The sequence below is a fragment of the Chryseobacterium sp. Marseille-Q8038 genome, from assembly GCF_965111995.1.
Genome location: NZ_CBCOPN010000002.1, coordinates 1,208,367 through 1,266,037 on the forward strand (window position 1 = coordinate 1,208,367; position 57,671 = coordinate 1,266,037).

Annotated in this window: 43 protein-coding genes, 2 tRNA genes and 3 rRNA genes (2 of these 48 cut by a window edge); 22 read left to right on the forward strand and 26 right to left on the reverse strand. The window is 37.3% G+C overall.

Annotated features, from left to right (window positions below):
* Positions 1-900: the 3' portion of a serine hydrolase domain-containing protein gene (locus tag ACWPWS_RS19490; protein WP_454047621.1), read on the forward strand. 213 nt of this gene lie to the left of the window's left edge; only the last 900 of its 1,113 coding nucleotides appear in the window; its start codon lies off the left edge, out of view; it ends in the stop codon at positions 898-900.
* A 6-nt stretch (positions 901-906) separates the two neighbouring features.
* Here the strand turns inward: ACWPWS_RS19490 and ACWPWS_RS19495 are convergent, their stop codons facing one another.
* Positions 907-1,626, reverse strand: a complete 720-nt coding sequence (locus ACWPWS_RS19495) for a hypothetical protein (RefSeq protein WP_454047622.1) — start codon at positions 1,624-1,626, stop codon at positions 907-909.
* Positions 1,623-1,946, reverse strand: coding sequence for a PadR family transcriptional regulator (locus ACWPWS_RS19500; protein WP_454047623.1), 324 nt, complete (start codon positions 1,944-1,946; stop codon positions 1,623-1,625). Before ACWPWS_RS19500 ends, ACWPWS_RS19495 begins: the two co-directional genes overlap by 4 nt.
* 82 nt (positions 1,947-2,028) lie before the next feature.
* Between ACWPWS_RS19500 and ACWPWS_RS19505 the strand changes: the two genes are divergently transcribed.
* Positions 2,029-2,553 (forward strand): 2'-5' RNA ligase family protein, encoded by a 525-nt coding sequence (locus ACWPWS_RS19505; RefSeq protein ID WP_454047624.1) that lies wholly within the window; start codon positions 2,029-2,031, stop codon positions 2,551-2,553.
* Positions 2,554-2,584: 31 nt separating this feature from the next.
* Here ACWPWS_RS19505 and ACWPWS_RS19510 read toward each other — a convergent pair whose 3' ends face one another.
* Together ACWPWS_RS19510 and ACWPWS_RS19515 are read right to left on the reverse strand one after the other, a co-directional pair.
* On the reverse strand, positions 2,585-3,943 hold the full coding sequence (locus ACWPWS_RS19510) for a M64 family metallopeptidase (RefSeq protein ID WP_454047625.1): 1,359 nt from the start codon (positions 3,941-3,943) through the stop codon (positions 2,585-2,587).
* 2 nt (positions 3,944-3,945) lie between these two features.
* Entirely contained in the window at positions 3,946-4,431 is a 486-nt protein-coding gene (locus tag ACWPWS_RS19515) for a hypothetical protein (RefSeq protein WP_454047626.1), read from the reverse strand.
* A gap of 100 nt (positions 4,432-4,531) precedes the next feature.
* Between ACWPWS_RS19515 and ruvC the strand changes: the two genes are divergently transcribed.
* The 5 genes from ruvC to ACWPWS_RS19540 all read left to right on the forward strand — a co-directional run bounded on the left by ruvC (position 4,532) and on the right by ACWPWS_RS19540 (position 8,070).
* Complete coding sequence (ruvC, locus tag ACWPWS_RS19520) at positions 4,532-5,086, forward strand: crossover junction endodeoxyribonuclease RuvC (protein ID WP_454047627.1); 555 nt, start codon at positions 4,532-4,534, stop codon at positions 5,084-5,086.
* Positions 5,087-5,237: 151 nt separating this feature from the next.
* The gene (locus tag ACWPWS_RS19525) at positions 5,238-6,308 is read left to right on the forward strand and encodes a DUF4407 domain-containing protein (RefSeq protein ID WP_209786831.1); all 1,071 of its coding nucleotides are present in this window, start codon (positions 5,238-5,240) and stop codon (positions 6,306-6,308) included.
* Positions 6,309-6,481: 173 nt separating this feature from the next.
* Complete coding sequence (locus ACWPWS_RS19530; RefSeq protein WP_209786830.1) at positions 6,482-7,075, forward strand: phage tail protein; 594 nt, start codon at positions 6,482-6,484, stop codon at positions 7,073-7,075.
* A 5-nt stretch (positions 7,076-7,080) separates the two neighbouring features.
* Positions 7,081-7,773 (forward strand): T9SS type A sorting domain-containing protein, encoded by a 693-nt coding sequence (locus tag ACWPWS_RS19535; protein WP_454047628.1) that lies wholly within the window; start codon positions 7,081-7,083, stop codon positions 7,771-7,773.
* A gap of 99 nt (positions 7,774-7,872) precedes the next feature.
* The gene (locus ACWPWS_RS19540) at positions 7,873-8,070 is read left to right on the forward strand and encodes a KTSC domain-containing protein (RefSeq protein WP_209786828.1); all 198 of its coding nucleotides are present in this window, start codon (positions 7,873-7,875) and stop codon (positions 8,068-8,070) included.
* A 52-nt stretch (positions 8,071-8,122) separates the two neighbouring features.
* Here ACWPWS_RS19540 and ACWPWS_RS19545 read toward each other — a convergent pair whose 3' ends face one another.
* The 9 genes from ACWPWS_RS19545 to ACWPWS_RS19585 all read right to left on the reverse strand — a co-directional run bounded on the left by ACWPWS_RS19545 (position 8,123) and on the right by ACWPWS_RS19585 (position 16,771).
* On the reverse strand, positions 8,123-9,988 hold the full coding sequence (locus ACWPWS_RS19545; RefSeq protein ID WP_454047629.1) for a GEVED domain-containing protein: 1,866 nt from the start codon (positions 9,986-9,988) through the stop codon (positions 8,123-8,125).
* 331 nt (positions 9,989-10,319) lie between these two features.
* On the reverse strand, positions 10,320-11,780 hold the full coding sequence (gene guaB / locus ACWPWS_RS19550) for an IMP dehydrogenase (RefSeq protein ID WP_454047630.1): 1,461 nt from the start codon (positions 11,778-11,780) through the stop codon (positions 10,320-10,322).
* A gap of 188 nt (positions 11,781-11,968) precedes the next feature.
* The gene (locus ACWPWS_RS19555; protein ID WP_454047631.1) at positions 11,969-12,142 is read right to left on the reverse strand and encodes a hypothetical protein; all 174 of its coding nucleotides are present in this window, start codon (positions 12,140-12,142) and stop codon (positions 11,969-11,971) included.
* A 25-nt stretch (positions 12,143-12,167) separates the two neighbouring features.
* Positions 12,168-12,671 carry a DUF4252 domain-containing protein gene (locus ACWPWS_RS19560; protein ID WP_454047632.1) on the reverse strand — a complete coding sequence of 168 codons (504 nt, stop codon included), beginning with the start codon at positions 12,669-12,671 and terminating at the stop codon, positions 12,168-12,170.
* A 12-nt stretch (positions 12,672-12,683) separates the two neighbouring features.
* The gene (locus ACWPWS_RS19565; protein WP_454047633.1) at positions 12,684-13,970 is read right to left on the reverse strand and encodes a DUF4252 domain-containing protein; all 1,287 of its coding nucleotides are present in this window, start codon (positions 13,968-13,970) and stop codon (positions 12,684-12,686) included.
* Between the two features lie 16 nt (positions 13,971-13,986).
* A complete protein-coding gene (locus ACWPWS_RS19570; protein ID WP_454047634.1) occupies positions 13,987-14,670 on the reverse strand; it encodes a hypothetical protein in 684 nt (227 codons plus the stop codon).
* Positions 14,645-15,154, reverse strand: coding sequence for an RNA polymerase sigma factor (locus ACWPWS_RS19575; RefSeq protein WP_209786823.1), 510 nt, complete (start codon positions 15,152-15,154; stop codon positions 14,645-14,647). Before ACWPWS_RS19575 ends, ACWPWS_RS19570 begins: the two co-directional genes overlap by 26 nt.
* 100 nt (positions 15,155-15,254) lie before the next feature.
* Positions 15,255-16,415, reverse strand: coding sequence for a GlmU family protein (locus ACWPWS_RS19580; protein WP_454048204.1), 1,161 nt, complete (start codon positions 16,413-16,415; stop codon positions 15,255-15,257).
* A gap of 104 nt (positions 16,416-16,519) precedes the next feature.
* Positions 16,520-16,771, reverse strand: coding sequence for a type B 50S ribosomal protein L31 (locus tag ACWPWS_RS19585; RefSeq protein WP_002976190.1), 252 nt, complete (start codon positions 16,769-16,771; stop codon positions 16,520-16,522).
* 184 nt (positions 16,772-16,955) lie between these two features.
* On the opposite strand from ACWPWS_RS19585, the gene ACWPWS_RS19590 reads away from it, so the two are divergent.
* The 5 genes from ACWPWS_RS19590 (at position 16,956) to ACWPWS_RS19610 (ending at position 22,155) form a co-directional block, all read left to right on the forward strand.
* Positions 16,956-18,365 (forward strand): hypothetical protein, encoded by a 1,410-nt coding sequence (locus ACWPWS_RS19590; protein WP_209786822.1) that lies wholly within the window; start codon positions 16,956-16,958, stop codon positions 18,363-18,365.
* On the forward strand, positions 18,365-18,691 hold the full coding sequence (locus tag ACWPWS_RS19595) for a nucleotide pyrophosphohydrolase (protein WP_034692883.1): 327 nt from the start codon (positions 18,365-18,367) through the stop codon (positions 18,689-18,691). The genes ACWPWS_RS19590 and ACWPWS_RS19595 overlap by 1 nt, the downstream gene beginning before the upstream one ends.
* Positions 18,692-18,762: 71 nt before the next feature.
* Positions 18,763-19,986 (forward strand): 3-phosphoshikimate 1-carboxyvinyltransferase, encoded by a 1,224-nt coding sequence (locus ACWPWS_RS19600; RefSeq protein ID WP_454047635.1) that lies wholly within the window; start codon positions 18,763-18,765, stop codon positions 19,984-19,986.
* A 243-nt stretch (positions 19,987-20,229) separates the two neighbouring features.
* Positions 20,230-20,913 carry a hypothetical protein gene (locus tag ACWPWS_RS19605; RefSeq protein ID WP_454047636.1) on the forward strand — a complete coding sequence of 228 codons (684 nt, stop codon included), beginning with the start codon at positions 20,230-20,232 and terminating at the stop codon, positions 20,911-20,913.
* Positions 20,914-21,174: 261 nt separating this feature from the next.
* Positions 21,175-22,155, forward strand: a complete 981-nt coding sequence (locus ACWPWS_RS19610) for a phosphatidylinositol-specific phospholipase C (RefSeq protein ID WP_454047637.1) — start codon at positions 21,175-21,177, stop codon at positions 22,153-22,155.
* A gap of 228 nt (positions 22,156-22,383) precedes the next feature.
* Here ACWPWS_RS19610 and ACWPWS_RS19615 read toward each other — a convergent pair whose 3' ends face one another.
* From ACWPWS_RS19615 to ACWPWS_RS19630, 4 genes are all read right to left on the reverse strand, one after another.
* A complete protein-coding gene (locus tag ACWPWS_RS19615; protein WP_454047638.1) occupies positions 22,384-24,210 on the reverse strand; it encodes an alkaline phosphatase in 1,827 nt (608 codons plus the stop codon).
* Between the two features lie 123 nt (positions 24,211-24,333).
* Positions 24,334-25,842 carry a RagB/SusD family nutrient uptake outer membrane protein gene (locus tag ACWPWS_RS19620; RefSeq protein WP_454047639.1) on the reverse strand — a complete coding sequence of 503 codons (1,509 nt, stop codon included), beginning with the start codon at positions 25,840-25,842 and terminating at the stop codon, positions 24,334-24,336.
* 25 nt (positions 25,843-25,867) lie between these two features.
* Positions 25,868-28,756, reverse strand: coding sequence for a SusC/RagA family TonB-linked outer membrane protein (locus ACWPWS_RS19625; protein WP_105681762.1), 2,889 nt, complete (start codon positions 28,754-28,756; stop codon positions 25,868-25,870).
* 293 nt (positions 28,757-29,049) lie between these two features.
* Entirely contained in the window at positions 29,050-29,748 is a 699-nt protein-coding gene (locus tag ACWPWS_RS19630) for a hypothetical protein (RefSeq protein ID WP_454047640.1), read from the reverse strand.
* A gap of 254 nt (positions 29,749-30,002) precedes the next feature.
* Between ACWPWS_RS19630 and ACWPWS_RS19635 the strand changes: the two genes are divergently transcribed.
* From ACWPWS_RS19635 to ACWPWS_RS19680, 10 genes are all read left to right on the forward strand, one after another.
* The gene (locus ACWPWS_RS19635) at positions 30,003-30,791 is read left to right on the forward strand and encodes an SDR family oxidoreductase (protein ID WP_105681763.1); all 789 of its coding nucleotides are present in this window, start codon (positions 30,003-30,005) and stop codon (positions 30,789-30,791) included.
* Between the two features lie 145 nt (positions 30,792-30,936).
* On the forward strand, positions 30,937-32,541 hold the full coding sequence (locus tag ACWPWS_RS19640) for an autotransporter assembly complex protein TamA (protein WP_245169816.1): 1,605 nt from the start codon (positions 30,937-30,939) through the stop codon (positions 32,539-32,541).
* 308 nt (positions 32,542-32,849) lie between these two features.
* Positions 32,850-36,008, forward strand: a complete 3,159-nt coding sequence (locus ACWPWS_RS19645) for a SusC/RagA family TonB-linked outer membrane protein (RefSeq protein WP_309513572.1) — start codon at positions 32,850-32,852, stop codon at positions 36,006-36,008.
* A gap of 20 nt (positions 36,009-36,028) precedes the next feature.
* On the forward strand, positions 36,029-37,549 hold the full coding sequence (locus ACWPWS_RS19650) for a SusD/RagB family nutrient-binding outer membrane lipoprotein (protein WP_454047641.1): 1,521 nt from the start codon (positions 36,029-36,031) through the stop codon (positions 37,547-37,549).
* Between the two features lie 83 nt (positions 37,550-37,632).
* Positions 37,633-39,978 carry a phosphocholine-specific phospholipase C gene (locus ACWPWS_RS19655; RefSeq protein ID WP_454047642.1) on the forward strand — a complete coding sequence of 782 codons (2,346 nt, stop codon included), beginning with the start codon at positions 37,633-37,635 and terminating at the stop codon, positions 39,976-39,978.
* 187 nt (positions 39,979-40,165) lie between these two features.
* Positions 40,166-40,744 carry a hypothetical protein gene (locus ACWPWS_RS19660; RefSeq protein ID WP_309513575.1) on the forward strand — a complete coding sequence of 193 codons (579 nt, stop codon included), beginning with the start codon at positions 40,166-40,168 and terminating at the stop codon, positions 40,742-40,744.
* A 104-nt stretch (positions 40,745-40,848) separates the two neighbouring features.
* Positions 40,849-41,649 carry a WxL protein host-binding domain-containing protein gene (locus tag ACWPWS_RS19665; protein WP_454047643.1) on the forward strand — a complete coding sequence of 267 codons (801 nt, stop codon included), beginning with the start codon at positions 40,849-40,851 and terminating at the stop codon, positions 41,647-41,649.
* Positions 41,642-44,395, forward strand: coding sequence for a COG1470 family protein (locus tag ACWPWS_RS19670; protein WP_454047644.1), 2,754 nt, complete (start codon positions 41,642-41,644; stop codon positions 44,393-44,395). Before ACWPWS_RS19665 ends, ACWPWS_RS19670 begins: the two co-directional genes overlap by 8 nt.
* 35 nt (positions 44,396-44,430) lie before the next feature.
* A complete protein-coding gene (locus tag ACWPWS_RS19675; protein ID WP_454047645.1) occupies positions 44,431-44,928 on the forward strand; it encodes a hypothetical protein in 498 nt (165 codons plus the stop codon).
* A gap of 9 nt (positions 44,929-44,937) precedes the next feature.
* Entirely contained in the window at positions 44,938-45,504 is a 567-nt protein-coding gene (locus tag ACWPWS_RS19680) for a hypothetical protein (RefSeq protein WP_105681771.1), read from the forward strand.
* A gap of 143 nt (positions 45,505-45,647) precedes the next feature.
* Here the strand turns inward: ACWPWS_RS19680 and ACWPWS_RS19685 are convergent, their stop codons facing one another.
* The 9 genes from ACWPWS_RS19685 to rfbD all read right to left on the reverse strand — a co-directional run.
* Positions 45,648-47,543: a SusD/RagB family nutrient-binding outer membrane lipoprotein gene (locus ACWPWS_RS19685; RefSeq protein ID WP_454047646.1), complete on the reverse strand. Its 1,896-nt coding sequence runs from the start codon at positions 47,541-47,543 to the stop codon at positions 45,648-45,650.
* Positions 47,544-47,558: 15 nt separating this feature from the next.
* Positions 47,559-50,456, reverse strand: coding sequence for a SusC/RagA family TonB-linked outer membrane protein (locus tag ACWPWS_RS19690; protein ID WP_454047647.1), 2,898 nt, complete (start codon positions 50,454-50,456; stop codon positions 47,559-47,561).
* Between the two features lie 361 nt (positions 50,457-50,817).
* Positions 50,818-50,925: ribosomal RNA gene (gene rrf / locus ACWPWS_RS19695) — 5S ribosomal RNA — on the reverse strand.
* A 145-nt stretch (positions 50,926-51,070) separates the two neighbouring features.
* Positions 51,071-53,623 (reverse strand): 23S ribosomal RNA (locus tag ACWPWS_RS19700).
* Between the two features lie 204 nt (positions 53,624-53,827).
* A tRNA-Ala gene (locus ACWPWS_RS19705) sits at positions 53,828-53,901 on the reverse strand.
* A 97-nt stretch (positions 53,902-53,998) separates the two neighbouring features.
* Positions 53,999-54,072 (reverse strand) — tRNA-Ile (locus tag ACWPWS_RS19710).
* A 212-nt stretch (positions 54,073-54,284) separates the two neighbouring features.
* A 16S ribosomal RNA gene (locus tag ACWPWS_RS19715) occupies positions 54,285-55,801 on the reverse strand.
* Together the 16S, 23S and 5S rRNA genes with 2 tRNA genes alongside form the textbook arrangement of a ribosomal RNA operon.
* A 584-nt stretch (positions 55,802-56,385) precedes the next feature.
* Entirely contained in the window at positions 56,386-56,997 is a 612-nt protein-coding gene (locus ACWPWS_RS19720; protein ID WP_454047648.1) for a hypothetical protein, read from the reverse strand.
* A 73-nt stretch (positions 56,998-57,070) separates the two neighbouring features.
* Positions 57,071-57,671 carry the 3' portion of a dTDP-4-dehydrorhamnose reductase gene (rfbD, locus tag ACWPWS_RS19725; protein WP_454048205.1) on the reverse strand. Its footprint extends 278 nt past the window's final position, so the window shows 601 of its 879 coding nt (coding positions 279-879); the start codon falls outside the window, past its right edge — the gene reads right to left on this strand; the stop codon is at positions 57,071-57,073.

The window sequence follows — 57,671 nt, forward strand, 5'->3', positions numbered from 1 at the left end:
CTTTACAGAAGAGAAAACGGATATTCAGATTTTAAAAGAAAAACTAAGATTGACAGCAATACCGTTTTTGCAATAGGATCTGTAAGCAAGCAGTTCACCGCTGTTTTAGTCTTACTCCAGATGGAACAGGGAAAGCTTAATGTGACGGATAAAGCATCAAAATACCTGAAAGAATTTCAGATCAGAGAATATGAAAATATTACAATTCACCAGTTGTTAAATCATACTTCAGGACTGAATCTAATGGGTGGGAAGCTGATGTTTAAGAGCGGTTCAGATTTTTTCTACTCTAATGACGGATTCAATACCCTTGGAAAGATTGTAGAAAAAGTTTCCGGAAAATCATATCATGAAAATGTTCAGGAACTCTTTAAAAAAGCAGGAATGAGACATTCATCGACCGGAGATATTTTTAAAGGAACTCATTTTGCCAGCGCTTATCTTGGAACACCTGCTAAGTTCTCAGAGGTTCCCAATATGCCGAAAAGATTAGGCGGACAAGAAATCGGAACACCTGCCGGTGGAATATTATCTACCATTCAGGATCTTCATTCGTGGAATAATGCATTGTATGGTGGAAAAATTTTAAAACCGGAAACCCTGAAACTCTTTATGGCTAAAAGTGCAGAAAGACGTCATGCTATCTTTGGAAAAATGGGTTACGCATACGGAATTATGCTTAATATCGGCCAGCCCAATTCTTATTTCCACAGTGGTTATGTAAAAGGTTCCCCTTCATTAAATATCTATTATCCGGACACCAAAACGTCTGTGATTATTCTGTCTAATATTGCAGACGAAGAAAGAGGAAAAGGAGTGATCTTCAGGCCTCACATTGAAGTAAAAAAGATCACAGATCACCTTGAAAACACGCTTACACAGCTTAGATTAAAACATTAGTTTTCACTATGCCGGCTTCAGGAATTCCTGCATTTTTATTAAATTCTTTTTATGCTCAAGAAAATTGAAGATGGCAAAAGAAAGAGCTACCTGTAATACAAAAGGAAGAATTAGAGTCATCAGAACCCCAACAATATCCGTATAGTTTTGTTGTCTGAAAAACTGATAGACATAATCCCCGCTTTTCAATGCCACTTGCGTCATGGAACTGGCCCCAATAACCATTAATCCCAGATTCTGCTGATACATGGTGTAAAGGCATTTCCCTCTGTATTTAAAATCAGCCTTTATATATTTCCAGATTTTATAATTAAAAATCCATATCAATAGTGTTGTCAATACAAATGATCCATTAAGAAGCCTGAAAAGTATTTTATATACCTCTTGATTTCCTGCCATAAAAATCAGCAATAGATTAACAGCAAAAGCCAGAGTCCCTACCATCAAAGATTTTTTGAAAAGACCACTATATTTCTCCTGGATAATTCTTTTAGCAATGAAAGGAATTTTAGTAGGGTAAAACAGCAGGTAATTAACCATTTTAAATTCTCCGTTCCAGGATGCTTTCACTTTTAGGAAGGCTTCTTCAAAACTGATATTTTCATTGAACTGAATATCTGAAATCTGACTCATCATATGATCTCTGATCTCTACCAAAATATCTAAGGAAAGCTCCTGAGCTACCAGATAATCTGTAATTTTATTTTCCTGTGCTTCGGTGATCATACATTGAATATTGTCTGTAGGTTGAGTAAATAGCTTTTCATCTCAGTTTCCTGTTCTGTCTGTTGTTTTATTCCTTTTTCAGTCAGCAGGTAATATTTCCTATCTCTTCCATTAATCTTCTGAATTTCGGAAGTGATCATTCCATCATTTTCTAATTTGTGCAGCAATGGATAAAGTGCGCCTTCCGTCATTTCAAGTTCACCCTGAGTAAGCTCTTTCGCTCTTTGGGTGATTTGATACCCATACATTTTAACTTCCTTTGAAAGAAGTTTCAAAATAATATTCTGAAGAGTACCTTTATAAAGACTATTCTTTTTCATAGCAGGGCTTATATACATTGCAAACTTATGCATAATTTTCTTATGTATATAAATTTAATATAAAAACTTTTTAAATTGCTATATGAAAAAAATGTACTTCATCGCTGTTTATCCTCCTCAGGAGATTATTGAAGAAATAAAAATCTTTAAAGAGGATATGGCAACCAATTATGCCAACTCCAAAGCTTTGAAAAATGAAGCCCACATTACCCTATTTCCTCCCTTTTCCAGAGAAATTGAAATGGAAGACGATATTCATATTGCTTTTCAGAAGATTAATACAGAAATCACCCCATTTGAAATAGAACTGGATGGCTTTGGAAGTTTTCCTAATCCTAAAAATCCTGTACTCTATATTCAACCTAAAGAAAATACTCATTTAACAGAGCTTTATCATAGGGTAAAGGAATGCTTTAATTTTGTTCAATATTCTTTTCACCCTCATATGACTGTGGGATTCAGAGATCTGACCTGGGAAAATTATCTTAAAGCCTGGGAAAAGTATGAAACAAAGGAATACAGAACTAAATTCTTAGTTGACAAAATACTGCTTCTCCGCCATGATGGGCAATGGGTACCTATAGCAGAGAAAAATCTGGAAAAATAAAACCGGCTGCTGGAGCCGGTTTTTGTTCAATTTATTCTTTAATGATCTTCTGAGAAATAATCAGGTTTTTATTTTCTTTTACATTCAACAGGTAAGTACCTGCCGGATAGTTTTTAATATCAACCTTTATAGCAGAGTCATTCAGTTCAAATCTGGATGGAATAAGTTTTCCGGAAGCATCATACACTTCCACATTTATATTCTTTGAAAACTCCTGTTTCCCTTTAATGAAAAATTCTCCATTTGTCGGATTAGGATAAATACTGAAACGACGCTCTTCAGCTTTTACTTCTGAAAGTTTAAGCGTGGATTTACTCAGAGTCCAGGAAACATTGGTAACATGAAGCGTACTGTGGTTATCCACTTTTAAGAGTGGATTATTATCTACTACTGAAAATGTCAACGTATTATTTCCATTATTGAGTTGTGCCGGAGTAATCGTAACACTATTTCCTGTTTCCCCCAAAGCGGTTCCATTCAGACTCCAGGAATTAACCAGTGTATTGGGAATAGGAAGAATTTCATTGACTGTGAAAGTAACATTTGATGTAGCATCCACTGAAGTATTATTGGCAGGAGTATACGAATCTACTGGAGAAACTAAACTATGAATTCTCTCAATAATTGCCTCCTTACATACAGAACAGAATTGTTGATTAAGATATCTCATCTCACAACTCTGGTGCGGACGAAACCAGGTTGGGCTTTCAGCATGAGCATATACCCCTACTCCATTCAATCCTACCCAGTTTTTCCATTTGATTGTTGCAGGATTGGAATTTTGGGTTTTATTTGGAGATTCAAGTGAACCTGAGAACCAGTATTCATCGGCTAATTTTCCAAAGGAATGGCCTAACTCATGTACTACGATTTCATTGGAAGAACCATTTAATGAAGCAAAAGCATAGGTTCCACCGCAGCCTCCATATTCTGTAGAATTACCCAGTACATAGGTGATATCATAATCAGGAATATTCGCTGCCAGCACCTGTCCTACTTTATTGGTTGTATTACTGTATATACATCTGTGAACTCCTACATCGAAAGTAGAGCCAAGATAATTGTTAGGATTGGTTACAGGGATTACAGGCTCAGTAACATCCGTTGCAGTCCCGGGATGCTTTACTCCCGATTCTGTTGAAATTACTTTTACAGCATAAGCATTAAAGTAATTCTTATATTCTGTATAAGGACTTTTTGTGAAAAGATAATTGATTGTATTCTGGGCTGATGTCGTAAAAGCAGTTTGCTGTGCAGAGGTAAATCCGTCTCCTAAAACGGCTATCACAACTCTCTTACTGTTGTCTCCGTTCTGTAAAAGAGGAACGGTCTCGAATGTCTGTGCAAAACAACTGCTTCCTATTAAAAGGGATAATAAAGTTTTTTTCATAATTATAGTTTTTGTGTTAATAATACTTGCACACCATCATCTGTTGCTTTTTCTATTTTTACTGACTGTACATTTTCAGAATAAGAAAAACGGGTACTGAACTCTGTATTTTGAAGAGCAGCCTGATGTCTGGAAATTCCTTCTTTTTCATACACTTCCAGTTCAGGATTAAAAGGATCTTTCACAAGTTGTTTTCCCACTTCTTTCCCACCAGATCCAGTCAGTGTGATAATAAGATCTCCCTTACGAATGTTATCTCTTTCAAAAGAAGGCATATGTTTCAATCTGCCATCTGCAATTTTAGTACTCTGGAGCGTGATTTTTGCATTTCCTGCCTGATCTTTATCTGCCTTGAAAAACAAATAAATAATCCGGTCACTTTTTTTTGTGACAATCTCCGAATGCTTACTTTGAATTAAACTACTTTCCTTTTGGAAGCTGCATAACAGAAAAGCAGGAACAATAAGTACACTAAATACATTTTTCATAATCATTTTTGTTTAAAGGTACTAAACTTTTAAATAAAAATAAAAATCATTGCCAATACTTTTTTATACTTAAAACTTAGAAAGTCCTATCTTTGGAGCAATGACTTCAGAGAAAATAATTTTAGGAATTGACCCGGGAACAGCAATAATGGGATTTGGTATCATCTCCGTAAAGAAAGGAAAAATGGAGCTGGTTTCTATTCATGAACTGATCTTAAAAAAATATCCCAATCACGAAACTAAGCTTAAATATATTTTTGAAAGAACCCTGTCTCTTATCGACGAATTTCATCCTGATGAGGTGGCTCTTGAGGCTCCTTTCTATGGAAAAAACGTGCAAAGTATGCTGAAGCTTGGGCGAGCTCAGGGAGTTGCAATGGCTGCCAGTCTTTACAGAAACATTCCTATTACTGAATATTCTCCAAAAAAAATCAAGATGGCCATCACCGGAAACGGAAATGCCAGCAAGGAACAGGTAGCAGGTATGCTTCAAAACCTTCTTAAATTAAAAGAATTCCCTACAAAATATTTAGATGCTTCCGATGGTCTTGCCGTTGCAGTATGCCATCATTTTAATTCCGGAACCATCACGGATACCAAATCGTATTCCGGCTGGGAGAGTTTTCTGAAGCAGAATCCGGATAGATTGAAGTAATTTCGATCTTTTCTTTGAAAATTTTCAAAAGAAATTTTAACCTTCTTAAAAACAGCATTTTATACAAATCCACATAGTTACTTGGTAAAACATAATACTATCTTTTACATTGGTATGATTTTTAGTACTACCTTTGTATAAATTTTCAGTTATGAAAACAAACCAACAAACTATAAATCAAGGGACTCATAAAATAAACTGGTTCCAAAAATTTCTGATGGTATGTTCAGGCGGGAACATCCATATTTTAAGAAAGACTCCGAGTGAATGGAATAAATTTTCCGGGATTGGAGGGATTGTACTTTTCACTGCAGTGTTCGCCACTTTGTCTGCAGGCTACGCCATGTATACGGTATTCGACAACATTTGGGCATCAGTAGGATTTGGAATTCTGTGGGGATTGATGATTTTCAATCTTGACCGCTATATTGTTTCTTCCATCAAAAAAACGGGAACATGGTGGAATCAGATTCTGATGGCTATTCCTCGTCTTATCCTTGCTACCTTTCTAGGAATTATTATTTCTAAGCCTTTAGAACTTAAAATTTTTGAGAAGGAAGTCAACAAACAGCTGAATACCATTATCCAAAGGAACAAAAAACAACTCCAGGGAGAAATGAACGGAAGGATTCTTCAGCAGAGCGGACCTTTTGAGACAGAAAAGCAACAGATCTCAGGAAAAATAGCTCAATATCAGAAAGCATATGACTCTGCTTCTGTAGAACTTGAAAAAGAAATTCTGGGAAAACAATCTGGCCTCACCAGTGGAAAAGAGGGGTACGGACCGAATGCGAAACGTAAACAGGAACTAAAAGAGCAGCGTAAACAGGATCTTGAAAACTTCCAAAAGCAGGCTTCTCCAAGACTGGAATATTTAGATAAAGAAATATCCAAGGTATATACCAACCTGGAAACTGAAAGAAAATCTACAGAAACTTTTGAAGATAAGTTCAATGGCTTTGCAGCAAGACTTCAGGCATTGGATGAACTGGGTAAGAATTCTGCAATCATTGGTCTCGCAGCAGCTTTTATCATGGGATTGTTTATCTGTCTTGAGATTTCTCCGGTTCTGGTAAAATTGATCTCCCATATAGGGCCTTATGACTATCTTTTAGAAAAAACAGAAAATGATTTCAGATTGTATTCTAAAGAAAAAATTGAAAAAGGAAATGCTCTGACTGATTTCAGGATCGATGATTTTAAAGATAATTTGAAAAAATAAAATGATGACTCAATATTCTAACCGACCTTAAACATTAGAGAAAAAATCTATAATAATATATTTTTCAATAAATAAAATCTAACCTTTTACATAATTGTGAAAGGTTTTTCTTTTAATAAAGAATTTTATGCGAAATATTTTCTAATTTTATATTACATAAAATCCTTATTATCATGAAAAACTTACTTTTTGCATGTATGCTGCTGATATGCAGTGTATCTGCTCCTGCTCTAAAAGCTCAGGCATCAGAACCATTTTTAGGGCAAATAGCCTTTGTACCGTATAATTTTGCTCCAAAATATTGGGCAGAATGTAATGGGCAGCTCCTGCCTATCGCACAAAACCAAGCACTTTTTTCATTGCTAGGAACCACTTATGGAGGGAATGGAACCACTACATTTGCCTTACCTGATATGAGAGGAAGAGTACTCGTTCATAACGGACAAGCTCCGGGAGGGGCAACGAACTATACTATGGGAGAAACCGGCGGAGCTGAAAGTGTAACATTACTGATAACACAAATGCCAGCCCATAATCACACAATAAATGCAGTAACAGCGGAAGGGAATCAAAACTCACCTACCAACAGCCTTCCGGCGGACACCAAAGTTCTTGACAAAGAGTATTCCGATGCAGCGGCTAATACTACGATGAAAAACACAATGGTAGGAAACACCGGCGGAAATCAACCTCATGAAAACAGACCTCCTTTTATTACCCTGAAATGCATCATTGCCTTAGCAGGAGTCTTTCCATCACAAAACTAATCGTTATGAAAATTCTTTACTTAGTATGTCTTGCTATGGGAAGCTCAGCTTTTACGCAGACAATAACTTTCAGTGGATGTCCAAATCTGTTTGATAGCCCGCCTAATACTTACGTCTTTAACAAAACCGGAGTAGATGCCTTTAGCAAGAACATTTATATGACTACTCCTATTGATGGCGGGCAGGATTGTAGTGGATTAGGTACCTGTGAATTTAAAATTCAATGGAACAACACGCTTACAAGATGGGAATTTCTTGGTGATGAAGGAAACGGAACTTTTACGACTCCTTATCTGATTTATTATAACTCAACAGGCAATAATTCCTTACCGATTCCTCCTGGTAATAGTGTTGGAACCTGGGTTGAAAATACCACAATGACTAACGGCCAATGTGGAGGAAGCCTTACTGCGGTAAATTCTACCATGACGGGTGATGTACAGAACACAACACTAGGAACTTCGGATCTTTCGAAAAATAAAATTCAGATCTTTCCTAATCCAGTGGCTGATTTCATAAGAATTTCCGGTATTGATGACGGGTTATCCATCCAAATTTATAATATTGACGGGCGTCTTGTAAAATCAGAAATGTTTGATTCAAAGATTGATGTATCACAGCTTGTTTCTGGAGGATATATATTAAAAATAACTTCCAGAAATTGTCAGACCCATCAATTTAAAGTCGTGAAAAAATAGAACAGTATTTTATTTTAAGAAATTAATTACTGAAGCTTTCGGAATTTCCGGAAGCTTTACTTTTTCATGGCAAGGAACATTTTTTGTATCCATTAGAATATGCCATCAAGTGTTGTAAATCATTTCATCTATTTTCCGGATACTGAAATATTGAGAATTATATATCAGTCAGGAGCGGTTTATGATTACTTTAAAGTACCTCCTGTTATTATTGAAAAGTTTGGAAAGGCAAAATCCAAGGGACAATTTCTTAACAAAGTGATTAAGCCCAGATTTAAATACAAAAGGATTGAATAAAAAATGTCCCCATTGAAATGGAGACATTTGATTTATTTAAATGATGATCTGTTTATTTAATGATCAGTTTAGAAGACTTGCTGTCTTTTCCATTAGAAACCTGAATCATATAAACTCCTTTTTCCAATTGCTGGTCTACTTTGAAAACACCACTTCCTTCTTCAGTTACAGATGGGCTTGATACCAATCTTCCGGACATATCAGAAATAGATACTTTTAGGTTTTTACCATTTTTAGCTTTAATGAAGATTTTATCTCCGGTAGCTACCGGGTTAGGATAAATAGTTAAATCGCCATTATCAGCTTTCACTTCACTTGTTGCTAAATTGGTAACAAATTTTACCGTATAATCTTCAACCTGTCCGTACTTTAATTGTCCACAAGGAGTCATGTTAGAATTCTCATCATCTACAAGGACTCTCATTCTTAGAGGAGTATTCAATACTACTGAAGCCGGTGCTGTAATGGTAGTACTGTAAGTCCCTACTAAAGTAACAGGATCTGCAATAATATTATCAGCCGAACCTACAAGTTCAGAAGCTTCAAACGTTCCGTTATTATTATAATCAATCCATATTCTTATATCATTATTTGAATCTGATACATTCACTTGAAGATTATGAGTTCCCGTTGCAGAAAGTTCAGTTGATGTTGCTCTTAGGCAGCTTGCTCCTGTATAATCTTCATAGAAATTAGCAGCACTCTGCCAATATCCTGTTGATGCATTATTGATATTTCCCAGTTTCACTAAAGTTGGGCCTACGAAATAATTACTTGGCGTAGTAATACCTGTTGGATTACATGCAGCTGCAATAGGAGTTCCAATAGCTGCTCCTACAGAAGGTGCTGTTGCTCCTAATGAAGTACTTAACCCTCCTTTCATCAAGAAGAAATAAAGAGCTGCTCTATCATGTTGCCCATTAGTAAATTTAAATGCAATTGGATTGGTATAGTTCATCATGTTATACTGTACTCCCTGATAGTTCACCCCTGAACAATAATTCATATCGTTATTGGTAGGTGCCGGATCGTTCAGCAAGCTTCTTGATCTTTCGGTATCACAAACCTGATCATCATCATTCTCACAGTTACCAGTAGTGGGTGGACAGAAAGTAGTAGTTGTATCTCCTTGTGGTGCATCCGGGTTTACATTTCCAAAAGTATGAAGTAATCCCATACTATGTCCAAATTCGTGTGCCAGAGTAATATCATCCGGTAGTGTAACTACAAAAGATTTCATAAAGGATTCATAAGAAGAATCAGGATTTTGAGGTAATCCTGCCCATCCCATGATACCATAAGTACCACCGCCATCTACTTTATTCATAATATAAATATTGAAGTAAGATGCTTCCGGCCAGTGAGGAGCAATTGTTTTTACCTGTGCTGTTGTAACTCCATTAGCTCCGTTACGCTTTACTCCATAAGTATCGTATCCTGCAAGAGTTCCCCCGTTATATCTAACAATACCTGTAGTAGCATTACAACTTGGGTCTCTTTTAGCTAATACCAATTTAATCGGCATTGTAGCCGCATTACCAAAATCTGCAGGAATTCCCTGAGCCCACTGATAAGTCCCCGCATACATTTGATTACAATGATCCAACCACGCCTGAATTTGTGCATCACTTTTATTGTAAGCTGTGCCAATAGCAGCTCCTGTAGGCGCTATTACGTGCACTACTACAGGAATCTCGTAAACTCCATTTACAATTTTGTATGCACTTCCATTTTTAGCAGCCGCATTTTGATTACTGCTAATAATTTTGTTACGGATATTACGAACCATTTCATCAATTTCCGCATTCTGCTTTTGGTGTACTCTCTGTTCATTATCAAAGTCACACCAATCTTTTTTTTGCTGTGCTGATACTGAAAGGGATAGTAGCAATGTCCCACAAAGGATAGTTTTCTTCATTTCAATAATTTAAATAGGTTGTAAATTTTTCAATCTTATGTTTCAATCAGCTAAAACTATAACTGAAAACCCGCACAAAATTTAAAATTTTATTACAGTTAGTAGAAAAAAAACCATTATTGTTACATTTTAAACGAAAATAAAATTAACACCATTACAAACAGAACTTATTTTATTTATATTATCACAAATAAATAACCATAAAAACAAACAATACAATAAAACAAAACACAAGATTATCACTCTATCAATCAAAACATTAAAGCAACATTATAGAATAAAAAAAACCGCACAAATTGTGCGGTTTTTCTATTTTTAATTCCATATCATTCTATAAAGAATAATTTGGAGCTTCTTGTGTGATAATTACATCATGCGGGTGAGATTCTTTCAATCCGCTTCCTGTAATCATTACCAGTTTGGAATCTTTTTGAAGTGTTTCAATATCTTTTGCCCCACAATATCCCATACCAGCTCTCAAACCTCCTGTCAACTGGAAAATAACATCTTCCAGTTTTCCTTTGTGCGGAACTCTTCCTTCAATTCCTTCCGGAACGAATTTCTTAGCTTCACTTTGGAAATATCTCTCTTTACCACCTCTCTTCATTGCAGAAAGGCTTCCCATTCCCTGGTAAGATTTGAATTTTCTTCCCTGGAAGATAATTTCTTCTCCCGGAGCTTCATCTGTACCAGCTAAAAGAGAACCTAACATTACAGCTCCTGCTCCACTAGCTATTGCTTTAACGATATCTCCGGAAAGTTTAATTCCTCCATCACCAATTACGGTTACATTTTGAGATTTTGCATATTCGTACACGTTATAGATAGCAGATAGCTGAGGAACTCCTACTCCGGCAACTACTCTGGTTGTACAGATAGATCCAGGTCCTACACCTACTTTTAATACGTTTGCTCCAGCTGCAATAAGATCTTTAGCAGCATCTGCAGTTACGATATTTCCTCCTACAATATCAAGGTCCGGATATGCTTTTCTGATTTCTGAAATTTTATCTAAAACTCCTCTAGAATGACCGTGTGCTGAATCAATGGCTACGATATCAACTCCTGCCTGTACCAAAGCCTCAATTCTTGTCAATGTATCTTCTCCTACTCCTACTCCTGCTCCAACGATAAGACGACCATTTTCATCTTTATTAGCATTAGGATACTCTAACTGATTGTCGATATCCTTAATGGTAATTAAGCCTACAAGTTTATTATCTTTATCTACGATAGGAAGTTTTTCGACTCTGTTCTTAAGAAGGATTTCTTTTGCCTTTTCAAGGTTGGTATCTTTGTCTGAAGTGATCAGATTATCTTTGGTCATAATCTCCTCTACTTTCATACCAAGATTTTCCTGATATTTTACATCTCTGTTGGTAATAATTCCAATTAGAACATTATTATCATCTACTACCGGAAGACCAGAAATCTTATATCTTGACATAAGATCTTTGGCTTCTCCTAAAGTATGATCTTTAGATAAGGTAACCGGATCAGAGATCATTCCGTTTTCTGAACGCTTTACACGGTTTACCTGAGCAGCCTGCTCAGCGATCGTCATGTTTTTGTGGATAAAGCCCAACCCTCCAACTCTTGCCAAAGCAATTGCCAGATCAGCTTCAGTAACAGTGTCCATCGCAGCGGAAACTATCGGAACATTCAGCGTGATTTTGTCGGTAAGTCTTGATTTTAATGAAACCTGGTTAGGTAAAACTTCTGAATAAGAAGGGACTAGAAGAACGTCATCGAAAGTGATGGCTGTCTCTACAATTTTGTTATGAATAGACATCTTTACTTTCTTTGCAAAATTAGGTTATTTTAGTGAGATATGAAAATCCTTTTTAATAGTTTAAATAAAAATTAATAATCAATAACTTAAATCGAAAAAACCGTTCTTTATCAGAACGGTTACTGTACAAAATAATTGAATAAGTATGAAACTACTTTGGTTATATGTTAAATAGTGAACACAAAGGTCTATTTTAAAGGGTTTCCATTTTCGTCCAGATTCTCAATAGGAGTCTGATTATTTTTATATACGTATAATTTGGAAGACTGGTTTTTAAAGGCATGAAAAAAAAAGCCACACAGTATGGTAAATATAACGGCATAGATTTTAAGGATGCGAACTTCTCTTATTAATTTTTCCATGCTTTGAATGTTTGAGATAGTATGATTATTTATCAGAAACAGAATTAATCATTTTTGAAATATCATTCGCGGTAAAATTTCCTTTCACATCTACAAAGACCATTTCATTCTTACTCGAACCTACCGTGATCAGCATATTTTTGATAGCATCCCCATCTTGTTTTACCCTTATGTTAATATGCTCTCCATCATGTTTTATGGTGGCCCATTCTTCGTAATGATTATCATTCAAAAATCGGGCATAATCGTTTAGCATTTCATTACTTCCGTTAGTTACGGTAAGTACTTTTATTTTAGAAGCCTTCCTTACCAGATCAATGGTCTCTTCACTTTCTCCATCCTCTCTCAAGGCCTTCTTAATATAAGATTTAGCCAGAACCATGGGTACATTGATACTTGCAAACTGAGCTTCCTTGAAATCATATTTTGAATTCTGGAAAAAATCTATATTCGGTTTTTCTGAAACAATGCATGACTGAAGCCATCCTATTGTCAAAACAATGAGAAAAATGTGTTTAAGAGCCTTCATAGTTTAGTTTTTTTATTTGATTTGTCTGAAGCTTCCTCCCGAGATTTTATCTACTTTAGCGTCCACTTCGGGATTTCCTTTTAGTTTTACAGAGGCTCCTGACGAAACACTTACTTTCAGTTTATCAGTAACCAGCAAAGAAAGGCTTGCTCCTGAAGTAGATTCTGCCACCGCAGTTGCAATTTTAAGATCATCAGCCTTACAAGACGCTCCACTGCTTATATCAATTACTGCGGAAACAGCTTCTCCTGATAAGCTCACACTTGCTCCGCTTGAAGTATCCAATGCTAGTTTCTCCGTGTTAAGTTCAACATTCAAAACAGCACCAGAGCTCACTGTAACAGCGGCAGCTTGTTTTACATTGAAAGCTCCTTTAATAATAGAACCAGATTCCGCATCAATCTCCATGCTATTCTCATTAACAGGATTCACAGCTGTGAAAACACTTCCGGATGAAGTTTTTATGCTATGAAGATCAGGAGCAGAGACATTGACATTCAGATTTTTAAATCTCAGGTTTCTTACCCCTTTATTGTCAACATATATTTTCAGCACCCCGCCTTCCACTTTCGTGATCACGTATTGAAGTTTATCTGCATCAGCAATTACTTTTACGCTTCTTGTATTTTCCTGTTTGAAGGTAACGTTTACGCCTACACTGGCATCAATTTTTGAGAACTCTCCTACATTTCTGTTATCTCCATTCAGATAAGAAGATGTATTGTCTGAAGTAAGGCTGTTTCTTACAGAAGTTGTAACGGAAGAAGTTGTTGTCTCACCGGAATTAATGATCTTATTAACATCTGATAGTTTCATTTTTCCGTTAAGAATAAAAATGATATTTTCTTCTTTGGAATCAACATTGAAAACCAGATTTTCCAAATAATTATCTTTTTCTTCTTCAGCAAGGAATTTCATGGAAGTTCCATCACTGCTCATTGACATCAGCTCATTAAAGTTCAAAGATTTCAATGCATTGTTTACTCTTGCCGTTTTATCTTCGTTCATTTTTATATTGGCAAGATTCTCATCTTTTAAACGATCCGGAAAGGTAATTTTAGGGATTATCAAAATTTTAAGCCCGTCTACTTCATTCAATATAGGTTTTATTTTTCCGATATAGGCATCATCAACATCAATGGTATTCAATAGTTTGAACATTGGCTTCTTAATGTTGATTGATGTTACTCTTCCGTTTTTTTCAAAATCCTGAAAAAGCTTGTCCAATTTCTCAGTCTGTGCAGAATAGTTTGCAAAGCTGGTTAGCATAATGGCTATTATAAAAAATATTTTTTTCATGGGATTGATCTGATTTTTAATATTCGCTGTCAAGATTTTCATTTTTTTGAGAAGACGCTACTGTTTTTTTAAACTCACTTCCTAATTTCATAAAGGAGTATTTGGCAACATCTATGGCTTCTTTTTCACTGGTGATTCTTTTTCCGTTCACAATGACATAGGAGTCATTATAGGTTGCAGCAGAATCATTTATATTTCTGTTGTTCTGGTAGGAAGAGTTGTCTACATATTTAGGTCTTCTTTCTTTTTTAAGTCGTCCTCTTTTTGGCAGAATCTCATCCAGTACATCTTTTTCTGCTACCTGATTATCCTGAAAAACAGAATCTTTTTTCACACCGGAAATAGAGTCGGTATGATTAACGGCTACCTGTTCCTGATGATCACTGTTTTCTTCAATAAAGCCGGACTTTTGCTTTAAGATTTCATCTTTTACCAGTTTTTCTCTGTCCTGAACATCGGTATTATACTGATTCAGGAAAAATCCAGCCCCGAAAATCAGCATTACACTGGCGGCCATCCAGAACCATTTAGGAAAGGAGGGCTTTTTCTTTTCTTCCAACGGAATAACAGGCGCAGTATTCTGTTCAGGTTCCGCACCTTCTGCAGTCTGAAGAAAGTCTTCAAAACTCCAGTCCATTTTTTCTTCCTTAATATCCCGGAAGACTTCGTTGTATTTATCTTGTAATTGATCTTTGTTCATAGCTCATCAGTTGTGAGATTTGTTCTTTTACTTTTTGTCTCGCACGCATCAGGTTTACCCTTACTGCATTTTCCTCCATTTCCAGCATTTCAGAAATTTCGGAAACATCATATTCTTCTACATCTTTCAAGTGGATGACCAACTTTTGTTTTTCGGGGAGCTGATTGATAAATCCTACAATATGTTCCTTAAGGTTATCAACTTCCATACTGTAGAGCTCCGATCGATGAAGCTGCATATCCGCAAAACCGATCTTTACATCATGATGCTTCAGGCGGTTCAGGCATTCATTACGGACAGATTTCAGCGCATAGGATTTAAAATTCCCGAATTGCTCAAGCTCATCCCTCTTCTGCCAAAACTTCATCATGAGATCCTGCACTACATCTTCTGCTTCATCACTGCTCATGACAAACCGCTTCGCAAAACGATACATCTCGTCTTTGAGAATAAACACCGTATTCTTGAAAGTTTCTTGGGTCATGAGTTTTGTTTCTTATAGGTAAGACAATTGCCGTTACAGATCTATTACATCAAAAATAAAAAAACTTCAAAAAAGATTGAAGTTTTTTATTATTATCGAATTAATACGTATCAAAAATATGTTTCAGAATCGCTTTATCCTCCTCTGTTAAAGGAACTTTTCTCCTTGCCATGGCTCTCTCTGCCACTTCATATACTTTATCCAGCCTGAATCTTTCATCATCTTTCAATCCGCCCCATGAAAAATTTTCCACAAGGTTGGGTGGAAAACCAGGTTTGAAAATATTGGAAGCCACTCCAATCACAGTTCCGGTATTCAACTGAGTGTTGATTGCTGTTTTGGAATGATCTCCCATAATCAGCCCTGCAAACTGCAAACCTGTATCTTCAAATGCTTTTGTTCGGTAGTTCCATAGCTTTACGTGGCTGTAGTTATTTTTAAGATTGGAAGAATTGGTATCAGCACCAAAATTACACCACTCTCCTATGACGGAATTTCCGATGAAACCTTCATGTCCTTTACTCGTATATCCAAAGATGATAATGTTGTTCACTTCTCCTCCTACTTTACAGTGAGGACCGATAGTGGTAGCACCATAAATTTTAGCTCCCAGATTGAACTTAGAATCTTCTCCAAGCGTGATAGGCCCGCGCAGGTGGCAGCCTTCCATTACTTCTGCATTTTTCCCGATATAAATTTTTCCGGTTTTTGTATTCAGGGTTGAGAATTCTATTTCCGCACCTTCTTCAATAAACAGATCTTTTTTATCACCCAGGAAACCATTGGTTGAAGACAATTCCTGTGAAGTTCTTCCTTTAGTAAGCAGATCAAAATCAAAATCAATCGCCTGATGATTATAGGTAAATAAATCTTTTGGTCTTTTAAAGAAAATAAGATCTTCCTTAATATCCGTCATTTTTTCAATCTGATTCAGGGAAAAACCTTTCATATTGATTTTTGCGGCGATTAATTCGTCCTCATACACTAAAGCTTCCCCTAGCTTAAGATCCTTTATCTGTTGAATTACAGTTTCTGTTGGAAGGAAATTCGGAACCAAAAAGAGACTTTCTTTTTCCTCAGGACTTTTAAATTTATCCTGAAGATACATTTCTGTGAAGTAGCTTACTTCAGCGTTTTCGAGGATTTTCTGCCATCTTTCAGAAAATGTAAGGATTCCGCATCGCATTGTTGCAACCGGGCGTGTAAAAGTAAGCGGAAGAAAGTCTTCCCAATATTGCGCGTCTGAAAATACTAATTGCATCATTCAGTTTTAAGTTTAAGGTTTAAAATTCAAGGTTAACAAATTTACAATAAAAAAAGTCTCCCAAAAATTGGAAGACTTTAATATTTTAATTGTACAAAAAATTACTTAGCGAATTTTTTGTATTTGTTCATGAACTTATCAACTCTACCTGCAGTGTCAACTAGTTTTACTTTACCAGTGTAGAAAGGGTGAGAAGTTGAAGAGATTTCCATTTTGATTAATGGGTATTCTTGTCCTTCGTACTCGATAGTGTCTTTTGTTTCTGCAGTAGACTTGCAAAGAAACACCTCGTCGTTACTCATATCTTTGAAAACAACAAGTCTATAATTTTCTGGGTGGATTCCGTTTTTCATAATACTATTTTTAAAAAAATTAAGTTTGCTTTCGAAATAGTAATGGATATTTCTCTGCTAAATTTTAGGTTGCAAAAATACAACATTTTTTCTAAATTCCAAATACTGAATTCAATATTTTTTTATTGATAAGAAATTCAAAGTATTTTCGTTAAATTTGGAACTTACTTAAACTTTAATTTCAATGAAATTCAAATTATTACTGGCTTTTTCCTTCTGGATGTTACTTGTAGCTGTATCATGTAATAAGGATGACATTACGTTTGACAGTCCTACACAGGAACTTCGTTTTTCAAGAGACACGGTATTCTGTGACACAGTATATCATCAGGTACGTTCAGAAACCTATGTTGTAAAAGTATATAATAATGAAGATAAAGATATCCTGATCCCAAGAGTAAATCTTGAAAAAGGAGCTGCATCATTATATAGAATCAATGTGGATGGAAAACCGGGATATGATTTTAAAAATGTGCCTTTGAGAAAAAAGGACAGTCTTTACATTTTTGTTGAAATTGCCCCTGAAGCTACCGGACCTGAAGCTATTGCAGAAGACAAAGTTCTTTTCACAAGTCCTGGCGGGCAACAGCACGTAACATTATTCTCTGTGGTTCAGGATGCTGAATTTTTTATCCAGACACCAGGCAATCCGAATGTGATTACCAATTCTACCACGTGGAATAATAATAAAGCAAAGATCATCTACGGAAATCTTACGGTTAATCCTAATATAACCCTTGATATAAATGCCGGAACTAAAGTATATTTCCATAAAAACAGCGGAATGAAAATTTCTTCCGGAGCGGTTTTAAATATCAACGGAACCCAGACCGATCAGGTTATTCTTCGTGGTGACAGAAACGATCCTTATTATGATACGATTCCTAAAAACTGGAATTCTATTAAAATGGAAGCCAATTCTATCCTTAAGATGAACCATGCCAGGCTTTTCGGAGGTACAAGAGGGCTTGATATGAAGCAAACCAACGCTACAATTACCAATTCATTTATTCATACTTTCTTTGAATATGGAATTTATGCAGTGGGTTCTACCGTGAATGCCAACAATCTGGTGATGAACAATTGTGGTTTATCCTGTGTAGGAATTTTCCTTGGAGGAAAGCATAGCTATACCCATGCTACGATTGCCAATTATTCTAAAACGATGAGTTCTTTTGACAGAGCAGGAATTTTTGCTGCCAATGAGTGGAAAAATGATGCCGGACAGACCCAACAGGGAGCTTTGCAGCTGCTTGATATAAAAAACAGTATTGTATATTCTGACAGGGATGATGCTGTACATTTTGAACAAACTCCAGGACAGCAGTTTGAATTCTTACTTCAGAATTCATTAATCAAATATACCAGTGCCACAGGAGCCGGTTTCACGTTTGATAACAATCCGAATGTAATCCAAACGGTAAAGAATGCTGAGCCTCAGTTTGTCAATTATTTTATGGCTAAAATGAATCTAAGAGTAAAAACGGGTTCTCCAGCTATTGGAAAAGGAAATACAGCTGTAGCTGCAACCGTACCTACTGATATTGTAGGGGTATCCAGAACCACTAATCCCACTTTAGGAGCTTATCAATAATGGAAATTACGCAGTTGCAACAGCAGGTAGATGAATGGATCAAAACCATTGGGGTAAGATATTTTAATGAGCTGACCAATATGGCGATGCTGACAGAAGAGGTAGGTGAAGTAGCCCGAATTATTGCCAGAAGATATGGTGAACAAAGCGAAAAGGAAAGCGATAAGAATAAAGATCTCGGTGAAGAACTGGCAGATGTACTTTTTGTAACGCTGTGTCTGGCCAATCAAACCGGAGTTAATCTGCAGGATGCTTTCGACAGAAAAATGAAAATCAAAACTGACCGGGATAAAGACCGGCATCAGAATAACGAAAAATTGAAATAATTATCAATGATGAGTTATGAATTACTCATGGATTTGTAACTCATCATTTTTTAAATATCATGTAGATCATAATGAAGAAGCTAGAAAAATCAAAATTATTAGAAAATAAAACGGTACAGATCAGCGGTTCGAAAAGTATTTCGAATCGTTTATTGATTCTGGAAAGCCTGTTCAGCAATATAAAAATTGGAAATCTATCCAATTCTCAGGATACGCAATTGTTGAAAAAAGCATTATCTGAGGATACGGAAGTGGTAGACATCCATCATGCGGGAACGGCAATGCGTTTCCTTACTTCTTATTATTCTATTCAGGAAGGTAAGACAACAATACTTACCGGCTCAGGCAGAATGAAAGAAAGACCCATCAAGAATCTTGTAAGTGCTTTGAGGGATCTTGGAGTAGAAATTGAATACATGGAGAATGAAGGATTTCCGCCTTTGAAAATTAAAGGAAGAAAGATTACCCAGACTTCAGTAAATGTTCCTGCCAATATTTCAAGCCAGTTTATCACCTCCCTGCTTCTTGTTGCCGGAAAACTAGAAAACGGGCTGATGATTAATCTTGTAGGAGATGTTACTTCAAGGTCTTATATTGAAATGACTCTTGACATTCTGACAAAATTTGGTATCCAAAGCAGTTTTGAAGGGAACACAATTAAAGTAGAGCCTTTCACTCCTAATGATTCTGCTGCAGTGCATTATGAAGTGGAAAGTGACTGGAGTTCGGCTTCTTACTTCTATTCTATCTGTGCGCTGGGAAGAAAAACGATTCACCTGAAAAGTTTTTACAAAGAGTCAACACAGGGAGATTCAGCCATTGCCAATATCTATGAAAAGTTCTTCGGAATCAAAACTACATTCTCTGAAAATGAACATCAACTCACGCTGGAACCTCAGCCTGATTTTGTGTTTCCGGAAAAAATTATCCTGGATATGAATAACTGTCCGGATATTGCACAAACTCTTTGTGTAACAGCCGCCGCTTTAAAAATTCCTTTTGATATTTCCGGATTGGGAACATTAAGAGTAAAAGAAACAGACAGACTTCTTGCTTTATATAATGAGCTTAAAAAACTGGGTACTGAAACAGAAATTACAGATTTAACGATTAAATCAATCAGTTTCGGAGAACCGGAAGACAATATTTCTATTAAAACCTATCAGGATCACAGAATGGCAATGAGTTTTGCGCCGTTCTGCCTGATTAAAGAACTCAATATAGAGGATGAAGATGTTGTAGAAAAATCTTATCCGGTGTTTTGGGAAGACCTTGAAAGTATCCTGACACATTAATTATAATACTATAAAGTGTGGTAATTTGAAAATTATTTTAATTTCGGGTTACCACATTTTCACAATGAAGTTGTTTAGACAAATGAAAAAAAATTCACTTTATATTAAAACCATTAAGAAGGATTTAAGAAATAAAGTATAGTTAAGATGAATCATTCTGATTTTAAGCTTATCTTAATACTTAACGCCTTAATACAATCTTAATGTTTCAAAAACAAAAGTTTAAACAGATTAAATATAATAATGATGAAACATTTCTTTTCCTTTTTGGTTGTTTTATCTGCGACAAGCTTATCTGCTCAGAATCTGAAAAATTTTTCAGTTCCGAAAGGATATACAAAGATTACTGAAACCAAAGGTGATCTTGACAAAGACGGAAAGGATGAACTTATACTCGTATTTAATACCGATATAAAGGTATCAGACACACAAAACCTGGAGGGAACAGCTGATTACAAAAGGATATTTTATATTCTGAAAAATGAAAATGGTAACCTGAAAATATGGAAAGAAAATTCTACTCTGCTTTTCTCCAGTGGAACAGGTTTCTATCCTTCCGACAACAGTCTTGAGATCAATATTAAAAATGGCAGCCTTCATATTGCCCAATCTTTTTTTACCAATTCAAGGCATACCCAGAAATACAAACATACTTTCAGGTTTCAAAACGGAGATTTCTATCTGATAGGATCTCATGATCATTTTGAAGACACCTGTGATTTCAGTTTTACGAATGAAATCAATTTTTCTACAGGCCAAGTGATTGTTGACAGAGAATATTCATCCTGTGATGACGATACCAAAGTACCTGAAAACTCACACAAAGAGTTTTCTCATAAATTCCCGGCACTTATTAAAATGAATGATTTCTTTATAGGAGACCACAAATTCAAAATTCCCGGGTCAAAGGATGATTTTGTGTTTTAGGATGGAAGCATGAAGCTGGGTGCTGGAGGTTACTGTTTGACGGTTAATCTATGATAACAGCTTTTATTGTAAATACTTTCTCTTTAAAATCGGAGTACTCTTTAACTATTAACAACTTCTCCTCTTCCATCCTCCAGCTTCTAGCTTCCAGACTTTATACCAACTTAATCATCTCTTAAAGTTAAATTAACTCCTCATGTTTTGATATATTCTTATTTTTAAGCTACCTTAAAAAATAAAAAAACTATGTTCAAACAAAACATGAAGCGTTTCACAGCCATTACTCTTGGGCTTGTTACTGCATCCATCTTTTTTTCCTGTTCAAACGACAGTATGCTGGAAAAAGACTCTAATGAAAACAATTTAGCTTCTTTCTCAAAAGCGGGCAGGACTTCTTTAGCTCCTATCGAAATGAATAGCTGGATGTCTGGTCTTCAGGACAATATTTCAATTTCAAAAATCTCAATTCCCGGAACTCATGATTCCGGAGCACGTGTAGATGCCCCTGTTGTATCAGGTACGGCTAAAACCCAAGACCTCAGCATTGCAGAACAACTGAATGCAGGAGTTCGTTTCCTGGATATCCGTTGCAGACATATTGACAATGCTTTCACCATTCATCACGGAGCGATTTACCAAAATCTGAATTTTGATGATGTATTGAATGCGTGTTATGCCTTCCTTAACAGCCATCCATCTGAAACAATCATCATGTCTGTAAAAGAAGAATATGATGCTTCCAATACCACCAGAAGTTTTGAACAGACTTTTGATGCTTATGTACAGAAAAATCCTTCTAAATGGGATCTTGGAGCAAACATTCCTACGTTAGGTTCTGTAAGAGGAAAGATCAAATTATTAAGAAGATTCTCTGCGGGAACAACTAAAGGGATTAATGCTTCTCCATGGGCAGACAATACCACTTTTGACATCAACAATTCCGGAGTGCAGCTAAAAGTTCAGGATTATTATAAAGTAACCAACAATGATGATAAGTGGAATGGAATTTCAAGTCTTCTTAATGAGGCTAAAAATGATACGAATAGTAAGCTTTTCGTGAATTTCACCAGCGGTTATAAACCAGGAATCTTCGGAATTCCAAGTATTCCTACGGTATCCAACAATATCAATCCAAGACTTAAAACATTCTTCCAAACCAATACTAAAGGATCTTTCGGGGTAATGCCGATTGATTTTGTGAATGCTGAATTGTCTGAATTGATTGTTAAGACCAATTTCTAATTTATTATTTGTTAGATATATTCATAGGCTGTCTCTCTTTTTGGGGCAGCCTTTTTGAATTTTTCTCTGCTTCTATTTCCCTCAGATTTCACAGATAACACAGATTATCCACAAACATCTGCTTAATCTGTGAAATCTGTGGGATTTCTAAATTAAACACGCAAAAAAAGACTGTTTCAAAAACGAAACAGTCTCTCTTTGTAAAAGTAAAAGTATTAAAATCAAAAGTTATTTCTGTATTCCGTAGGCTGCCATGATTTTATTGAAAATCTCAGTATTTTCAAACAATCCTGTGAATTCTTTGGAGTTGGGTCCGTAAGCAAAAACACTTGACGGAATAGAAGTATGATCATTGGTACTGAAATTACCAAATACCCAGCCTTCTTTCAGACTACCGTCCAAAAGGGTTAATCCTCCTGTTTCATGATCTCCCAGCACAATTACCAAAGTTTCTTTATTTTCATCAGCAAATTTCATTGCTTTCCCCACAACATGATCGAAATCCAGTAATTCTGTAACTAACTGTTCTATGTTATTGCTATGCCCTCCTCCATCAGTCTGTGAAGCTTCCACCATCATAAAGAATCCGTTTTTATTATTCTTTAAATCATTTAGAGTAAGATCAAAAGCATCGGCAAGCCAGTTTCCTCTTCCGTTGGTTATTCTTTGTGAAGCCAAGGGATCAATAATCAGGGTTCGGTTATTAATTTTAATTACAGATTTCAGATCCTGATACAAATCGATTTTTGCTTCTTTGAATTTCTGCAGATTTTCCTGAGACAATCCACTTGTAGGACCACCGATCAGGATTTTTGTTTTTGAAGCCGCAAAATCTTTCAGAATAGGTTCTGAACTGTTTCTGTTGTCCGAGTGGGCATAAAAATCTGCGGGAGTAGCATCTGTAACATCTCCTGTAGAAATTAATCCGGAAACCATTCCTTTCTCAGCAATAATATCAGGGATTTGTGCAAGTGCTTTTCCCATATTATCAACTCCTACAAATGTATTTTTGGTTTTTACTCCTGTTGCAAATGCCGTAGATCCCGGCGCCGAATCCGTAATATAAGCGTTGGATGAATTGGTTTTGGACAGCCCTGTGGATTTCATGTTGAAAACATTCAGTTTCCCTTTGTTGGCCGTAAAGGCAGCGTAATATTGTGGCAAAGAAGTTCCGTCCGGAATAAGAAGGATCACATTCTTTACTTTTTGCTCAACACCGTCTGATTGATAAGTCGGAGTATAAGTAGTGTATTCCTTTGTATTCTTATAAAAGTTCTTTGGAATAGTATTCATGAATTTTTTAAGATCCGGAATATGATCGGTATTGATATAGTCCACCCCTAAATCCATAAGATTCACCCATGCATTAGGAAAATCCGGAGCTCCGTAAAAACGCATTGGCTTTTGCTGAGAATGTGCTTTTTCAACAGCAGTTTTAATCTTTGCCGTTTCCTCATCTCTAGGAATTCCTTTTCCATTCCATTTTACCAATCCCGGAAGATCTGCACTGAACATTCCGATTCTTTTCAGCTGATCTGAAGAATAGCTTTTATCAAGATCTCCATCGAAGTAAAGATAATTGGGATAGTTGTTAAAATCTGCCGGTTGAGGTCTTCCTCCGGTAATTACAATTTTAATTCCCGGATTTCCTGTAATCTCAGGATATTTATTTAATGTAGTAATCAAAGCAGCCAATGATGTTTTATAATCCTGCTTAATATCAATCAGCAACTGAAGCTTTTTATTGGCATCAGGATAAATATTCCCTTTGTTCAGTTTAATCTGTTTTGAAATAGGATCGAGATAAAGATTTTCCAGCGTTCGGTCTGCAGAAAGTTCTTTTTCAGTATGGGCTACCCAAAGTTTGTCCTTTACCAGAAAAACATCAGCTTCGATAGATCCAAATTGAGCATAGTAAGCCTGCCAAAAAGGGATTTCCTGCATATAATCATTATGTGAATGCGCATTTCCTACATTGTAATGTAAATAATTCTGTGCCTGATTTTCAGAAAAAACAGCCAGGGCTAATACAGCCCATATTTTTGATAGTTTCATCGTATATCCTTATTATTTTTTATAGACCATGGAGCGATCTACCTCTGTACCTGTGAAAAAAAACTATATCATCACAGAAGCATCTGCAATGATATAGTGGCTTATATATAAAAGATTAAAATTTTACCAGCCTTCATTTTGTTTAATGATTCCATGACTGTTTACGATTTCAGCCTGCGGAACTGCCCAAACATTATGTACAGCTGGATTAAAGTTTCTTGCTGCCCAGACTACCTGTCCATTGATCCCGTGCAGAGGTTTAGCATATGCTGCCTGCGCATCTCCCCAACGTACAAGGTCTCTGTGTCTGTCTGCCCATTCACCTGCCAGTTCACAACGTCTTTCATGTTTCAGATCAGCCATGGTACATCCGTTTTTCGGAGTTAAACCTGCACGTACTCTGATCATATTGATTTCCTGATCCGCAGATTTCCCCTGCATCAGCATTGCTTCCGCTTTGATAAGGATTACCTCAGCATAACGCATGATCGGAACGGCAAGGTCTGTACATGGATAATCTCCGTTGGCACTTACATGGCCACTGTTTAACTGATATTTGAAGGCATCCATATATTTATTAAACTGATATCCGGTAAGGGAATTAGAAGAAGCATATGTTCTTTCTTTTCCGTTGAAGGTAAACTTGTCGCCTATTTTCAGAATGGTAGCACTTCTTCTAAGATCTCCGGTTTCATATTCATCAAAAAGTTCCTTAGTCGGTTGGAAATATCCCCATCCGTTATATTCTCCCCAACCTTTGTTTTCAAGCATTACCCCCGGAAGGATACTTCCCCAGGCAGTAAACTTAGGAGTTCCCGGAATAGACCAGATGTATTCTGAGCTGTAGTTATTTTCCGCTTTGAAAACATCAGCAAAATTTCCTAACAAAGCTCTGTTTCCTTTCGTCATTACTTCATTAGCCCAGAATTCTGCATTCTTCCAGTCTTTCATAAAAAGATATACTTTTGCCAAAAGCGCCCATGCAGCTGCTTTATGAGGTCTTCCGTAGTCTTTTGCTGGAAGTTCAGCCTGAGTAGGTAATAATTCTGCTGCTCTTTTCAGGTCATTCACAATGTAGGTGTAATTTTCCATCACGTTTGCCGCTCTTGGAATTGGGTTGGGGTCTGGATCTTTTGAGCGGTCAATAATAGGAATTCCCGCTTTTTCATTTCCGTAAGAATAGGCCAGTTCAAAATACATTCTGCTGCTCATGAACAAAGCCTCTCCAAGATATTTATTTTTGGTAGCTTGTGAAGTTTGAATATTATCAACGTTACGGATCACACGATTAGCCACTCCGATTACATTAAATCTTTTGTTCCATTGGGTTTCAAGGTCACCTGCTGCGATATAATTGCTGCTGAAGTTCTTCGCATTATCCGCCTCACTTTTCGCTCTCCCGGTTACCATATCATCGCTGGCATTGATAAACCAGAAAAGACCTCTTCCATAAAATTCACCGTCAAATAATGGTTTATACATCGCATTTGCTCCGGTAATAAGGTCATTTTCCGTTTTCCAGAAACTGGCTTCCGTAGGAGTTCCTTCAGGCTGAACATCCAGCTCTCCTGTACACGATAAAAGCATTACGGATATTCCTGAGATTAAAAATATTTTATTGAAAAATTTCATTTCTTTACTTTTTGTTGGTTAAAAATTATAATCCGATCTCCACTCCAAAGATGAATGAACGTGCCTGAGGATATCTTCCGGTATCTACACCATAAGAATTCATTCCTACTTCAGGATCAAATCCTGTATATTTTGTTATCGTAAACAGGTTATTTGAAGTCACATACACTCTTACTTTGTTTACATCCAGCCTGCTGTACAATTCTTTTGGTAATGAATAACCGATGGTAAGGTTCTTCAGTCTTAAGTAAGATCCGTCTTCCACATAGAAATCTGATACTTTGGAATAATTACCACTCGGGTCTCCGTGTACCAGTCTTGGAATATCAGTATTGGTATTCTGAGGAGTCCATGCATTCAGGATATCTCTGTCCATATTGTAGTTCTGCCCTGTTCCACCCGGATTCAAGGAAATGAACTTCATTCCATTGAATATTTTATTTCCGTATACTCCCTGGAAGAATAAGTTAAGATCAAAATTTTTCCATGTCATGTTATAAGAAAAACCATAAGAAAACTTAGGATATGGACTTCCCAGATTGACAAAATCATTATTATTAAGCACTCCTGTGTTACCTTCTTTCTTCAGGAATTTAATATCTCCAGGTTTTGCATTGGGCTGAATAAGATTACCGTTGGCATCTTTATAATTATTGATTTCTTCCTGGGTCTGGAAAATGCCTCCCGTCTTGTAACCATAGAAAGAATAGAGAGGATCACCTACTTTCACACGGGTTGGTTTCAAAACGCCTCTTACTCCATTATCATTGATAAAGATCTCATCTACATTAGCTAATTGCTTCACCGTATTTTTTAGTTGACTCATAGTAGCTCCCACTGAGAAAGTAAAATCACCAGAAACTACCTTGTTATAATTAATCCCCAGTTCATACCCTTTATCCTGGAATAATCCTGCATTTACATACTGATTATTATAAGTTGCCGTACTTGGTAAGCTTACATTGAAGATCTGATCTTTAGAATTCTTTACGAAGTAATCGAACTGTAAGGAGAGGCTGTTATGAAGGAATGAAGCATCTACTCCGAAGTTGGTCTGCTCAGATTTTCCCCACTTAAGATCCGGATTGGGACGCGTGGTAGCATAATAAGCAATATTCTGAGAAGGATCCTGTCCGAAAATAACATTATTATCTCTGGTCATTAATGGATTTACCGCCTGAGGAGAAATCCCTCCAAGGTTACCCAGAATACCATAACTTCCTCTCAATTTCAGACTTGAAAGCCATGAAATATCCTGCATGAAGTTTTCTTTCGAAACTACCCAGGCACCGGAAACCGCATAGTAATTAGCAAATCTGTTTTGTTTTGCTACGAGTGAAGAACCATCACGTCTTCCCAATACACTTACGATATACTTTCCGGCATAATCATAGTTTACTCTCGCCAGATAAGAAACCAAAGATTGCTTGAATCTGTAACTCGAAACATCTTTATTGGTATCTGCAGCATTCTGTAGATGCTGGAAAACCTCAGCTTCACTTCGGAAGTCATAAGATTTTGCTACAAAACCATCATCAATTGTTTTCTGGAAAGTAAATCCTCCAAGGAAATCAAAATTATGTTGGCCTGCAGTTATTTTGTAAGTCAGCAACTGTTCTGCAAGTGCTGTGGATGAATTATTGGATTGATATTCCAGATTGTTGGTATCAAAAATTTTCCCAACCTCCAGTACCCTGTAGGTAAAGTTTTTTACAGTACCCAATTTAAAAGTCTGTGAGAAATTGGAACGGAATTTTAAATTTTTTGCCAATGTAATTTCCGCATAAGGATTAATTAAAATCTCATGGGTAGGATTCCTGATACTGATTCTTTGAAGATAAGCAACCGGGTTGATCATATCTCCATATCCTCCTGCCACATCAATGGGTAATCCGGAAAAAGCACCGCTTGGAGTATATACCGGAACATTCGGTGGATAATACATGGCAGCCACTAAAGCACCTGTATACCCACTTTTGGTATCGGCTGTATTTCCGTCTGAGTAATTATAATACATATTTTCTCCGATGGTCAGCCAGTCTTTTACTTTATGTTCAGAATTCACTCTGAAGTTGTATCGTTTTGCCTGCGTATTCAATAAAATTCCTTCCAGACTTCTGTGGTTCATTCCCACAAAATATCTGGATTTTTCACTTCCTCCACTCAGATTAACGTTATATTCCTGAATCGTTCCTGTTCTGAAAATTTCTTTCATCCAGTCTGTTCTCGTTATTCTTCCGTCCGGATATTGATTGGGATTAAAAGCTATCGGTAGGCTTCCCAGTTTACCTGCATTTTCATAGGCTTTGTACATTACATCCTGGAATTCAGCTGCATTCAGAGATTCTTTCAGTCTCCATGCTTCGTTTACCCCGTATTTAACATCAAAATCTACCGTAAGATTTCCTTTTTTCCCTCTCTTAGTGGTAATAAGAATAACCCCTCCTGAAGATCTTGCTCCGTAAATAGCTGCAGAAGCATCTTTAAGGACAGAGATATCCTGAATATCATTTGGATTAATAGATGGTGTTCCGTTGAAAACTACTCCATCTACTACATAAAGAGGAGTTTCTCCATTGATTCCTCCCAGCCCACGAATATTTACCTTAGGCGCTCCGTTAGGATCTCCACCTTCGTTCACTACAGTTACTCCGGGAGCTTTCCCCTGAAGAACTTCTCCTACTCCAGACAATGATCTGGAAGTTAGCTTATCCAGTGAAGCCTCCGAAACGGCGCCGGAAACTTTACTTTTTTTCTGAGTTCCGTATCCAACAACCACAATCTCGTCGATGGATTTTTCTTTTAAGCTGTCTTTTTTCTGTGCGAGGAACATCGGTGAAGCTGATATTGCACCAATAAGTAATACCCTTCCCGTGAAATAAGTTACGGACACAGGGATTTTAAATACATTCATGATCTCCTTTTTGATTAGGTGCAAAATTAGAACAGCACGCTCCCACCACTCATTAAGGTTTTCTTATGTTTTTATTAAGAAATTTTAGCTTTTTTCAGATCCTGTATACCACAAAACAAAATTAAATACCTGTTTTTCAGAAATATATGTAATTAAAAGTAATCATTCTTCCAATGATGAATGATGAATTAATATTAAGTTTGTCTTAAATTTATTACATAATAGGAATAAAAAAACACATACAGCGGTTTGAGCGAAAAATATTTTTAAGAATCTAATTCTTAAAACACACACTATACTTCTTTTTCTGTATAAAAGTTAACTGTTTTTTTCACAAGATTCAACTTAACAATTCCACTTCGTATTCCCATAAAAATATTTTCCTCATCGAATACCACTACAGAGTTTGGATACAGTCCTTCCCAAAACCGTTTCCTGAAAAGGAGTATCGCTTTTTGATCCACTACTTTATAAAAGCCATGAAAAGAAGCAATATAAATACTGTCATTGAATATCGTTAAAGCTTCCAAGGCATCCCCAAAGGATTCGATTTTATTATAAGTGAAAGCTGAATCTTTTTTTAATTCATACAAACTTCCCCATATACCTGAGCCTTCTGTGAAATAGATCTTATTCTGAAATCTGAAAATATCAACAATGTTTCCAAATTTTATTTCAATTTTTTCTCTATTTTCTTTAGGCTGGAAGTATAGTGCTCCCCCAAATTCTCCTTTATTTTCTCCAATCAATGTTCCATCTTCAATTTCCAATTCAGAATCTTTTTTATAATAGCTGGTTTTCTCCACAATCAATCTCCCATTATCTTTTTTGACAGCATAACAGTCTTTAGAATGAATAAGAACGAACCATTCCGGAGATTCTACTTTTGGAATAGAATGTTCAATGAAATTCTCCGGAATTTTAATTTCTTGTCCTGTACAATAAAAGCTAAAATTGAGTATGAATAATATTAGCAGTTCTTTTTTCATCATTAATTTAAACGTAATTAATTACTAAATTTTACCGGAGTTAAAATATAATAACTTTTCCAAGATTGATGGATTATTTCTAAATATTTTAAATCAGTTAGGGAATACATCCAACTTTAAAGCTTTATCCATATCAAAGTTCATTTTTCTTTTTTTACATTTGCTGAAAATAGATTTTACTTTTGGACCCAGACCATTAAAAACAGTCTGGTGAGTATCAGAAGGGAAATTAAAACATTAAAAATCATACGAATTCAATGACCATCATTATTACAGGAACCTCATCAGGAATCGGGTTTGCATTGGCCGAATATTTTGGTAAAAAAGGACATCAAGTATACGGATTAAGCAGAAAGCATACGGAAAGTGAGTACTTCAGATCCATCCCTACAGATGTTACTGATAACACAGCTGTTCAGAATGCCATCGCTGAGGTTTTAAAAACAGAAACCAGAATTGATGTTTTAATTAATAATGCCGGAATGGGTATGGTAGGAGCAGTAGAAGACTCTACGAAGGAAGACATTCTGAAGCTTTTCAGCCTTAATCTTGCCGGACCTGTCCAGATGATGAGTGCTGTTCTTCCGAAAATGCGTGAGCACAAATTTGGAAAAATCATCAATGTTTCCAGTATCGGAAGTGAAATGGGGCTGCCTTTCCGCGGATTTTACTCAGCATCAAAATCAGCATTGGATAAAGTAACTGAAGCAATGAGGTATGAAGTTTATCCATGGAATATTGAAGTATGCTCTCTGCATTTGGGAGATATTAAAACCAATATTGCAGACAACAGAGTGATAGCACAGGTTTCCCAACCTTATAAAAATGTTTTTGACAAAGTATATGCGTTGATGAATTCTCATGTGAATGACGGAACTGATCCATTGGAAGTAGCAGAATACATTGAAAAGCTTTTAGCAAAAAATAAATGGAAAGCTCATTATTATTTTGGTAAATTCGGGCAGAAAATAGGGGTTCCGTTGAAATGGATTCTTCCGCAGGGAACTTATGAGAATTTAATGAAGAAGTATAATAAACTGGATTAGTTTCAGTTGTATAGAAAGTTATTTAATAATATAAAATTTTAAACCATTAAGAGGAATTAAGTTATAAAGAATGGTCAAGATAAGCTTCGCTTTAAGTTTTACTACACTTAATTCTATCGTTTGCCTGGTATAGATACATTTGGGATTGAAACTGTTTTTAAAAATATTTTTTGTACTGTTCTGCGTTTTTACACAAGCGCAGAAGAAACAATATTGGCTGATTGATACGGAAACTAAAATCAGAAAAAAAGTAAAAGATTCAACCTCTGCAGTCAAATTTCTGGATTCATTAGCCCAAAGTAATTATTTCTTCACCCAACTGAAAGACGTAAAAATAAAGGGTGACAGCACTGAAATTTTCTATGACAAAGGGAAGAATTTTAATCAAACCTATGTCAATCTTACGGATTCTCTTGTTCAGAAACTGAAAATTCAGAAAGATTTTTTTACTAAGAACTTAGATTCTACCAAGAAAAGTATCAACAAAGCCTATATTGATGAAGGTTATTCTTTCAGCAGAATCAAATCTAAATATAAAGGGCAGAAAAATGGTTATCCTATTGTAGAACTTGACATCAATAAAAATGATAAAAGATCGATCAACGGATTTGTTGTCAAAGGATATGAAAAAGTTCCTAAAAGATTCATCAAAAATCTTGAAAAGGAATTTAAAGGTAAAAATTATGATGACAAAAACCTTTTAGCTATTAATAAAACCTTTCAGAGCCATCCTTTTCTAACACTTGAACGGCAGCCACAAACATTATTTACGAAAGATTCTACCAGTATTTACCTGTTTTTGGAAAAGAAGAAAACCAATACTTTTGACGGGGTCATCGGATTTGGGAATGACAAAACTTCCAAGTTTACCTTAAACGGAACGATGAATGTCAATTTCAGGAATATGTTCAATGGTTTTGAAACTGTTAATTTATACTGGCAGAGAAACCCGGATAAAGGACAGAATTTTGATCTTCGGGTGGACATTCCGTACCTGTTCAAATCGAATGTCGGAATGGATACAAAAGTAAACATCTATCGTCAGGATTCTACTTTTGCCAATGTAAAATTCCTTCCAGCCTTTTATTATCATATCAACAACCGGAACAAAATAGGTTTAAGAGCAACCCTGGAAAGCTCAACAATTATTGATACCTTATACGTTCAGGGAAAAGACTACAACAAAAAGGGAATCGGGATATGGTATGAAATGACAGAGCCCACCGATATTGATCTTTTCCTTTATAAGACAAGGATCAATGCCGGATATGATTTTTTAACAACCACCTACTCTAAGGATAATATTAAAGCCAATCAAAACCAGTTTTATTTCTTTGGAGAACATAACTATCACATTTCAGGAAACCACTTTCTGAACATCAAGGGAGAAGGAGCAATGATGGATTCTAAAATAGAATTCTCTGCGAATGAATTATACCGTTTTGGAGGCTGGAATTCCATGCGGGGATTTAATGAAAACTCTCTTGCTGCCGATTTCTACTACTACGGAAGTCTGGAATACCGCTATCTGATCGGCAATCAGGCATTCTTCGATTTCTTTGGACAATATGGACAGCTCAATAATAAATCCCTCAAGGTAAAACCTAAGCTCTACAGTGTCGGGCTCGGTTTCAATTTCTTCATTCCTATCGGTTTGATGAGTTTCCAGCTGTCTAATGGTAACGAATTTGGAAATCCTTTTAAATTTAATGATATCAAAATTCACTGGGGAATCCTGAGCAGGTTCTAAAAAAGAAAGGAAGAGGGAAGCTGGAAGATCGAAGTTATTGATGTCCCGGTTTTACTATCCTGTGATTTTTATTGTAAAGATTAACATTGACTGCTCAGAAATTTATAACACGATAGCGACTTCCAGCTTCCCTCTCCCAGCTTCCTACCTTTTATAGTATAATAAAGCAAAAATCCATACATAAAGGATATTTCCCATTTTACTTTTCTATTAATTCTTCATGTTAAAAAATATTAAATCGTATTTTTATTTTAATACATCATTAAAGTACAGGTAACAGTGCTCTCCTAAATTTGCCTTCAAAAAAAATGAAGAAGACTCTAGCTACTTTTGCCGTTTTTTTACTTCCTCTATATTTTTCCGCACAGGAAATCAATATTTCCGGAAATGTAAAATCAGAAAATGGCTCTAGTGTTTCCGGTGTAAACATCACTGATAAAAATACAGGAAAGACTGCTACTACAGATCAAAATGGTAATTTCACCATTTCTGCAAACCCCAAAGACATTCTTGAGTTTTTTGCTCCTGATTTTTCTGTTTATACCGTTGAGGTTTCTTCAAAAAAACAGTATTCTGTTGTCTTAAAAAAGCCAAACGAAAAGCAGATTGAAGGCGTTGTCATCACCGCATTAGGTATTGCCAAGAAGAAAGAAAAAATCGGGTATTCCACTCAGGAAGTAGGAACAAAACAGTTTGAAACAATCACCACTCCAAGTATTGGAAATCTATTCTCCGGACAGGTAGCTGGTTTGAATGTTTCCAATCCGACGGGAATGCAGCAGGCACCACAGTTTACATTGAGAGGAAACTCCAATCTGGTTTTTGTTATTGACGGCGTGATTGTAGAAAAGGAAGTTTTCCAGAATTTAGATCCTAATAATATTGAAAATATTAACGTACTGAAGGGAGCTACCGCTTCAGCTCTGTATGGTTCGAGAGGTCGTTACGGTGCAGTGTTAATTACAACGAAAACCGCTAAGAAGAAAGGCTTCTCTGTAGAATTTTCTCAGAATACCATGATTACGGCAGGATTTACGAATCTTCCAAAAACCCAGACTGAATATGGTAACGGTTCTCACGGAAAATATGAATTCTGGGACGGAGCTGATGGCGGAGTTAATGACGGAGATATGATCTGGGGGCCAAAATTTGTTCCCGGTTTACAGATAGCCCAATGGAACAGCCCCATCAGAGATAAAGTAACAGGACAGGTAGTTCCATGGTACGGAGCAGTGACAGGAACTCAGTATGACGACAAATCAAGATATGAAAGAGTTCCGATCGACTGGAAATATCATGACAATTTAAATACTTTCTTAAAACCTGCGGTGATCAATAATAACAACTTTGCGATCAGCTATAGAAATAACAAAGATGTATACAGATTCTCCGGAAATTTCATGAATTATGATGACAGAGTTCCGAATTCCTATCTTCAGAAGTACGGAATTAATTTCTCCTCTGAAAATCATCTTGGAGATAAATTAATTTTTGATACGAAATTCAATTTCAACCAGGCTTTTACCCCTAATATTCCCAACTACGATTACAACCCAAGCGGACACATGTACACCATTTTGATATGGATGGGAGGTGACGTAGACGGCAATGCACTGAAAAACCACATGTGGATTCCCGGAAGAGAAGGAAGGGCACAGGCCAACTGGAACTATGCATGGTACAATAACCCATGGTTCGGAGCGGAATATTATAAGAATCAGAACAGAACCAATATCATCAATGCACAGACAGGTTTAGAATATAAAGCTACACAGGATCTTTCGGTAAAAGGGAAAATATCTCTTGTGGAAAACCACAGCAAAACGGAAGTATTGAGTCCTTATTCCTATTTCAATTACAGTGCGCCAAGAAGTGGAGGTTATATTTTGAAAGATAATAAAACATGGAACCTCAACTATGATGTACTGGCAACTTATAAGAAAAAAATATCCGAAAACTTTGATTTTACAATCAATGCCGGAGCTTCAGCTTTTTATTATAAAAACAATAACAATGAAAGGTCTACAGATGGATTGAAAATTCCTGAAGTATACACCTTTGAAAATTCAATCGGAGCGCTGAAAAATTACACTTATCTGAAGGAAAAACTGATTTACAGTGCCTATTCAACGATTGATATCGGGTTGTATAATGCTTTCTTCATCAATATTTCAGGACGTAACGACTGGTCTTCCACGCTTCCTAAAGCCAACAGATCTTACTTCTACCCTTCGGCTTCCATCAGTGCTGTGATTTCAAACCTGGTAAAATTGCCGGAATCTATCAACATGTTGAAACTTTCCGCTTCATGGGCAAAAGTAGCCTATGACTTCCAGCCTTATTCCATCAGAAATTATTATCTGAATAATCAGGGAATCACTTTCAACGGAAATCCTACGTATTATTATCCAACGACTCTGAATATAGAAAACTCTTTGAAACCGGAGCAGACAAAGTCCTATGAATTAGGTTTAAGTGCAGGTTTCCTGAATAACAGAATTACCTTAGACGCCACTTATTTCAGAACATTAGACTATAATAATATTCTTCAGTTCCCGGCGGCAGAGTCATCAGGTTTCACCTCCCAATATGTAAACGGAAACGAATACACCACAAAAGGATTTGAAGTTTCCCTGGGTATGGTTCCTGTAAAAACTGCCGATTTTACCTGGAAAACCCTGATCAACTGGAGTACTTACGAACAAAAACTGACTTCCATTTATGACAATATGCCGAACTATAATAATATTAAGTTAGGGGAAAGAATGGACAGTTATTATGACTATACCTGGCAAAAGTCTCCGGACGGAAAAGTTATCCTTGATGCCAATTCAGGAATGCCTACAAGAGCCAATACACCAAGCAACCTGGGACACTTCAATCCGGACTGGACTTTCGGCTTCAACAACACATTCAAATACAAGAAATTTAGTTTAAATATAGGAATTGACGGAAGCATCGGAGGTGTGATGAGGTCACAGGTAGTAGAAAAAATGTGGTGGGGCGGAAAGCATCCAAATTCTGTAGCCTACAGAGATCTTGAGTATGCTAATCCGGGAACCTATTATTTTGTACCGGATGGAGTTAATTACAATCCGGCTACCGGCCTTTATACTCCACACACCAAAGCGATAAGTTTCCAGGACTGGGCACAGAATTATCCATACCAGGCAAGAGTAACGCAGGACGAAAGTGAGGAGTTTGCCAACGTTTTCGACAGAACCTTCATCAAGCTTAGATCTGTAGTTCTGGAATATGATTTCTCTTCATTACTGAATCCAAAAGGAATGGTAAAAGGTTTCACCGCTAATATTTCAGCGTATAACCTGGCGATGTGGAAAAAATCAAAGAACCTTTACTCCGATCCTGATTTCCAGATCAGAAGCGGAAGAAAAGAAGATATCACCAATGACATTCAGGATCCGTCCAGCCGATGGTTCGGAATCGGATTTAATCTTAAGTTTTAACTAAAAAGTACGTCAAGACAATGAAAAATAATAGTAATATAGTAAAAGGGATAAAAGGTAAAACAGCAAAAGGGTTAATAAAGAGCATCTTTGCTGCAGGACTTCTGACATTGGCATCATGTGAATCCAACCTTGATAAAATCAATGAAAACCCTAATGACCAGGCCAGCATTGATCCTAAATATCTACTGACCTTCGTTGAAAAATATACATTCCAGGTAAATGGTGATAATATGTATGCCTCAAGAATGATGATTGGTACTGATGGTGAAAATTCTTACCAGTATATGAAATGGAATGATGCTTCTTTTGAAGTCTATACCAAAGGACTTCTGAATACAGGAAAAATGATGCAGGAAGCAGAGAAAAGAGGAAATAAAAATTATCTTGCCATTGGTAAATTTTTGAGAGCCTATCACTTCTTCAATATCAGTTTAAAAGTGGGAAGTGCTCCCTATTCTGAAGCGGCAAAGGGTGAATCAGGCATTACACAGCCTAAGTATGACACGCAGGAAGCAATTATGTCCGGAATTTTATCAGAATTAAAAGAAGCTAATGATCTTATTAATACCAACGACAAAATTGAAGGTGACATTGTATATAACGGTGATGCTTTAAAGTGGAAAAAACTGATCAACTCATTCCGTCTAAAAGTTTTAATCACACTTTCGAAAAAAACGACAGTAGGAAATTATAATATTGCTACAGAATTTACTTCTATTGCAGGGAGCCAGTCTTTGATGACTTCTATTGCAGATAATGGTGAGCTTAAATTTGCCGATGCAGCAGACAGCCGATATACTATGTTTAACAACAGCGGATATGGTTCCAGTTTATATATGGCAGATTACTTTATCAATATGTTCAAAGACAGGCATGATCCCCGTTTATTTACTTTTGCAGCACAGACTACAGGAGCAAAAGAAGCCGGAAAAGCCATCACAGATTATACAGGATATAACGGCGGAAATCCTACTTCCCCATATTCTGACAATGCAGCACTGATCACGGCAAAAAATATCTCTAAAGTAAATGACCGTTTTTATAAAGATCCTACTAACGAACCTGCGTCTGTATTAAGCTATTCAGAACTTGAGTTTATCCTGGCTGAAGCTGCGGCAAGAGGCTGGATTTCCGGATCTGCAAAAACCCATTATGATAATGCAATTAAGGCAAGTTTCAGTTTTTATCAAACGTATGTAAAAAATCCGGGACAATATTTCTCAGGATTTGATATCAACCAATATCTGGCGACTCCTTTGGTAGTTTACAATAATGCTGATCCTCTGCAGACACAGCTTGAAAAAATCATGACTCAAAAATACATGACCATGTTCCATCAGGCACAATGGACTTCTTATTATGACTATCTGAGAACGGGTTATCCAAACTATCCTTTAAAAGCAGGAGTGGCGGCTCCTTTCAGGTTCAGATATCCACAATCTGAATACAGCTATAACAGTACTAATCTAAAAACTGCTTTGGCAGCCCAGTACGGAGGAAATGACAATATCAATTCCAAACCTTGGTGGTTACAGTAAAAAACTGATTATTTTTTATATAAAACAAAGAAATCGCAGGAAAATCCTATTAACTTGCGGTTTCTTTCTTATTACGATTGAACATGAACAGAAGAGAATTTTTAGAAAAATCAAGTCTTTTATTAGCAGGATTAGGAACTTCAAGTGTTCTCCATCCTTCCATTTTAAAAGCTTTAGCTATTGATCCGGCTGCACAGTCTACATTTTATGATGCAGAACATGTCGTAATCCTGATGCAGGAAAACCGTTCATTTGATCATGCTTTTGGGGCACTCAAAGGAGTGAGAGGTTTTTTGGATAAAAGAGCATTTGTAAAGCAGGATAGACATTCCGTATTTTTTCAAAAGAATGATGATGGAAAATATGCATCTCCTGCCCGACTGGATTTAAGAAATACAAAATCTACATGGATGAGCTCACTGCCTCACTCATGGGCCGATCAGCAGAAAGCACTGAACAAAGGAAAATACGATCAGTGGCTTCAGGCTAAAGCATCAGGAAATAAAGATTATAAAAATATACCGCTTACATTAGGGTATTATAACCGTGAAGACCTTCCTTTTTACTATCAGCTGGCGGATGCATTTACCATATTCGATCAGTATTTCTGCTCTTCACTTACCGGAACAACTCCCAACAGATTATTTCTTTGGTCCGGAACGTTGAGAGAACAACAAAGCGGTAAGGTAAAAGCCAATGTTGTGAATGAAAACATTGATTATGATAAAGCAAGACAGGCAAAATGGAAGAGTTTCCCTGAAATTTTGGAAGAGCAGAATGTTTCGTGGAGAATTTATCAGAATGAAATCAGTCTTCCGAAAGGAATGTCTGGCGAGCAGGAAGCCTGGTTAAGTAATTTTACAGATAACCCGATTGAGTGGTTTTCAAAATTCAATGTTAAGTTTTCAAAAGGATATTATCAGAATATCCCCAATATCATAGCCTATCTGAAGCAGGAAATTGAAAAAAATCCTAATCAGAAAAAAAGACTGGAAGCCATGATGGCTGAGGTTCAGGAAGATCAGGTAAAATATCATCCGGATAATTATTCCAAACTTTCTAAAGAAGAAAAAAACCTTCACGAAAAAGCATTTACCACCAACTCTAATGATCCTGATTACTGGAAACTGGAAATCGGAAAGGATGAAAATGGAGAAAGACTGGTTGTTCCTGAGGGTGATGTCCTGTTCCAGTTCCGTAAAGATGTGGAAGAGAAAAAACTTCCGCTGGTTTCATGGCTGGTAGCTCCTGAACATTTTTCAGACCATCCGGGATCACCTTGGTACGGAGCATGGTATATTTCTGAAGTTCTGAATATTTTGACCAAAGATCCTGAAACCTGGAAAAAAACCATATTCATCATCAATTATGATGAAAATGACGGATATTTTGATCATGTTCTGCCTTTCGCTCCACCCATGAACCCAAGCCAGCCTGTGGATATGAACGGAAAAGAAGGCGTGGAATATGTGGATCAATCTCAGGAATACATGAGCAATCCTTCTTTAAAAAATTATGAAAAAATTGAAGGAACCGTTGGATTGGGTTACAGGGTTCCAATGATCATCGCTTCCCCATGGACGAAAGGAGGGTTTGTAAATTCCGAAGTATCGGATCACACTTCTGTACTGCAGTTTCTGGAGAAATTTATCATGAAAAAATTCAAAAAGGATGTGCATGTTGACAATATCAGTGACTGGAGAAGAGCGGTATGTGGTGATCTCACCTCTGCCTTCAATTCTACCAGCGTAAAAGCGCCACAGATGGATTATCTGAATCAGAAAGAGTATGCTAAAACCATCAATGCCGCCAAAAATAAACCGGTTCCTCATCTGAAATGGTATGCTGAAAATGAACTTAAAAACACTTTGCTTGAAATTCAGGAAAGAGGATTGAAACCATCTCATCCACTGCCGTATCATTTCCATGTCAATTTAGAAGGCGAACAGATAAAAATGTCCAATTTAAAAGAGAATGGTGTTCCGCTTTTGGTGTATGACAGGACTCAATTCGACAGTAAGGATTATCATTTTTCATATGCCCTATATTCCATGCAAAAGTTATCCCATGCTGTACATTCCGGAGCTTATGATTATGAAATTTTCGGTCCCAATGGCTTTTTTAGGAAATTTCAGGGAAGTATTTCACCGGAAATGGAGATAATTTTAGAGAATATGACCGCTAAAAACCAAGTGGAACTGACGATAAGAAATACCAAAAAGAAAAATTTCTCCATTCATCTGGAAGATTTGTACACAAAAAATAAAAAAACAATTTCTGTACAAAAACCTGAAGAAAAAATAATTATTGATCTTGATAAATTTAAAGGATGGTATGATTTGAAAATAACATCAAACGAGCATCTGTGGCACTTTGCCGGACGTATAGAGACCGGAAAAGTCTCTGTTTCTGATCCGCATTGGGCATAAAAATTTCTTTTAATATTAATAAAAAACCTGTACAAATTTGTACAGGTTTTTTTGACTTATTGTGTTAAAATATATTTTAAGTATAATGCATTACATACGATAAATAATTGTTAATATAAAAATTATAATATATTTTTCTCAAATTATTCTGAATTTTGTTATATTCACTTAACTAATTACTTGCATCATGAAAAAACTAAATTTAACTATTGCAGCGTCTTTATTTGCATTGGCTCTATCCGGGAATCTGAGCGCGCAAGACCTCGCTACAGATAACCATACGGTTACCATTTCTATTCCCGAAGTTGCATTGGTAGATATTGAACCATCTGCCACAAAAAACATTACTCTTGGGTTTACAGCTCCTACGGAAGCAGGAAATCCCATTCTTCCATCTGCAGCCAACACTACTTTGTGGCTTAATTATTCTTCTATTAAATCTGTGGCAGATCCTACCCGTAACGTAAGCGTAAAAATGAACGCTATCATTCCTGGAGTAGATCTTAATGTAACAGCGGCAGCTGCCACCGGAGCTGGAGCAGGTACATTAGGAACTTCTGCAGGTCTGCTTACATTAACTAGTACTGACCAGACTATTATTTCTGGTATTGGAAGTGCTTATACAGGAAATGGAGCTAATAACGGTCACAATCTTACCTATGCACTTGCTGCAGGAAGTGGTCCTGGAGGTGTAGCAGCGTACGCAGATTTACAGGCTACAGCTACTGTTGCTGCTACCGTTACTTATACAATATCAGATAATTAGAATTTAATTAAAATTCTATTCTGCGTTTCAAAAACAAGAAGAAACTGTTATTCAGTTTCTTCCTGGCTTTGTATTATTAATGATTTAACTCCAAACTTTATATCATGATAAAGCGTATCCTTCTTTTGATCACCCTGATTTTGCAGTTCAGCTTTTTACATGCCGGTATTGTGATTCTCAACGGGCTTACGCATTCTTATAAAATAGAAAACGGAAAGGTTTATAAAGGAAAAGTTGCCATTGAAAACACAGGCAGTACTCCTCAAAGTGTAAAAATATTTTTACAGGATTATACCTACCATGCGGACGGAACGACCAATTATACAGCATTACATACCAATACACGCAGTAACGGCGAGTGGCTAAAACTCAATACCAATCTTGTTACGCTTAAAGGTAAAGAAAAGACTGAAATATTCTATGAAATAACAGTTCCCAATCAGGCCATGGATCCCGGAAGCTATTGGAGCGTAATTATTGTAGAACCCGTAGAAGAGATAAAACCCAGCGACAGCAAACCAGGAGTGAGTATCACTTCTATTATACGATATGCCATTCAGGTTATTACAGATTTTGAAACAGAAAAGGCCAAACCGGACCTTAAGTTTGAAAGTGTAAAGGTGGAAAAAATGGAGGGAAAACAAACCGCAAAGGTAGCAATAGCCAATAACGGTAATCTTTACTGTAAACCTACAGCTTCCATTGAAATTTACAATCGTAAAACGGGTGAAAAGGTGGGTACTTATTCAAGTTTAACAATGGGGCTGCTCCCAGGCACCTCCAAAACATTTTACATTGATATCAGCAAATTACCCCCTGCTCAATACAAAGCAGCGATCATAGCGACCGATGAAGAGGAGAATGCTTTTGCACTCAATGTGGAACTAGAAGTAAAAAATGATTAGAACTTGGACTTTATTTATTATCATAACATTATTCCCGGTATTTATTTTTTCTCAAGAGCAATCCAACCGATTGATCAGTAAAAAAGATAGTTTAATGCCGGGAATGTCTACTTCTGTTCCCTTCACTTTAGAAAATAATTCAGCTGAAACCAAAACATATGATATTTCAGTTAGTACATCAAGTCCGTCTATCAATCCTATTTTAGCAAAAGGAGAATTTCAGATTCCTCCTCATGAGACCTCGGTATACCTGGTTCCCTTACGTGTGGGAACAGAAACCGGACAGGGTACTTATTCTGTCATATTGAATATTACCGATCGTAATAATGGAATATCGTTTACGAAAAATTCAAAAATCATCGTTTCCGGAAACAGAAATCTTTTGGTTACCCCATTGAATACTCCTGAATTCATAAGAGCCGGGGAAACCATCCTGGCTTCTTTCCTTATCAAAAATAATGGGAATGTAACCGAAAACATTGTACTGGAAAGCAAAAATGCAATCGTTGATCATGAGTCATCATTAGTGCTGGCCCCTAATGAATCAAAGACTGTCACTATTCATAAAGTAACAAGTCCTGAACTCGCTCAAAATGAATTTCAGAATCTAAACCTTTTCGTATATTCGAAGGGTAACCCTAAAGAAAATCAGGATGTCTATGTAAGTACCCAGGTGATATCAGCAAAACCCTCTGAAAAAGATATTTATCACAGACTTCCTGTTGCCCTCTCCTTATCTTTCATCGGAATGCAGAATATGGGAGTGTATAACGATGGTTTTCAGGGGGAAATCTACGGTAAAGGAACACTTGATAAAGACAACAAAAATCAGATTGAGTTCAGAGCTGTCACCCACAATCCTGTAGAGCTCAACACATTCACCCAATATGAAGAATATTTTGTGAACTATAAACGGGATCAATTGTATATTCATCTTGGTGATAAATCGTATTCTTCATCTTATCTTACGGAGTTTGCAAGGTATGGTCGTGGAGCGGAGATTCGTTATGATTTTAATAAAGTGAGCTTTGGGGGCTTCTATAATCATCCAAGGTTTTTCAGAGATATCAAAGATGAATTTAATTTCTATTCCGCTTTTAAAATCAGAAAAGAGTCTGAAATTACTGTAGGATATCTTTACAAAACTCCGCGGCAGGGAGAAATCCGTTATACAGATGTCAGGCTAGACTCTGATGCTCATCTTCCTTATGCTAAAGGAAAATTCAAGGTTTCAAAAAATATAAACATTTCCGGAGAGCTGGCCTACAGCACTACACAAAAAACAGATGGAACAGCTTATTTATTACAGGCTGATGCTGTTTTTAAAAAGTTGAATGCAGGCTTAATGTACATGAGAGCCAGTCCTGATTTTGCCGGATATTTTACCAATACCAATACCATCAATGGTAATATTTACTATAATGTTACCAAAAAGATCAGTGTATTTGCCAATTATATGCAGGATGCCAAAAATTTCCAAAGAGATACCCTTTTACTGGCAGCACCTTACAGAAAATATTTGCAATATGGAGTACAGTACAAATATCTGCCTACCGGTTTCGTCATTCTTACGAATGGGTATCAAACCTATAAAGATCGTTTAGAACCTAAACAGTTTGATTATTATGAACGTTACTTCAAGGTGAGTGTTAATCAGCAGGTAGGAATGTTTCAGGTAAATCTGGATGGGCAATTCGGTAAAACAGATAATTATCTGACAGGATTTAATGGTAATTCAAGTTTTTATTCTGCAAATCTTTCATTTCAAAAATTCAGAACAACCTTTAACATCTTCGGAAGTTATGCCATAAGCTCAAGGTACCAGCTTCAAAATCAGAAAAATTTTTATTACGGAGCAAGAATCTTCAGCCAGTTTTCTGATAAGACCAGCTTAAGCATCTTTTATCAGAACAATTATATGCCTGAAGAATATTTTAAAGACAGAAATCTGTTTGAACTTCTTTTTCATCAGCAGTTATTTCCCGGAAATGAACTTGACCTTTCGGGAAGATATTCATTGCAAAGAGGAGAAATTGGGAATAAAGATTTCATTTTCTCCATGCGTTATACATGGCGTCCTCATATTCCGGTACAGAAAACTGCGGAATATATTTCGCTGTCAGGAAATATCAGCAATTTAGGGATCAAAAGAACGGAAGGAATTAGATTAATCCTGGGAAGTTATCTGTCCATTACGGATAAAGAGGGGAATTATATATTTAAAAATGTTATTCCGGGGAATTATTTCCTTGAAATAGATCGTTCAACTACGGAAATTAATGATATTCCAACCCAAACTTTTCCTGCAGCCCTTTCCCTGGTGAATAAGGATAATACTTTCAATTTCGGATTAACCACAGCTGCCAATGTTCAGGGACATATTCAGTTTCTGGATACGGGAGAGAAAGATCAGATAGATTTAGCGCAGATACAAACGCTAAAAGGAAAGAAGAAAAGAGAAAGCATTATTGTGGAAGCCACCAATAATGATCAGACTTTTCGGAAGATATGTTATATCGGAGAAGATTTTGATTTCACTTATCTCCGCCCGGGAGACTGGACCGTTAAAGTGTACCGCAATGGATTGGATAAGCGCTATAAAATTTCGACAGATAAATTTCTTTTTACTTTAAAACCTTTAGAAACAAAGAAATTAAGCATCAATGTTGTCAAGCAGCAGATAGAGATCAAATACCAACAGGAATCCTTGAAAGTAGGATATAATGAAATAAAAAAGAAGAGATGATTCTGATCCGTTCCCTAGTATTAATAGCATCGGTTATGATATCCGGTTCAATCTACTCCCAAACCACGGCGAGTACTACTGTCAGCTTAACATTGCCTGTGGTAACGTTAATGGATATTGAGCCAACAGGAAGCATTACATTAAATTTCACACCTCCTACTGAAGCTGGAAATGCCCTGGGAACTCCCACTCCCAATACATCAAAATGGGTCAATTATACTTCCGCCATTACTTCCGGAGGGCTTACCCGAAGAATTACGGCCTCAGTAAATAAACTTATCGCAGGCGTGAATATAAGGATTCAGGCAGCGGCAGCTTCCGGAGCCGGAGGTGGAACACGGGGAACATCTTCAGGACAGGTTATTCTCACCACAACTCCCACAACTATTATTAGCGGTATCGGAGGAGCATATACAGGAAATGGAGCTAATAACGGCCATGCCCTTACTATTTCATTGGCCACAAATACGTATGCCAATTTACAGGCACAGGCCAATACAGCAATTGTCATCACTTATACCATCACAGAATAAAATTAGAAAATGAAAGTCAAAAGTCCCTTTCTCAAAGAACAGTTCTTAAAAAGATATCTATACATTATTGCTTTAATAATGGGAAGTTTTCTTGAAGGGCAAACCATAAATATTGCCGGAACCAGCTGGACAGCCAGCGTACCTACCATTACAGAAGCTGGAAATAACTATACCGGAACTTATGACAATCCCAGTCTGTTAACATTATCAGGTTTTTTACCAGGGTCTTTTCTAAATTTACTGGGCAGCTCCGGAGCAAAAATCAGTATGCAGCATGTTCCAACTTCCTGGAACAGTTCCCTGAAACTTTATGCAAAAAGGAGTGGAGGAACGGCAACAATCAATGGTCTTTGTGTACTGTGTACAGCAACTATTAACGGTGGCCTTAGTTATATTGAAATACCACAAGCGACGGCCGTAACACTTTCAACAATTACCTTTAGTGGTGTTTTAGGTGTTGGCAACAGTGTAAATTATTCCGCTATTAGTGTACAATTGGAAATAGGTGGAGTTTCTGTGACGATTCCTGCTGCAGCTTATAGTACACAAGTCGTTTTTACCATAGGAGCAAATTAAAGAATACGCCAAAGCCATCCTGATCCTTGCATCATAATTAATTCAACAATCTCTGTAAAGAAACATTCAATCCATATTTATCTATAAAAACAATCCTTTTCAAAGTAAGAAAAGGATTGTTTTTTTATGGTATTTAAAATTAATTAATGTTTGGCCCACCAAAGAGGAGTCAGCACAGCATCAGCACCTCCAAGTAATTGTACAGCCTTATCGTATCCGGGCTGATCCGTGTTTCTGAAAGTACTTGGATATCTTAATCTCTGAGGGAAATTCTGAATGGAATTCGTCATATAATTCCCTGAAGTCAGATTAGGAAGATTTACCAAAGGTGTTTCTACTGCAGGATTTTCAAAAAATGGTAACCCAAGTCTTCTCTGATCGCTCCAGGATTCTAACGGTAGCCAAGGCATATTGGCAATGTATTTCTGGGTAATAATCTTTGTGAGTTTATCATTCTTTACCGATCCATTCTTATAAATGGTATTCACAGGGTATTTAATGTCTACAGAAACCAAGTTCCCGGTTGCAGGATCTTTATATTTCATAGTATGGCTCACCCCGGGTTCTGTAATATGACTATAAGAAACAGAAGTTCCATCACGGTTATAATCTGTTGAAGTAATATATTGACCATAGAATTGCGAAACTTCATTATAAACAAAACTTTCCTGAATCCCCTTGTTATAGGCAGCTTCATCACTCATTGGAACCGACCAGCCTTTCAATGCGGCTTCCGCCAAAAGGAAATACGTCTCCCAGCTTGCAAAAAATATTCTTGAATTCTTACTTTCGCGATACTGCTTACCCAAAGCCGGCATACATCCAACTACATTTCTCAATCCGTTTCTCTGTCCTTTTACTCCCCAATTTCCGATGGTGTAGGCATTCCAGGTATTGACTGTGTTTACTGTTATCGTCGAATTATCTGCAAACGTAAGATCTCCATGATTGGTAGTTGCCTGATTGGTATAAGTAGGATATAATGAATAAACCGGACTTGTAAGATCTCCTGGAATATAGAACGTTTTATACGCTCTCGGATCGATTTTATTGGGTAGACCATCCAACCAATATCCTGCACTTGGATCGTTGGTCATTGTTGTAAACTGCTGATCATATTTTATTCCAATATAGTCAGATGCTTTAACCGCCGTATGCTGAGCTGCAGGTAATTGGTCTGTGGAACTTACTCCTCCTAAACCAACGTATAAATTGTTAAGTGTTCCTGACAAGATTTGGGAGTTCCATTCTCTTGACATTACCCCTGTTAAGGCGTCCCATCCTGGTTTTTCAGCCACTTTAAAATTATCTGCACTTGTAGCGATAAACTTATTTGAATTAGCTGCTGCTTCAAATTCTGTTTTTGCTTTTGAAGGATCTACTTCAGCAATTCTCATGGCAATTCTCATCCTCATAGAGTTGGCATACTTTACCCATTGAGCCCAATTAAACCCATAAACCATATCATAGGCATTAGCATTTGATGGTACTCCTTGGTTGGTGTCCATTTTTGCGGCTGCATCTTTTAATTCTTCTAAAATAAAATAATACACTTCTTTTTCAGAATTAAAAGTAGGATTCGTTCCCTGAAAAGCCTGAATAGGTTGAGGTCCGAAATTATCCGAAAATTCGCTCATTAAATAAGCTCTCCAAATTCTGGAAACCTGAATAATATTGTCGTAATAAGGTTTTCCTTGCCCGATTGATTTTTTTTCATTTGCTAATTGAATAGCCGCATTTGCATTATTGAGCCAATCGGAAGCGTATTTCCAATATTCGGAAGTCCAGGAATCATCGTAGGTTCCCCCCGCAATTCCTGTTGTTAAATGCTGTCTGGATGCCGTTTTCCAATATAAAACAAAAACACGTTCTGCAATATTAGGATCCTGCTGGGCACCGAGAATTGAGTTGTTTAATAAATATTCAGGTTCTGCTTTATTAGAGTCTACAGCAAACGGATTATTATTGATGTCTTCAAAATCATTACATGAAGCACATACTAAACCGATGGTAAAAAATGATAAGATATATTTTTTCATTGAGTCAGTTTTTAATTAAAAGCCTAAAGTGATTGTAAATAAATAAGATCTTGAAGTAGGAAAAGCAAGGTTCTCAAATCCTGTAGCATTAGAATTAATGGCGAATACAGATTCCGGATCAATTCCTTTTGCTTTACTGTAGATCATCCATACATTATTGGCCGTAAAAGCAACTTTAGCACTTTGCAGGGCCAATTTTTGGAAAATACTTTTAGGGAAATTATACGTCAGCTGAATATTTCTTAAACGAATATTGGTAGCATCATAAATATTTTGTTCTGTAATTCCTAAGTTTCCAGCTGTTACAGCTCCCCAATAATCCTGTTGAGTGATCTCTTTGGTATTTGCTGTATAACCGCCGCTTCCCTGCACTACTGCATCCAAAATCATATTATCTCGTTTTCCTCCAGGTGCAGTGTCCGCAGCAAGTCCATTCGCTTGTAACGCCGCTTGTGTTGCAGAGAAAAATTTCCCTCCGATTCTTCCGTCAATTAAAAATGAAAGCCCGATATTTTTATATACAAAGCTGTTGGTAAAACCAAACAAAGCCCTCGGAGTCTGATCTCCAAGATAATATTGATCAGGAGTAGCCTGCGGCAATCCGTTTTGATCCACAATCAATTTTCCGTAATGAGCGCTGCCGGTATCTTCTACTCTCAGGAATTTCGTTCCATAAATTGCCCCATAAGGTTTTCCCACTTCAGCGAAGAAGGCAACGTTATCAAAACCTGCTAAAGGATATTTTGAGATATTCCCATCAATTTTATCGATGTTACTTTTTAAAGTTGATAAATTAGCATTTACATTCCACGCAAAATTTTCCTTCTTAAAAATATCTGTATTCAATACGAATTCAAATCCTTTATTGTGCAGTCCACCTGAATTAATCATCATTCTTTCATATCCGGAAAGTGGATTTATCGGAATAGCTATAAGCTGATCAGTTGCATTATTATTGAAATAACTTACATCCAGAGACACTCTGTCAAAAAACTTCATATCTGCACCGACTTCAAAAGTTTTAAGTTTTTCTGCATGTAAATTTGAATTAAAAAGTATTTTATTTCTTGCAAGTACAATATGTCCGTTTGGATCAGTGGAAGCAATATATGTGTTGTACAAGCTTTGAGGAGGTAAAGAGTTCCCTACAACGGCATAGGCTGCACGAAGCTTAGCAAATGTTAAAACATTCGAACTCGTCCCATTTAATTTCTTCAGCATATCTGTTAAAACTAATGAGGTACTCACAGAGGAATAAAAATAAGATCTGTTATTAATATTCAACGTAGAGGACCAGTCATTTCTTGCGGTAGCATTCAGAAACCAATATCCGTCATAATTAATTTCAGCAGCAGCAAAGACTGAATTAATTTTTTTCCACATATCAACTTCAGTTGTTGTAACAGAAGCAAGATCACTTGTATTAGAAGTGCTGAAAACGTTAGCAAGAATGAGATTTTGTGTAGTAAAATATAAAGCTTTATCCCTGCTTTCCATCATCTGTCCATACACAGAAAGCGATCCGCCCCATTTGCCAATAATATTGTCTTTTTTAGCATTAAGGCTTATGATATAATTATTCTCATAAAACTTTTCCTGACCGGTAGTATAAGAATTATTACGTGAAGATCCTGTCCAAACCCTTGCATCCGTATTTAAAGAATAGAAATCCGTTCCTAACCTTACATCTGCGCTCAGCCAATTATTAAATTGATATTTGAGATAACCATTCAATAAAAACCTATCTTTTTTATCGGCATTCAATGCATTATAGGCGGTCCAATAAGGGTTAATTCCATTTGAAGTGATCCAGCGCGAAGTAACCTCATTTTGCATCTGCCCATCACGATAGTCTCTTACATCAATATTTTGAGGCATTAAAAGTATTTTCGGATAGTAATTTCCATCGCCTTGCCCTCCGGAAGGTCTGTTTGTTCCCTTAATACTCATATACTGGGCTTTCACCTCACTCGTCCATCTTTTATTAGCTCCAAAATTAGAATTCATTTTAGCCATAAAGTTGAACCTTTCGTATTTTGAATTAGGAATCTGGCTGTTACTATTTAAATAATTAGCAGAAGTGTACAAGCTTGACCCTTCGCCTAAGTTCTCCTGAAAGCTCAGTGTATGCTGTGAATTTGTTCCTGTCTTAAAAAAGTTTTTTAAGTTATCATAAACCGTCATATTAGATCCCTCAAAAGATGGTCCCCAAGAAGTAGTATTGTCAACTCCAACAGGATTGGATAAACCATTACTACCTTGTGCAAAACTATGTTGCAAATCAGGTTTCATAAAAATATTTTCGAAACCTAAGCTTGTAGAATAGGTAATTCCTAATCCACCTTTTCTTTTACCGGTTTTTGTTGTAATCAAAATAACACCATTTCCACCTCTGGAACCGTAAAGGGCAGAAGCTGCACCACCTTTTAAAACAGAAAGACTTTCAATATCATCCGGGTTAATATCACTTAAACCATTTCCCATATCAAGATCCGGATTCCAGAAATCATTATTAAAGTCTTTTCCATTCTGTCTAACCTTTGATCCCAGGCTATTACTTAGCGGAACTCCATCCACCACAATAAGAGGCTGATTATCCCCAGTAAAAGAATTAAACCCCCGTAGATTAATTTTAGAAGAAGAACCAGGTCCAAAACTTCCTTTAATTACTTGTAATCCGGCAACCTTTCCTACCAATGCATTGGTCATGTTATTTTCTTTGGCATCAACAAGGGTTTGGCCTTTTACATCCTGGAAAGAATATCCAAGCGCTTTTTTTTCTTTTTTTACACCATAAGCTGTTACAACTACTTCGTCAATCTTTGACGTTTTAGTTGAATCACTTTGTGCATACAATCCATAGAAACAGAATAAGGATTGGAGCAGCCCAACCTTAAAAATGGTTTTTTTCATAAAAATTAGATTTGGTATATATTTAATAATATCACAGGATATTTTAACAAATAAACGTAATTATTATTAAATTAATATACAATCATTAATTATTTATGCTAAATACACTAGTAAAAGCAATCTAATCTTTCTAAAGCTTATGATACTTAAACGATTAAGTAAAATTCAAAATTTGGTTAGCCATAATTAGTATCTGGTAACTGAAAAAAGGGATAAAATAGAATATGTATTGTTTAGACTCCTACGGATGACAATTGTGTTGGGGTGAAGGTATTTGTACGGCAAGCAGGTAGCTATGGGTATAGTATATAACAAAAAAATCCTTTATCATCAGATAAAGGATTTTTAAAAATAAAATAAAAACTGGCGGCGGCCTACTCTCCCGCGTTAGCAGTACCATCGGCGCTGGTGGGCTTAACTTCTGTGTTCGGAATGGGAACAGGTGAGCCCCACCGCTAAAACCACCCTAAAGGTTGTATATAAGATGTCAGATGTAAGACAGCAGATGTCAGACGAATTTGTCTGAGATCTGAGATCTAATCTCTGATATCTGTTTTAAGCGATAAAAACTTTCACAAAGAGGTAACCTTGCTGCACTTCCGTGCGCCATATCAGGCTATAAATCTACGGGTAATTAGTACTACTTGGCTATGACATTACTGTCTTTACACCTATAGCCTATCAACGTCGTCATCTCCAACGACCCTTAAAAGATGTCTCATCTTGAGGCGAGTTTCGCACTTATATGCTTTCAGTGCTTATCTCTTCCAAACGTAGCTACTCAGCAGTGCACCTGGCGGTACAACTGATACACCAGAGGTTTGTTCAATTCGGTCCTCTCGTACTAGAATCAAGCCCTCTCAAACATCTAACGCCCGCAATAGATAGAGACCGAACTGTCTCACGACGTTCTGAACCCAGCTCGCGTGCCACTTTAATGGGCGAACAGCCCAACCCTTGGGACCTTCTCCAGCCCCAGGATGTGACGAGCCGACATCGAGGTGCCGAACCTCCCCGTCGATGTGAGCTCTTGGGGGAGACTAGCCTGTTATCCCCGGAGTACCTTTTATCCTATGAGCGATGGCCCTTCCATACGGAACCACCGGATCACTATGTCCTGCTTTCGCACCTGATCGACTTGTAGGTCTCACAGTCAAGCACCCTTATGCCATTACACTCTACGCACGGTTACCAAGCGTGCTGAGGGTACCTTTGAAAGCCTCCGTTACTCTTTTGGAGGCGACCACCCCAGTCAAACTACCCACCACGCAATGTCCTTCTAAAAGAAGTTAGGCTCCAAGTAAGTAAAGGGTGGTATTTCAACGTTGGCTCCACAAACACTAGCGTGCCTGCTTCAAAGCCTCCCACCTATCCTACACATTACTTACTCAAAGTCAATACGAAGTTATAGTAAAGGTTCACAGGGTCTTTTCGTCCCATTGCGGGTAATCGGCATCTTCACCCCAGCACCGGGCAGGTGTCAGACCCTATACTGCATCTTTCGATTTTGCAGAGTCCTGTGTTTTTGATAAACAGTCGCCTGGGCTCTTTACTGCGGCCACCATTGCTGATGGCGTCTCTTCTCCCGAAGTTACGAGACTATTTTGCCTAGTTCCTTAACCATGATTCACTCTAGCACCTTAGGATTCTCTCCTCGACTACCTGTGTCGGTTTTGGTACGGGTTGCTTCACTTCGGCTTTTCTTGGAAGCACTTTCCCTACAGCAGCTTCGCCCGAAGGCTAGGCCTTGACTATTCCGTCAGTCTCCAGTAAGTACGGCACTCCGTCCCCTTTTTAGTGTGAGCAAGTATGGGAATATTAACCCATTGTCCATCCACTACCCCTTTCGGGTTCGCGTTAGGTCCCGACTAACCCTCAGCTGATTAGCATGGCTGAGGAAACCTTAGTCTTTCGGTGAGCGGGTTTCTCGCCCGCTTTATCGTTACTTATGCCTACAATACCTCACAGTACTGCTTCGGCGCAAATAGAATGCTCTCCTACCAGATGTATCTAAAATACAAATCCATAGCTTCGGTAATATGTTTATGCCCGATTATTATCCATGCCGGACCGCTCGACTAGTGAGCTGTTACGCACTCTTTAAATGAATGGCTGCTTCCAAGCCAACATCCTAGCTGTCAATGCAGTCCAACCGCGTTGCTTCAACTTAACATATATTTTGGGACCTTAGCTGTTGGTCTGGGTTCTTTCCCTCTCGGACATGGACCTTAGCACCCATGCCCTCACTGCCGTAGAACATTTATTAGCATTCGGAGTTTGTCAGGAATTGGTAGGCGATGAAACCCCCGCATCCAATCAGTAGCTCTACCTCTAATAAACTTATATACGACGCTGCACCTAAATGCATTTCGGAGAGTACGAGCTATCTCCCAGTTTGATTGGCCTTTCACCCCTACCCACAGGTCATCCGAAGACTTTTCAACGTCAACCGGTTCGGTCCTCCACTCTGTGTTACCAGAGCTTCAACCTGCCCATGGGTAGATCACAAGGTTTCGCGTCTAATCCTACTAACTATACGCCCTATTCAGACTCGCTTTCGCTCCGGCTCCGGTACTTAATACCTTAACCTCGCTAGTAAAATTAACTCGTAGGCTCATTATGCAAAAGGCACGCCGTCACACCATATAGGTGCTCCGACCGCTTGTAGGCGTACGGTTTCAGGTTCTATTTCACCCTTCTATTCGAAGTGCTTTTCACCTTTCCTTCACAGTACTTGTTCACTATCGGTCTTTCAGGAGTATTTAGCCTTGGAGGATGGTCCCCCCATATTCAGACAGGATTTCACGTGTCCCGCCCTACTCATTTATCATCCAAATATGCCTTTCGAGTACAGGATTATCACCTTCTATGATTGTTCTTTCCAGAACATTCCTCTAAACATATAAAGACTTTTGGGCTAATCCGCTTTCGCTCGCCACTACTTACGGAATCTCTTCGATTTCTTTTCCTCCGGGTACTTAGATGTTTCAGTTCTCCGGGTTTGCTCCTCCTAAGAGGTGACTGGTCTTCAACCAGCCGGGTTGCCCCATTCGGACATCTGCGGATCAATTCGTGTGTGCCAATCCCCGCAGCTTTTCGCAGCTTACCACGTCCTTCGTCGCCTCTGAAAGCCTAGGCATCCGCCATACGCCCTTAACGATTTCTTTCCTAATATTTAAATTAGTTCAGTATTTTTTGATAAACTCTCGTCTATCGATATTTTTATAAACTCGGCACTCGAAAGTGCTCGGTTATCTCTTTGTGATGTCTTTACCGTTAATGTCAATGATCTTAATGTCTTCTTGTCTGCTTAATGAACAGATATTGTTTTTGGCTCTATCCGTAACTTTTAAATTAAGCTTCCAAAACTGTGGAGAATAAGGGAGTCGAACCCTTGACCTCCTGCGTGCAAGGCAGGCGCTCTAGCCAGCTGAGCTAATTCCCCTCTAGTAGAAATTGTAAATTCTAGATTATAAATTTTAAATCAAACATGCGTTATAATCTAAAATCTATAATTTATAATCTATAATCCCTTCAATTAGTAGTCTCGGGCAGGCTCGAACTGCCGACCTCTACATTATCAGTGTAGCGCTCTAACCAGCTGAGCTACGAGACTTCATTATTAATTTTAAATTTTAAATTGAAAATTTTAAATGATTCTTAAATCTAAAATCTATAATTTATAATCTAAAATCTCTCTATCCCTTTACTAATTTCTAGTGGGTTTTGTATTTTTATATAGCAACCAAACAAAAAACTAAAGCTTGAACTTTAAGTAAGTGCTGTATCTTGCGATACTAATTTTGTTTATCGTCCTAAGACGCTCTAAAATGAGATGTTCCAGCCGCACCTTCCGGTACGGCTACCTTGTTACGACTTAGCCCTAGTTACCTGTTTTACCCTAGGCAGCTCCTATTACGGTCACCGACTTCAGGTACCCCAGACTTCCATGGCTTGACGGGCGGTGTGTACAAGGCCCGGGAACGTATTCACCGCGCCATGGCTGATGCGCGATTACTAGCGATTCCAGCTTCATAGAGTCGAGTTGCAGACTCCAATCCGAACTGAGACCAGCTTTCGAGATTTGCATCACATCGCTGTGTAGCTGCCCTCTGTACTGGCCATTGTATTACGTGTGTGGCCCAAGGCGTAAGGGCCGTGATGATTTGACGTCATCCCCACCTTCCTCTCTACTTGCGTAGGCAGTCTCACTAGAGTCCCCAACTTAATGATGGCAACTAGTGACAGGGGTTGCGCTCGTTGCAGGACTTAACCTAACACCTCACGGCACGAGCTGACGACAACCATGCAGCACCTTGAAAAATGTCCGAAGAAAAGTCTATTTCTAAACCTGTCATTTCCCATTTAAGCCTTGGTAAGGTTCCTCGCGTATCATCGAATTAAACCACATAATCCACCGCTTGTGCGGGCCCCCGTCAATTCCTTTGAGTTTCATTCTTGCGAACGTACTCCCCAGGTGGCTAACTTATCACTTTCGCTTAGTCTCTGAAGCTTGCGCTCCAAAAACGAGTTAGCATCGTTTACGGCGTGGACTACCAGGGTATCTAATCCTGTTCGCTCCCCACGCTTTCGTCCATCAGCGTCAGTTGTTGCTTAGTAACCTGCCTTCGCAATTGGTGTTCTAAGTAATATCTATGCATTTCACCGCTACACTACTTATTCCAGCTACTTCAATAACACTCAAGACCTGCAGTATCAATGGCAGTTTCACAGTTAAGCTGTGAGATTTCACCACTGACTTACAGATCCGCCTACGGACCCTTTAAACCCAATAAATCCGGATAACGCTTGCACCCTCCGTATTACCGCGGCTGCTGGCACGGAGTTAGCCGGTGCTTATTCGTATAGTACCTTCAGCTTCCCACACGTGGAAAGGTTTATCCCTATACAAAAGAAGTTTACAACCCATAGGGCCGTCGTCCTTCACGCGGGATGGCTGGATCAGGCTCTCACCCATTGTCCAATATTCCTCACTGCTGCCTCCCGTAGGAGTCTGGTCCGTGTCTCAGTACCAGTGTGGGGGATCACCCTCTCAGGCCCCCTAAAGATCGCAGACTTGGTGAGCCGTTACCTCACCAACTATCTAATCTTGCGCGTGCCCATCTCTATCCACCGGAGTTTTCAATTTTAAATGATGCCATTCAAAATATTATGGGGTATTAATCTTCCTTTCGAAAGGCTATCCCCCAGATAAAGGCAGGTTGCACACGTGTTCCGCACCCGTACGCCGCTCTCTAGATCCCGAAAGATCTATACCGCTCGGCTTGCATGTGTTAGGCCTCCCGCTAGCGTTCATCCTGAGCCAGGATCAAACTCTCCATTGTATGTTTGTCTGACTCACTCAAAGTTTTTTAACGCTTTAGTTTTTCCTTACTTGGTTGTTATATTGTATGTCAATGATCTTTATATCTTTCGCTTTTCAACGAAGCAATCTCTCTGTCAGTGTCGCTCCGTATTTGCGAGTGCAAAAGTAAAACTTTATTTCTTAATGACCAAATGTTTTAAAAGAAAATTTTAAAGTTTTTTAAGTAACCTTAATCTCTCTAAACCCTCAATCAATCTACTCCTGCGCTCCCTCTAATTGGGACTGCAAAGATACAAACTCTTTTTAAAACCCGCAACTCTTTTTAATAAAAAAATTAAAGTTTTTTGTTTGTCTCTTTTTGAAGTATCATATTGTCTCTGCTTATCTAAAAGCTCTTCTGCGCTACTGAGCTACTCTCGTTTTTCAGTGGGGCAAAGATAACAACTTATTGCAACGCAAACAACTTTATTTAACATAAATGTCATATCCTCGTAATATTTGAACATAAGCCACTGATACAAAGTGAGAAAAATTTCAAACAAAATCCACTCAATTTAATTTCATATAAAGTAAAACCAGCGAGATTGTTATTATAAGTGATATTTAAGGCTTACTTTCTTTATAGATCACGCTCAAAAATTCTGCATAAGACTTCTCCAGACCAATGATATCTCCGGATTTAAGGTTTAAACCTCCTACTCCTGAGTTATCCGGCTTCACTTTTAAAGAGGAAACCTGAAAATAAATATCATCATCATTGACTTTTGGCTGAACTTTTACTGTAGATCCTAAAAGTTTCTTGGTTGAGATGGTATAGATTTCTCCCGGCATAAATTTTAATTTTAAAAATGATCTGGGAGAAATGGTGTAATCTTTACGATTGATACTTATTTTCTGATCTTTTTCAGAGGAAGCAAATATATACATCTCTCCATGCTTAGTTACCAGTTTTTCTTTAGGCGTATAATATAACGCAATTTTATAATTGGCAGCATTGAATGCCTGAGGGGTACCATCTACATTTTCAAAGGGTTTTAATTCAAATGTATTGGCACCAATCTCTTTTGCTTTTTTATATACTAAGGAAAAGACAGCTGCATCATCTTTTGAAAAGCCCTGTACTTCTACTTCTCCTAAATAAACAGCATCTCCGGCGGATTCTTTCCTATAGAAGAATTTATCTGAGTTGTCATTTGTTTTTTCGACTTTCGTCATATAGACATTTTGTGCACTCCACAGCTGGATACATAATAAGGAAAAGAGTATTGCAATATTTTTCATATATATATTATGGGTTTGAAAGTATATCAACACATTCTTCAAGGCTATTTTCCCAATGTTTGGGTTCTATTTTGTAGACTTCTTCTATTTTATCCAAAGACATGGTACTTCTCACAGGTCTTTTGGCAGGTGTTGGATACTGCTCGGTTGTCAACGGATTTAATTTTACTGATGATTTTGAAAATTCAGCAATTTTTTTGGCAAATTCAAACCAGGTTGTCTCCGGATAGTTTGAGAAGTGGAAAATTCCATAGGTCTTTTGTGGAGTTTCGATGATCTCCATAATTGCTTCTGCCAAATCGTTTGCATTGGTTGGCTGTCCAAACTGATCAGCAACGATTCCCAACTCTTCTTTTTGAGAGAAAAGATTCAACATTGTTTTCACAAAGTTTTTATTAAACTCAGAGTACAGCCATGAAGTTCTCAGGATGATTGTTTTTGGATTGATTTCCAGAGCACGCTCCTCTCCTTCTCTCTTTGATGCTCCATATACTCCTATCGGATTAGTAAAATCATCTTCAGAGTACGGAAGATTTGTAGTACCATCAAAAACATAGTCTGTAGAAACGTGGATAAGAACAGATTTATAATCTGTACATGCCTGAGCA

What these genes read in the sequence shown, in the direction of transcription:
- ACWPWS_RS19570 (WP_454047634.1), bottom strand. Translation starts at nt 14,670, where the DNA reads ATGAACAAAGATCAATTACAAGATAAATACAACGAAGTCTTCCGGGAT.
- ACWPWS_RS19535 (WP_454047628.1), top strand. Translation starts at nt 7,081, where the DNA reads ATGAAAATTCTTTACTTAGTATGTCTTGCTATGGGAAGCTCAGCTTTT.
- ACWPWS_RS19560 (WP_454047632.1), bottom strand. Translation starts at nt 12,671, where the DNA reads ATGAAGGCTCTTAAACACATTTTTCTCATTGTTTTGACAATAGGATGG.
- ACWPWS_RS19530 (WP_209786830.1), top strand. Translation starts at nt 6,482, where the DNA reads ATGAAAAACTTACTTTTTGCATGTATGCTGCTGATATGCAGTGTATCT.
- ACWPWS_RS19555 (WP_454047631.1), bottom strand. Translation starts at nt 12,142, where the DNA reads ATGGAAAAATTAATAAGAGAAGTTCGCATCCTTAAAATCTATGCCGTT.
- ACWPWS_RS19675 (WP_454047645.1), top strand. Translation starts at nt 44,431, where the DNA reads ATGATATCCGGTTCAATCTACTCCCAAACCACGGCGAGTACTACTGTC.
- ACWPWS_RS19595 (WP_034692883.1), top strand. Translation starts at nt 18,365, where the DNA reads ATGGAAATTACGCAGTTGCAACAGCAGGTAGATGAATGGATCAAAACC.
- ACWPWS_RS19635 (WP_105681763.1), top strand. Translation starts at nt 30,003, where the DNA reads ATGACCATCATTATTACAGGAACCTCATCAGGAATCGGGTTTGCATTG.
- ACWPWS_RS19625 (WP_105681762.1), bottom strand. Translation starts at nt 28,756, where the DNA reads ATGAATGTATTTAAAATCCCTGTGTCCGTAACTTATTTCACGGGAAGG.
- ACWPWS_RS19650 (WP_454047641.1), top strand. Translation starts at nt 36,029, where the DNA reads ATGAAAAATAATAGTAATATAGTAAAAGGGATAAAAGGTAAAACAGCA.
- ACWPWS_RS19565 (WP_454047633.1), bottom strand. Translation starts at nt 13,970, where the DNA reads ATGAAAAAAATATTTTTTATAATAGCCATTATGCTAACCAGCTTTGCA.
- ACWPWS_RS19545 (WP_454047629.1), bottom strand. Translation starts at nt 9,988, where the DNA reads ATGAAGAAAACTATCCTTTGTGGGACATTGCTACTATCCCTTTCAGTA.
- ACWPWS_RS19600 (WP_454047635.1), top strand. Translation starts at nt 18,763, where the DNA reads ATGAAGAAGCTAGAAAAATCAAAATTATTAGAAAATAAAACGGTACAG.
- ACWPWS_RS19605 (WP_454047636.1), top strand. Translation starts at nt 20,230, where the DNA reads ATGATGAAACATTTCTTTTCCTTTTTGGTTGTTTTATCTGCGACAAGC.
- ACWPWS_RS19615 (WP_454047638.1), bottom strand. Translation starts at nt 24,210, where the DNA reads ATGAAACTATCAAAAATATGGGCTGTATTAGCCCTGGCTGTTTTTTCT.
- ACWPWS_RS19655 (WP_454047642.1), top strand. Translation starts at nt 37,633, where the DNA reads ATGAACAGAAGAGAATTTTTAGAAAAATCAAGTCTTTTATTAGCAGGA.
- ACWPWS_RS19540 (WP_209786828.1), top strand. Translation starts at nt 7,873, where the DNA reads ATGCCATCAAGTGTTGTAAATCATTTCATCTATTTTCCGGATACTGAA.
- ACWPWS_RS19590 (WP_209786822.1), top strand. Translation starts at nt 16,956, where the DNA reads ATGAAATTCAAATTATTACTGGCTTTTTCCTTCTGGATGTTACTTGTA.
- ACWPWS_RS19505 (WP_454047624.1), top strand. Translation starts at nt 2,029, where the DNA reads ATGAAAAAAATGTACTTCATCGCTGTTTATCCTCCTCAGGAGATTATT.
- ACWPWS_RS19515 (WP_454047626.1), bottom strand. Translation starts at nt 4,431, where the DNA reads ATGAAAAATGTATTTAGTGTACTTATTGTTCCTGCTTTTCTGTTATGC.
- ACWPWS_RS19680 (WP_105681771.1), top strand. Translation starts at nt 44,938, where the DNA reads ATGAAAGTCAAAAGTCCCTTTCTCAAAGAACAGTTCTTAAAAAGATAT.
- ACWPWS_RS19525 (WP_209786831.1), top strand. Translation starts at nt 5,238, where the DNA reads ATGAAAACAAACCAACAAACTATAAATCAAGGGACTCATAAAATAAAC.
- ACWPWS_RS19610 (WP_454047637.1), top strand. Translation starts at nt 21,175, where the DNA reads ATGAAGCGTTTCACAGCCATTACTCTTGGGCTTGTTACTGCATCCATC.
- ACWPWS_RS19685 (WP_454047646.1), bottom strand. Translation starts at nt 47,543, where the DNA reads ATGAAAAAATATATCTTATCATTTTTTACCATCGGTTTAGTATGTGCT.
- ACWPWS_RS19500 (WP_454047623.1), bottom strand. Translation starts at nt 1,946, where the DNA reads ATGAAAAAGAATAGTCTTTATAAAGGTACTCTTCAGAATATTATTTTG.
- ACWPWS_RS19665 (WP_454047643.1), top strand. Translation starts at nt 40,849, where the DNA reads ATGATAAAGCGTATCCTTCTTTTGATCACCCTGATTTTGCAGTTCAGC.
- ACWPWS_RS19690 (WP_454047647.1), bottom strand. Translation starts at nt 50,456, where the DNA reads ATGAAAAAAACCATTTTTAAGGTTGGGCTGCTCCAATCCTTATTCTGT.
- ACWPWS_RS19620 (WP_454047639.1), bottom strand. Translation starts at nt 25,842, where the DNA reads ATGAAATTTTTCAATAAAATATTTTTAATCTCAGGAATATCCGTAATG.
- ACWPWS_RS19645 (WP_309513572.1), top strand. Translation starts at nt 32,850, where the DNA reads ATGAAGAAGACTCTAGCTACTTTTGCCGTTTTTTTACTTCCTCTATAT.
- ACWPWS_RS19630 (WP_454047640.1), bottom strand. Translation starts at nt 29,748, where the DNA reads ATGATGAAAAAAGAACTGCTAATATTATTCATACTCAATTTTAGCTTT.
- ACWPWS_RS19670 (WP_454047644.1), top strand. Translation starts at nt 41,642, where the DNA reads ATGATTAGAACTTGGACTTTATTTATTATCATAACATTATTCCCGGTA.
- ACWPWS_RS19510 (WP_454047625.1), bottom strand. Translation starts at nt 3,943, where the DNA reads ATGAAAAAAACTTTATTATCCCTTTTAATAGGAAGCAGTTGTTTTGCA.
- guaB (WP_454047630.1), bottom strand. Translation starts at nt 11,780, where the DNA reads ATGTCTATTCATAACAAAATTGTAGAGACAGCCATCACTTTCGATGAC.
- ACWPWS_RS19585 (WP_002976190.1), bottom strand. Translation starts at nt 16,771, where the DNA reads ATGAAAAACGGAATCCACCCAGAAAATTATAGACTTGTTGTTTTCAAA.
- ACWPWS_RS19660 (WP_309513575.1), top strand. Translation starts at nt 40,166, where the DNA reads ATGAAAAAACTAAATTTAACTATTGCAGCGTCTTTATTTGCATTGGCT.
- ACWPWS_RS19495 (WP_454047622.1), bottom strand. Translation starts at nt 1,626, where the DNA reads ATGATCACCGAAGCACAGGAAAATAAAATTACAGATTATCTGGTAGCT.
- ACWPWS_RS19580 (WP_454048204.1), bottom strand. Translation starts at nt 16,415, where the DNA reads ATGCAATTAGTATTTTCAGACGCGCAATATTGGGAAGACTTTCTTCCG.
- ruvC (WP_454047627.1), top strand. Translation starts at nt 4,532, where the DNA reads ATGACTTCAGAGAAAATAATTTTAGGAATTGACCCGGGAACAGCAATA.
- ACWPWS_RS19720 (WP_454047648.1), bottom strand. Translation starts at nt 56,997, where the DNA reads ATGACGAAAGTCGAAAAAACAAATGACAACTCAGATAAATTCTTCTAT.
- ACWPWS_RS19575 (WP_209786823.1), bottom strand. Translation starts at nt 15,154, where the DNA reads ATGACCCAAGAAACTTTCAAGAATACGGTGTTTATTCTCAAAGACGAG.